The sequence below is a fragment of the Bacillus sp. (in: firmicutes) genome (assembly GCA_017656295.1).
Classification (GTDB): domain Bacteria; phylum Bacillota; class Bacilli; order Bacillales; family JACDOC01; genus JACDOC01.
The window spans coordinates 1-57,671 of the sequence record JACDOC010000004.1 but is presented as its reverse complement, the minus strand read 5'-3'; the positions used below and the strand labels follow the sequence as shown (position 1 = coordinate 57,671).

At 36.8% G+C, this 57,671-nt stretch carries 58 protein-coding genes and 2 pseudogenes (1 of these 60 running past the window's edge); 37 read left to right on the top strand and 23 right to left on the bottom strand.

All coding sequences use genetic code 11. The features are described from left to right. From acnA to H0Z31_05575, 6 genes are all read left to right on the top strand, one after another. On the top strand, positions 1 to 398 hold the end of the coding sequence (gene acnA, locus H0Z31_05600) for an aconitate hydratase AcnA (protein ID MBO8176918.1). The gene continues 2,317 nt to the left of window position 1, outside the view; 398 of the gene's 2,715 nt are visible here — the last part of the coding sequence; its start codon lies off the left edge, out of view; the stop codon is at positions 396 to 398. A gap of 114 nt (positions 399 to 512) precedes the next feature. Continuing rightward, positions 513 to 686 carry a hypothetical protein gene (locus H0Z31_05595; protein MBO8176917.1) on the top strand — a complete coding sequence of 58 codons (174 nt, stop codon included), beginning with the start codon at positions 513 to 515 and terminating at the stop codon, positions 684 to 686. 204 nt (positions 687 to 890) lie between these two features. Continuing rightward, complete coding sequence (locus H0Z31_05590) at positions 891 to 2,012, top strand: betaine/proline/choline family ABC transporter ATP-binding protein (protein MBO8176916.1); 1,122 nt, start codon at positions 891 to 893, stop codon at positions 2,010 to 2,012. Continuing rightward, complete coding sequence (locus H0Z31_05585) at positions 2,009 to 2,671, top strand: ABC transporter permease (GenBank protein ID MBO8176915.1); 663 nt, start codon at positions 2,009 to 2,011, stop codon at positions 2,669 to 2,671. The genes H0Z31_05590 and H0Z31_05585 overlap by 4 nt, the downstream gene beginning before the upstream one ends. Then, positions 2,671 to 3,567 (top strand): glycine/betaine ABC transporter substrate-binding protein, encoded by an 897-nt coding sequence (locus tag H0Z31_05580; protein MBO8176914.1) that lies wholly within the window; start codon positions 2,671 to 2,673, stop codon positions 3,565 to 3,567. Before H0Z31_05585 ends, H0Z31_05580 begins: the two co-directional genes overlap by 1 nt. Positions 3,568 to 3,713: 146 nt before the next feature. Next, positions 3,714 to 4,445, top strand: a complete 732-nt coding sequence (locus H0Z31_05575; protein ID MBO8176913.1) for a YwiC-like family protein — start codon at positions 3,714 to 3,716, stop codon at positions 4,443 to 4,445. Between the two features lie 50 nt (positions 4,446 to 4,495). Here the strand turns inward: H0Z31_05575 and H0Z31_05570 are convergent, their stop codons facing one another. After that, entirely contained in the window at positions 4,496 to 5,389 is an 894-nt protein-coding gene (locus H0Z31_05570) for a DUF1002 domain-containing protein (GenBank protein ID MBO8176912.1), read from the bottom strand. A 211-nt stretch (positions 5,390 to 5,600) separates the two neighbouring features. Then, positions 5,601 to 6,539, bottom strand: coding sequence for a hypothetical protein (locus H0Z31_05565; protein ID MBO8176911.1), 939 nt, complete (start codon positions 6,537 to 6,539; stop codon positions 5,601 to 5,603). A gap of 150 nt (positions 6,540 to 6,689) precedes the next feature. Here H0Z31_05565 and H0Z31_05560 point away from each other — a divergent pair, with 150 nt between their 5' ends. The 9 genes and pseudogenes from H0Z31_05560 to tlp all read left to right on the top strand — a co-directional run bounded on the left by H0Z31_05560 (position 6,690) and on the right by tlp (position 12,784). Then, a complete protein-coding gene (locus H0Z31_05560) occupies positions 6,690 to 7,895 on the top strand; it encodes an S-methyl-5-thioribose kinase (GenBank protein ID MBO8176910.1) in 1,206 nt (401 codons plus the stop codon). A 22-nt stretch (positions 7,896 to 7,917) separates the two neighbouring features. Next, complete coding sequence (gene mtnA / locus H0Z31_05555) at positions 7,918 to 8,964, top strand: S-methyl-5-thioribose-1-phosphate isomerase (protein ID MBO8176909.1); 1,047 nt, start codon at positions 7,918 to 7,920, stop codon at positions 8,962 to 8,964. Positions 8,965 to 8,972: 8 nt separating this feature from the next. After that, complete coding sequence (locus H0Z31_05550; protein MBO8176908.1) at positions 8,973 to 9,791, top strand: class II aldolase/adducin family protein; 819 nt, start codon at positions 8,973 to 8,975, stop codon at positions 9,789 to 9,791. Positions 9,792 to 10,119: 328 nt separating this feature from the next. Next, positions 10,120 to 10,364, top strand: a pseudogene (locus H0Z31_05545) (GNAT family N-acetyltransferase). A 120-nt stretch (positions 10,365 to 10,484) separates the two neighbouring features. Continuing rightward, the gene (locus H0Z31_05540; GenBank protein MBO8176907.1) at positions 10,485 to 10,892 is read left to right on the top strand and encodes a hypothetical protein; all 408 of its coding nucleotides are present in this window, start codon (positions 10,485 to 10,487) and stop codon (positions 10,890 to 10,892) included. Positions 10,893 to 11,122: 230 nt separating this feature from the next. Beyond that, positions 11,123 to 11,968: a TlpA family protein disulfide reductase gene (locus H0Z31_05535; GenBank protein ID MBO8176906.1), complete on the top strand. Its 846-nt coding sequence runs from the start codon at positions 11,123 to 11,125 to the stop codon at positions 11,966 to 11,968. Positions 11,969 to 12,104: 136 nt separating this feature from the next. Then, entirely contained in the window at positions 12,105 to 12,236 is a 132-nt protein-coding gene (locus H0Z31_05530; GenBank protein ID MBO8176905.1) for an FbpB family small basic protein, read from the top strand. Between the two features lie 54 nt (positions 12,237 to 12,290). Further along, the gene (locus H0Z31_05525) at positions 12,291 to 12,434 is read left to right on the top strand and encodes an acid-soluble spore protein N (GenBank protein MBO8176904.1); all 144 of its coding nucleotides are present in this window, start codon (positions 12,291 to 12,293) and stop codon (positions 12,432 to 12,434) included. A gap of 116 nt (positions 12,435 to 12,550) precedes the next feature. After that, positions 12,551 to 12,784 (top strand): small acid-soluble spore protein Tlp, encoded by a 234-nt coding sequence (gene tlp / locus H0Z31_05520; GenBank protein ID MBO8176903.1) that lies wholly within the window; start codon positions 12,551 to 12,553, stop codon positions 12,782 to 12,784. A gap of 39 nt (positions 12,785 to 12,823) precedes the next feature. On the opposite strand, the gene H0Z31_05515 is transcribed toward tlp, so the two are convergent. Then, positions 12,824 to 13,249 (bottom strand): GNAT family N-acetyltransferase, encoded by a 426-nt coding sequence (locus tag H0Z31_05515; GenBank protein MBO8176902.1) that lies wholly within the window; start codon positions 13,247 to 13,249, stop codon positions 12,824 to 12,826. Positions 13,250 to 13,375: 126 nt separating this feature from the next. Here H0Z31_05515 and H0Z31_05510 point away from each other — a divergent pair, with 126 nt between their 5' ends. Next, positions 13,376 to 13,801 (top strand): acyl-CoA thioesterase, encoded by a 426-nt coding sequence (locus tag H0Z31_05510; GenBank protein MBO8176901.1) that lies wholly within the window; start codon positions 13,376 to 13,378, stop codon positions 13,799 to 13,801. A 14-nt stretch (positions 13,802 to 13,815) separates the two neighbouring features. Beyond that, positions 13,816 to 14,130 (top strand): hypothetical protein, encoded by a 315-nt coding sequence (locus H0Z31_05505; GenBank protein ID MBO8176900.1) that lies wholly within the window; start codon positions 13,816 to 13,818, stop codon positions 14,128 to 14,130. Between the two features lie 19 nt (positions 14,131 to 14,149). Here the strand turns inward: H0Z31_05505 and H0Z31_05500 are convergent, their stop codons facing one another. Further along, positions 14,150 to 14,452, bottom strand: a complete 303-nt coding sequence (locus tag H0Z31_05500) for a hypothetical protein (GenBank protein ID MBO8176899.1) — start codon at positions 14,450 to 14,452, stop codon at positions 14,150 to 14,152. 93 nt (positions 14,453 to 14,545) lie between these two features. On the opposite strand from H0Z31_05500, the gene H0Z31_05495 reads away from it, so the two are divergent. Further along, entirely contained in the window at positions 14,546 to 15,022 is a 477-nt protein-coding gene (locus H0Z31_05495) for an 8-oxo-dGTP diphosphatase (protein MBO8176898.1), read from the top strand. A 43-nt stretch (positions 15,023 to 15,065) separates the two neighbouring features. On the opposite strand, the gene H0Z31_05490 is transcribed toward H0Z31_05495, so the two are convergent. Beyond that, positions 15,066 to 16,193 carry a CapA family protein gene (locus tag H0Z31_05490; GenBank protein MBO8176897.1) on the bottom strand — a complete coding sequence of 376 codons (1,128 nt, stop codon included), beginning with the start codon at positions 16,191 to 16,193 and terminating at the stop codon, positions 15,066 to 15,068. A 162-nt stretch (positions 16,194 to 16,355) separates the two neighbouring features. Between H0Z31_05490 and H0Z31_05485 the strand changes: the two genes are divergently transcribed. After that, a complete protein-coding gene (locus H0Z31_05485) occupies positions 16,356 to 19,226 on the top strand; it encodes an EAL domain-containing protein (GenBank protein MBO8176896.1) in 2,871 nt (956 codons plus the stop codon). A gap of 262 nt (positions 19,227 to 19,488) precedes the next feature. Here the strand turns inward: H0Z31_05485 and H0Z31_05480 are convergent, their stop codons facing one another. From H0Z31_05480 to H0Z31_05470, 3 genes are all read right to left on the bottom strand, one after another. Beyond that, positions 19,489 to 21,456 carry a lamin tail domain-containing protein gene (locus H0Z31_05480; GenBank protein ID MBO8176895.1) on the bottom strand — a complete coding sequence of 656 codons (1,968 nt, stop codon included), beginning with the start codon at positions 21,454 to 21,456 and terminating at the stop codon, positions 19,489 to 19,491. A 141-nt stretch (positions 21,457 to 21,597) separates the two neighbouring features. Further along, a complete protein-coding gene (plsY, locus tag H0Z31_05475; protein MBO8176894.1) occupies positions 21,598 to 22,179 on the bottom strand; it encodes a glycerol-3-phosphate 1-O-acyltransferase PlsY in 582 nt (193 codons plus the stop codon). An 83-nt stretch (positions 22,180 to 22,262) separates the two neighbouring features. After that, on the bottom strand, positions 22,263 to 24,104 hold the full coding sequence (locus H0Z31_05470) for a dihydroorotate dehydrogenase (protein MBO8176893.1): 1,842 nt from the start codon (positions 24,102 to 24,104) through the stop codon (positions 22,263 to 22,265). A gap of 284 nt (positions 24,105 to 24,388) precedes the next feature. On the opposite strand from H0Z31_05470, the gene H0Z31_05465 reads away from it, so the two are divergent. The 17 genes from H0Z31_05465 (at position 24,389) to H0Z31_05385 (ending at position 46,648) form a co-directional block, all read left to right on the top strand. After that, a complete protein-coding gene (locus H0Z31_05465) occupies positions 24,389 to 24,991 on the top strand; it encodes an NUDIX hydrolase (protein MBO8176892.1) in 603 nt (200 codons plus the stop codon). A gap of 71 nt (positions 24,992 to 25,062) precedes the next feature. Beyond that, positions 25,063 to 25,539 carry a hypothetical protein gene (locus H0Z31_05460; protein ID MBO8176891.1) on the top strand — a complete coding sequence of 159 codons (477 nt, stop codon included), beginning with the start codon at positions 25,063 to 25,065 and terminating at the stop codon, positions 25,537 to 25,539. Between the two features lie 292 nt (positions 25,540 to 25,831). Beyond that, complete coding sequence (locus H0Z31_05455; GenBank protein ID MBO8176890.1) at positions 25,832 to 27,148, top strand: purine/pyrimidine permease; 1,317 nt, start codon at positions 25,832 to 25,834, stop codon at positions 27,146 to 27,148. 26 nt (positions 27,149 to 27,174) lie between these two features. Then, the gene (locus tag H0Z31_05450; GenBank protein ID MBO8176889.1) at positions 27,175 to 27,588 is read left to right on the top strand and encodes a CoA-binding protein; all 414 of its coding nucleotides are present in this window, start codon (positions 27,175 to 27,177) and stop codon (positions 27,586 to 27,588) included. Positions 27,589 to 27,766: 178 nt separating this feature from the next. Then, positions 27,767 to 29,743: a DNA topoisomerase IV subunit B gene (gene parE / locus H0Z31_05445; protein ID MBO8176888.1), complete on the top strand. Its 1,977-nt coding sequence runs from the start codon at positions 27,767 to 27,769 to the stop codon at positions 29,741 to 29,743. 4 nt (positions 29,744 to 29,747) lie between these two features. Beyond that, positions 29,748 to 32,174: a DNA topoisomerase IV subunit A gene (gene parC / locus H0Z31_05440; protein ID MBO8176887.1), complete on the top strand. Its 2,427-nt coding sequence runs from the start codon at positions 29,748 to 29,750 to the stop codon at positions 32,172 to 32,174. A gap of 483 nt (positions 32,175 to 32,657) precedes the next feature. Next, a complete protein-coding gene (locus tag H0Z31_05435; protein MBO8176886.1) occupies positions 32,658 to 34,085 on the top strand; it encodes an alanine:cation symporter family protein in 1,428 nt (475 codons plus the stop codon). A gap of 666 nt (positions 34,086 to 34,751) precedes the next feature. Continuing rightward, on the top strand, positions 34,752 to 35,774 hold the full coding sequence (locus H0Z31_05430) for a LacI family DNA-binding transcriptional regulator (protein MBO8176885.1): 1,023 nt from the start codon (positions 34,752 to 34,754) through the stop codon (positions 35,772 to 35,774). Positions 35,775 to 35,878: 104 nt separating this feature from the next. Continuing rightward, the gene (locus H0Z31_05425) at positions 35,879 to 37,978 is read left to right on the top strand and encodes an amylo-alpha-1,6-glucosidase (protein MBO8176884.1); all 2,100 of its coding nucleotides are present in this window, start codon (positions 35,879 to 35,881) and stop codon (positions 37,976 to 37,978) included. A gap of 46 nt (positions 37,979 to 38,024) precedes the next feature. Further along, entirely contained in the window at positions 38,025 to 39,275 is a 1,251-nt protein-coding gene (locus H0Z31_05420) for an ABC transporter substrate-binding protein (protein ID MBO8176883.1), read from the top strand. Between the two features lie 194 nt (positions 39,276 to 39,469). Continuing rightward, positions 39,470 to 40,312, top strand: coding sequence for a sugar ABC transporter permease (locus tag H0Z31_05415; protein ID MBO8176882.1), 843 nt, complete (start codon positions 39,470 to 39,472; stop codon positions 40,310 to 40,312). Between the two features lie 13 nt (positions 40,313 to 40,325). Continuing rightward, complete coding sequence (locus H0Z31_05410; protein ID MBO8176881.1) at positions 40,326 to 41,150, top strand: carbohydrate ABC transporter permease; 825 nt, start codon at positions 40,326 to 40,328, stop codon at positions 41,148 to 41,150. A 402-nt stretch (positions 41,151 to 41,552) separates the two neighbouring features. Next, positions 41,553 to 42,311 carry a hypothetical protein gene (locus tag H0Z31_05405; protein MBO8176880.1) on the top strand — a complete coding sequence of 253 codons (759 nt, stop codon included), beginning with the start codon at positions 41,553 to 41,555 and terminating at the stop codon, positions 42,309 to 42,311. A gap of 62 nt (positions 42,312 to 42,373) precedes the next feature. Beyond that, a complete protein-coding gene (locus H0Z31_05400) occupies positions 42,374 to 42,841 on the top strand; it encodes a staygreen family protein (protein ID MBO8176879.1) in 468 nt (155 codons plus the stop codon). Positions 42,842 to 42,936: 95 nt separating this feature from the next. Then, a complete protein-coding gene (locus tag H0Z31_05395; GenBank protein ID MBO8176878.1) occupies positions 42,937 to 44,409 on the top strand; it encodes a spore germination protein in 1,473 nt (490 codons plus the stop codon). An 11-nt stretch (positions 44,410 to 44,420) separates the two neighbouring features. Beyond that, positions 44,421 to 45,527 carry a GerAB/ArcD/ProY family transporter gene (locus tag H0Z31_05390; GenBank protein MBO8176877.1) on the top strand — a complete coding sequence of 369 codons (1,107 nt, stop codon included), beginning with the start codon at positions 44,421 to 44,423 and terminating at the stop codon, positions 45,525 to 45,527. Then, positions 45,524 to 46,648, top strand: coding sequence for a Ger(x)C family spore germination protein (locus H0Z31_05385; protein ID MBO8176876.1), 1,125 nt, complete (start codon positions 45,524 to 45,526; stop codon positions 46,646 to 46,648). Before H0Z31_05390 ends, H0Z31_05385 begins: the two co-directional genes overlap by 4 nt. Before the next feature lie 306 nt (positions 46,649 to 46,954). Here the strand turns inward: H0Z31_05385 and H0Z31_05380 are convergent. From H0Z31_05380 to H0Z31_05365, 4 genes and pseudogenes are all read right to left on the bottom strand, one after another. After that, positions 46,955 to 47,444 (bottom strand): annotated as a pseudogene (locus H0Z31_05380) (LAGLIDADG family homing endonuclease). 671 nt (positions 47,445 to 48,115) lie between these two features. Beyond that, the gene (locus tag H0Z31_05375) at positions 48,116 to 48,526 is read right to left on the bottom strand and encodes a hypothetical protein (protein MBO8176875.1); all 411 of its coding nucleotides are present in this window, start codon (positions 48,524 to 48,526) and stop codon (positions 48,116 to 48,118) included. 519 nt (positions 48,527 to 49,045) lie between these two features. Then, positions 49,046 to 50,110, bottom strand: a complete 1,065-nt coding sequence (locus H0Z31_05370; protein ID MBO8176874.1) for an anti-sigma factor — start codon at positions 50,108 to 50,110, stop codon at positions 49,046 to 49,048. Beyond that, positions 50,107 to 50,592, bottom strand: coding sequence for a sigma-70 family RNA polymerase sigma factor (locus tag H0Z31_05365; protein ID MBO8176873.1), 486 nt, complete (start codon positions 50,590 to 50,592; stop codon positions 50,107 to 50,109). The genes H0Z31_05370 and H0Z31_05365 overlap by 4 nt, the downstream gene beginning before the upstream one ends. A gap of 302 nt (positions 50,593 to 50,894) precedes the next feature. Between H0Z31_05365 and H0Z31_05360 the strand changes: the two genes are divergently transcribed. Next, positions 50,895 to 51,107: a hypothetical protein gene (locus H0Z31_05360; GenBank protein ID MBO8176872.1), complete on the top strand. Its 213-nt coding sequence runs from the start codon at positions 50,895 to 50,897 to the stop codon at positions 51,105 to 51,107. 192 nt (positions 51,108 to 51,299) lie between these two features. On the opposite strand, the gene H0Z31_05355 is transcribed toward H0Z31_05360, so the two are convergent. The 11 genes from H0Z31_05355 to H0Z31_05305 form a co-directional block, all read right to left on the bottom strand. Further along, positions 51,300 to 51,500 carry an IS3 family transposase gene (locus tag H0Z31_05355; protein ID MBO8176871.1) on the bottom strand — a complete coding sequence of 67 codons (201 nt, stop codon included), beginning with the start codon at positions 51,498 to 51,500 and terminating at the stop codon, positions 51,300 to 51,302. Positions 51,501 to 51,530: 30 nt separating this feature from the next. Beyond that, positions 51,531 to 52,175, bottom strand: coding sequence for an IS3 family transposase (locus H0Z31_05350; GenBank protein ID MBO8176870.1), 645 nt, complete (start codon positions 52,173 to 52,175; stop codon positions 51,531 to 51,533). Between the two features lie 138 nt (positions 52,176 to 52,313). Next, positions 52,314 to 53,243 carry a hypothetical protein gene (locus H0Z31_05345; protein MBO8176869.1) on the bottom strand — a complete coding sequence of 310 codons (930 nt, stop codon included), beginning with the start codon at positions 53,241 to 53,243 and terminating at the stop codon, positions 52,314 to 52,316. A gap of 235 nt (positions 53,244 to 53,478) precedes the next feature. Continuing rightward, complete coding sequence (locus tag H0Z31_05340; GenBank protein ID MBO8176868.1) at positions 53,479 to 53,787, bottom strand: hypothetical protein; 309 nt, start codon at positions 53,785 to 53,787, stop codon at positions 53,479 to 53,481. Beyond that, positions 53,788 to 54,015: a hypothetical protein gene (locus H0Z31_05335; protein MBO8176867.1), complete on the bottom strand. Its 228-nt coding sequence runs from the start codon at positions 54,013 to 54,015 to the stop codon at positions 53,788 to 53,790. Between the two features lie 405 nt (positions 54,016 to 54,420). Beyond that, positions 54,421 to 54,699, bottom strand: coding sequence for a hypothetical protein (locus tag H0Z31_05330; protein ID MBO8176866.1), 279 nt, complete (start codon positions 54,697 to 54,699; stop codon positions 54,421 to 54,423). A 20-nt stretch (positions 54,700 to 54,719) separates the two neighbouring features. Next, complete coding sequence (locus tag H0Z31_05325) at positions 54,720 to 55,196, bottom strand: hypothetical protein (protein MBO8176865.1); 477 nt, start codon at positions 55,194 to 55,196, stop codon at positions 54,720 to 54,722. 175 nt (positions 55,197 to 55,371) lie between these two features. Next, entirely contained in the window at positions 55,372 to 55,833 is a 462-nt protein-coding gene (locus tag H0Z31_05320) for a hypothetical protein (GenBank protein ID MBO8176864.1), read from the bottom strand. Next, on the bottom strand, positions 55,809 to 56,099 hold the full coding sequence (locus H0Z31_05315; GenBank protein MBO8176863.1) for a hypothetical protein: 291 nt from the start codon (positions 56,097 to 56,099) through the stop codon (positions 55,809 to 55,811). The genes H0Z31_05320 and H0Z31_05315 overlap by 25 nt, the downstream gene beginning before the upstream one ends. A gap of 286 nt (positions 56,100 to 56,385) precedes the next feature. Next, positions 56,386 to 57,081: a hypothetical protein gene (locus H0Z31_05310; GenBank protein ID MBO8176862.1), complete on the bottom strand. Its 696-nt coding sequence runs from the start codon at positions 57,079 to 57,081 to the stop codon at positions 56,386 to 56,388. Positions 57,082 to 57,105: 24 nt separating this feature from the next. After that, positions 57,106 to 57,671, bottom strand: a 566-nt coding sequence (locus tag H0Z31_05305; GenBank protein MBO8176861.1) for an RHS repeat-associated core domain-containing protein, incomplete at its 5' end; no start/stop codon positions are given.

Here is a 57,671-nt window from a genome sequence, read left to right as displayed (position 1 = left end):
CGAATCTTGTCGTCTTGGCGGGTAAAGATTATGGAATGGGATCTTCCCGTGACTGGGCGGCAAAAGGTACGAATTTATTAGGAATCAAAACAGTGATTGCAGAAAGCTTCGAACGTATTCACCGTTCCAACCTCGTGTTAATGGGCGTCTTACCGCTTCAATTTAAAGCAGGTGAAAACGCTGAAACACTTGGTTTAACAGGTAAAGAAGTGATTCACGTTCATATTGATGAAAATGTAAAACCACGCGATATCGTGAAAGTAACTGCAACAGACGAAAATGGTAACAAGAAAGAATTCGAAGTACTTGTTCGCTTCGACTCTGAAGTAGAAATCGACTACTACCGTCACGGCGGTATCCTTCAAATGGTACTTCGCAACAAATTACAAGAAAATTAATCTATTATTAATTTAAAAGGTTCAAATCGTCAACGATTTGAACCTTTTTTACTAATTTCTTCGCAAATTGCAGCTGTTTTTTATTTCTTATTTTTAAGGCTATGTAATATTTCATTGTTGATTTTTAGCAACTTGTTCACACGGCGGCGACTCCAGCGGGAACAAGAAGCCGCAAGACCCATACTTGAGCGTAGCGAGGGAAGCGGCTTGCACCTTGCCCGCGGAAAGCGTCCGCCACAAGCGAAATGGATAAATATCAACAGTATCGTTTTACAGATCCATTTTTAAAGGTAAATCATTGGATGTTTTTCCTTAAACCATCTAAAATATAAATAACCATTTTTTATCAGACAAATATAAAACAAGGGGTTGATATTTATATAGAAAACTATTATTTATTTTTTGTTTAAACAGGTTTTATTGTTAAAAAAAAGGGTATAGAGATGAAATGAAAGTAAATGAAGTGAATGTAAAAAGCAGTAGGTGGTCTTATTGATTAAATTTGAACGTGTTGTAAAAAGGTTTGAAGATGGTTTTGAAGCGATTAAAGGTATTGATTTACATATTCCAAAAGGAGAGTTTGTGGCTCTAATTGGCCCTAGTGGTTGTGGGAAAACAACGACAATGAAAATGATTAATAAGCTTATACTCCCGACGGAGGGTGCGATCTATATAGATGGTCAAAACATAGCATACCACGACGAAGTTGAGTTACGTCGAAATATTGGTTACGTTATTCAACAAATTGGTCTCTTGCCACATATGACAGTCGGAGAAAATATCGCTCTTATCCCCAAATTAAAAGGTTGGAAAAAAGAAAAATACGAAAAACGGGTCGATGAATTGTTAGATTTAGTTGGATTAGATCCCAGTGTTTTCAAACATCGCTATCCGTTAGAATTAAGTGGAGGACAGCAGCAACGGGTTGGTGTTGTTCGCGCTTTAGCAGCCGAACCACCTATCATTTTAATGGACGAACCTTTCAGTGCACTCGACCCGATTAGTCGGGAACAATTACAAGACGAATTAAAACAAATTCAGCAGTCCATCCAAAAAACGATTGTGTTCGTCACGCACGATATGGATGAAGCGTTAAAATTAGCGGATAGAATTGCCGTTATGAGAGAAGGACGTATCGAACAATATACGACTCCTGAAGAACTTATTACACAACCAGCAAATGATTTTGTACGTTCGTTTATTGGAGAGCATCGTTTAAAAGAACAAGTAAAAACCATTGAACCGTTTATTGAAGAACCAATTGTTGTACCTGTTCATTTTACGAAAAAAGAGGTATTGGAATGGCTACTAACACGTTCCGTTAATGAGGTATTTGTGGTTAATGAATCTGATAAGGTTATAGGGATTATATCTCGACGTAAGCTGGAACAATCAAACCTTTCAAGTACGGACCCAATCGAATCACTAACACAGCCTCTTCCTATCCTATTGTCTCCACATACCACTCTTTCCGAAGCTGCCAAAGCAATGGTAATGCAAAATTTAAGTATTGCACCTGTTGGAAAGAATACGCACTTTCTCGGCATGATCACGAGAGAGAACTTGTTACTTGCATTTTCCCAACAGCAGGAAGAGGAGGCGGTTCTTGTATGACGATTAATCATGTGTTCGGCACTTTTTTTGAGACTGTCTCAAGTCGATCAGAACAAATCGCAACGGGAATCATCGAACATATTTGTCTTTCTCTTATTTCGATAAGTATTGCCATCATCCTCTCTGTCCCTCTTGGCATTTACATTACACGTCACGAGAAGTGGGCGGAATGGGTTATTGGTGTAACCGCAGTTTTTCAAACCATTCCTAGCTTAGCGTTGTTTGGATTTATCGTGCCACTACTCGGTACTGGTGCGTTAACAGCTATTATTGCTTTAACGATTTATGCCCTACTTCCAATATTACGCAATACATACACGGGCATTAAGGGAGTAGACCAGAGTGTCATTGAAGCTGGTCGCGGAATGGGAATGACGAACCGGCAAATTTTATGGAAAATCGAAATACCACTTTCTCTCCCCGTTATTATGGCCGGGATTCGGACAGCTACTGTTTTAACGGTTGGAATTGCCACTCTGGCTACGTTTGTCGGAGCGGGAGGACTTGGTGACTTAATTTATCGTGGATTATCTACTTGGAACAACCAGTTAGTGCTAGCAGGAGCCATTCCAGCTGCGTTGTTAGCGATTTTCTTTGATTTCTTTTTAAAATTAATCGAACGTTTATCCACACCAAAAGGATTAAAAACGAAAGGTTGATGGTGTTGAAAAAATTACTTTCTTTTGCACTCATTTTGACTCTTTTGTTAGGAATACTTACAGGATGTAACAATACGTCTGATAACAAAATTGTTGTCTCGGGTAAAATGTGGACGGAACAATATATTTTAACTCATATGATCGCCGAATTATTAAAGGAAAAAACGGATTTAACAGTGGAAGTGAAAGAAGGATTAGGGGAAGTATCGATTTTGACGCCTGCATTAGAAAAAGGGGATATTGATATATACGTTGAATATACTGGGACAGGTCTTGAAGCCGTTTTAAAAGAAACCGTACAACCCGGCGAATCAGCAGATGAGATTTTAGCACGTGTCCGCAAAGGATACAAAGAAAAATATAACGTCGTTTGGTTAAAGCCACTTGGCTTTGAAAATACGTACACACTTGCTTATCGAAAAGGAGAAGGAATAGAAGCAAAAACATATAGTGATTTAACCGAATATGCAAGTGAATTAATTTTTGGTGCGCCCCATCAATTTTATGAACGAGAGGATGGCTACGATGCGTTAGCCGAAACTTACGGATTTTCCTTTAAAGAAAAGAAAAGCTACGACCCAAATATTATGTATGAAGCTTTAAAGAAAGGAGATGTAGATATTATTCCAGCGTTTACTACGGACGGACGAATTGAACGGTATGATTTAGGAACAACTGAAGATGATAAAGGGTTTTTCCCACCTTATTATGCCGTTCCGATTGTTCGGAAAGAAGTACTTGATGCTCACCCAGAAGTTGAAGAAGTGTTAAATTTATTAGCTGGTCAAATTTCCGAAGAAGACATGACCTCTCTGAACGCAAAAGTCGATATAGACCAAGAAGATCCACGAGAAGTGGCACGTCAATTTTTAAAGGAAAAAGGATTAATTAACTAAAAAAGGACGAATCCCAAGTGATGGGGGGATTCGTTCTTTTTTAATACACATGAATTATTCAATGATTCTCCACAATCTCTCCCTATATCTTTCGTTGTCTTTGTTATACTAATATTAAGATATAAGTTATTATGGGAGGGGTTGTAATGAAACCGTTTATCCCGAAACAACATGGAGCTTGGGCAATGCTCGTGATACCTTTTGTACTCGGGGCCATGGCTGGAGGGTGGTCATGGGTGCACATTCCACTTGGCTTAGGCTGGCTCTTTTTATATTTAGCGTCGTACCCACTTCTTATGATTTCGAAAAAACGGAACAAGAACCGGAGTAAATGGGTTAAGTGGGGAATGTTATACTTGTTGATCGCTCTTATGATGATTATGATTGTCCTATATCATGACTGGAAAATCATTTTCTTCGGATTATTTATCCTTCCTTTCTTTCTAATAAATATGTATTTTGCTCGTCAAAATAACGACCGGGCACTTATGAATGACTTTAGTGCGATTATCTCTTTTTGTATCGGGAGCTTAGCTAGTTATTATGTGAAAGGCGGTTGGCCAGAAGAACTAGCTTGGGTCATCTTTATGGCGAGCGTTCTCTTTTTTGTTGGGAGTACCTTTTATGTCAAAACAATGATTCGGGAAAAGAACAACGAGATTTATCGGTTTGTTTCTTGGACTTTTCATATCGTCGTTGTCGTGGGATGGATGATATTTGGTGAAGAAATCATCGCATTAGCTTTTTTCCCAAGTCTAGTTCGCGCGATATGGATGTATGGAAAGAAATTGTCTATCCTAAAAATTGGAGTTTTAGAAATTGTAAACTCAGTTATATTTTTCATCATAATGGTTATATATATAGCATTATTTGTGTAGGTTGCCCTCATAAAACAAGCTGACTTCAAAAACGAAGTCAGCTTGTTTCTTTAGGTCCCTTGCTGTTGTTGTGGTTCTGTAGCGAAGAGGGAAAGAATCGCATTCCAAATCTCTTTTAAAATATCTATGATGTTTTGCAAAAATGTTTTTCCTTCTTCTGATTGGAGGAAGGTTGAGAGTTGTTCTTTTGCTTTACTTAACTGTTCATTGACTTGGTCCCAATTAATATTGGCATTTTTCATATTTTCTAGAAGAGCAAGTAATCGCTCGATGTCTTGTTCTGTAAGGGTAATGCCTAATTCTTTAGCAACCTGTTCAATGAGAGTACGTAATTCATCTTCGGTTTTAGGAGCATTTTCCGCTATTTCTTCTTTGAGACGAGCAAGTAAGGCGACTGCTTCATCATTTCCAATCGACTCGCCAAGTTCAGCTGTTGTTACCATTTCTTCGTTTACGACTTTTTTCACTTCTTCTGGAATCTTTTGTCCAGTAGAAACTTCATACGCTTTCATTAGACCGGTTAGGGCAGCTGTACCTGAAACTTCAAAAGGGGCGGTAATGTAGATGTCTGCATCTTTTACTCCTGCAGTAATGAGCGCATTCGTGTACATCTCCTCTGTGACCCAATTTATATTATTCGTTTCTACGGATAGTCCAGAACCTTTCGCCCCAATGGTAATCATAGAAGAAGAAATCGCCCGTGTACCAATTTGGGCTTTTGGAACCACTCCTTCTAAATATTGATGTTCTTCTGCGTTTGAAACGGTAATAAACATCGCTTCATCTGGCGGATTCATTTCATTTAATACTTGTTGTTTTTGCTGCTCTGTTAAATTTTCACCAAGCGTGACAATGACATCACCTTCGGCTGCATCTGCTAGTGTCCAAAGGGGAGATGTGAACAAAATTAGAACAACCATTATACTTGAGATCAATCGTTTCATGATATGTACCTCCTAGTCACTGCTGTCTATTTATTTCTTTCCTTATAATAGACGAATTTTTGATTTGATAGGTTTCGTTATTTTATTACTAACAATATATTTCCCCTTTAGACGCTTTGATTGAACATATTTTCTAAATAAAAATACTTTCCACAGACATAAACTTATGAATCGCGTAAGTGAACGCAAAATGGATGTTGTTTTATTTTTATCATGTTGAGAAAATGAAATCCGTTGCTTTTTCGATTAATTCTTGGAAATTTTCAGGAATCATATGCCCTAACCCTTCCACTACCAACCATAAACATGGGAATTGATACTGTTCAAATAAAGGCTTTAATTTCATTGTTTCTTCATAAAAAGGGTCCCCAGTTCCGGTAATTATACATCCTTTCATCTGTTTCCAATTATTATTTTGTAAAAGTCTTTTTATGGTTTCGATCGTATGAGGAATGATGGCCGGAATCACCGCAATAAACCCACGAGCTTTAAAAATTTGACCAGCTAATAACTGCTCAATCGCCAGTTTCCCACCTTGGGAAGCTCCACTAATGACCATATTTCTTGTTGAAAGACGAGAATCATTAACAAATCGCTGAAACAACTCTTTTAACTCATTCTTAGCGATGACCTCATCGTCCCAATGAAAGGACCGTATTCCATGAACTTGGGAACTTTGTGGAAATGCGAAACGATACGGCGAGTGGTGTTCTAACCAAAATGTCGAAAAATCTTCAGCATTCGAGCCTCTCCAGTGGATAGCAAATATCCCTTTAGAACTTGTTTCATCGCCAGCGTACAAAATTTTAGCGATACCGAATGAACGATTCTTTTCAAATAGTTGCTGATTTTTCTCCCGTATGATAGAAAATCTTTTACACGAATGAAGCGGTTTAAAAAAAGGACTACGGTCCAGGGTAGAAGGATGCCACCACACTCCATGTTGCAAAGCTTCATCTAATAAATCACATGCTTTTTCATCGTCCTCTTCTTGGCTAAGTAAATAAACGTTCAATGATATCGAAATATCTTTCTGCTCGGGAAAATGACGATCGATTAAAGAAAGAAGAAATCTCAAACCTTCTAGATCATTGGCTTCTAACAATTGTAGAAATTTTCGATACAAATGTGGGTATGTCATCCTACTCATCTCATATCCTCCTTTCTGAAAATATTACCAAATTTTTTCATACGTTGAAATATCAAAATTTTAAAATGATTTCGAGTTTCATTTATTGCTATATTCGAAAAATTTGATAAAATAGCAACAATAAGAGAGAAAGAAAGGGTTGAGGTTGAAATGGTGGAAACTAACTATCGAACATTAGATGAACAGTCTGTCATTGAATACATTCAAAACTTATCTATTTTTTCTGCTGATGCAAAGCTAACGTGTCGAGAAATTGGGGATGGAAATTTAAACTTAGTGTTTCAAATTGAGGACCAGCTGACTGAAAAAAAAGTGATTGTTAAACAATCGCTTCCATATGCTCGAGTGGTGGGAGAATCGATGCCGCTTACGGTCGATCGTAATCGGATTGAAGCAGAAGCGCTAAAAGAAGAAGGCAAATACTGTCCTGAACATACTGTACAATTATTCCATGCTGATCCAGATTTACGGATATTTGTAATGGAAGATTTATCTGATCATGTCATTATGCGAAAAGGATTAATTGAAAAACAAGAATATCCGCAATTTGCGGATCATATATCTACATATTTAGCGAACACCTTATTTTATACATCTGATTATTATATGAACCCACTTGAGAAAAAATCGTTAGTGAAACGGTTCATTAATCCAGAGCTATGTAAAATTTCAGAGGACTTAATTTTTACTCAGCCGTATTACGATGCGCCAGAAAATAATATTCCTCCAGGCGTTCGTCCACTAGCAGAGCAAATTTGGAAAGATGAAGAACTAAAAGGAGAGGTAGCGAAGTTAAAACATCGCTTCATGACGAAAGCGGAAGCTCTATTGCATGGGGATTTACATACAGGTAGTATTTTTGTTCGTCCTGATCGTACGAAAGTGATCGATCCAGAATTTGCGTTTGTTGGTCCTATCGGATTTGATATCGGGGCGGTCATTGCCAACTTGTTACTAAATTATGCAGCCCAAGAAGGTTGGGCGGAAAATGAGGAAGAAAAACACGTGGTCCGCTCTCGATTGTTGCAAATGGCAGCCGATGTATGGACATTATTTTCACAAAAATTCACCGCACTTTATGAGAAAGATTGTCACGATCCAATGTTTTCTCAACCATCCTTTAAGGAGTTTACAATGAAAGAGATTTTTTCGGATACATTAGGGTATGCTGGTTGTAAAATGATTCGCCGGATCTACGGGTTGGCACATGTAGCGGATATTGATACAATCAAAGATGATGTAAAACGGTTACAAGCGCAAAGGCTTGCACTGGCCATTGGCCGATCCTTAATTATCAATCGTCATCAAGTTAAACAAATCAATGAAGTGAAAGCACTCATTCAGTCCGTTGAATAAAATTCGGAGAGGGGAAAATACGATGTCATTTATCCAATCCGTTCAATACGATAACGGAACCGTAACCATCTTAGACCAGACAAAATTACCGAATGAAACGGTCTTTTTATCCCTTACGACCATTGAAGAAGTATGGGATGCCATTAAAAAATTAAAAGTGCGAGGAGCCCCTGCGATCGGTATTGCCGCTGCATATGGATTATTGTTAGGGATTCAACATTCATCGGAAGAGAGCTTTCCTGCGTTTTTTGAGGAGTTGAAAAAACAAGCAGAGTATTTAGCTTCTTCCCGACCGACTGCTGTCAATTTATTTTGGGCGTTAAATCGGATGACGGAACGAGCGAAAAAAGAAAAGCACCGCCCAATTGCGGAAATTAAACAGGCGTTAGAGGAAGAAGCGCATGCTATTCGGACAGAAGACGAAGAAGTTTGTCGTTCCATTGGAGAACATGCCCTGACTTTACTAAAAGATGGAATGGGCGTATTGACCCATTGTAATGCCGGGGGAATCGCCACGGCGAAATACGGAACTGCGTTAGCTCCTCTTTATTTAGCTAAGGAAAAAGGATGGAACATACGCGTATATGCGGATGAGACACGTCCGTTATTACAAGGAGCACGATTAACTACTTGGGAATTGATGCAAGCAGGGATCGATGTGACGCTCATTACTGATAATATGGCCGCAATGGTGATGCAAAAAGGTTGGGTACAAGCCGTGATTGTAGGCTGTGATCGCGTTGCCGCAAACGGTGATACAGCCAATAAAATTGGAACGTACGGACTGGCACTACTTGCCAAAGCTCACAATATACCGTTTTATGTAGCTGCTCCACTGTCTACTATTGATTTACAAACAAAAACTGGAGACGAGATACCAATAGAAGAGAGAGAAAGTTTGGAAGTGACCCATGGGTTTGGAAAACAAACGGCTCCAGAAGGGGTTAAAGTATTTAATCCCGCTTTTGACGTGACGCCACATGAACTAATCACGGCTATTATTACCGAAAAAGGGATTGTTCAAGGGAATTATGAACATGAATTACAAGTATTATTTCAGACTAAGTAGGTGTCAGCATGAGTCTTGAGATGTTGAAACAACAAATGTGTGACATAGGTAAACGAATTTATGAGAAAGGAATGGTTGCCGCAAATGATGGCAACCTTTCTGTCCGTATAGACAAAGACGTATTTCTCGTCACGCCAACGGGTGTGAGTAAAGGCTTTTTAACAAAAGACATGCTGTTACTCGTCAACGGAAAAGGTGAAGTGTTAGAAGGAACTTATCGACCTACGTCAGAAATTAAAATGCATTTACGTGTCTATCAAGAACGACCTGATGTTGGTGCTGTCGTTCATGTACACCCACCATATGCCACCGCCTTTGCGGTTGCCGGTATCCCGCTTGATCAAGCGACCATGCCCGAACTTATCGTCCTTCTTGGTTCTATCCCGCTTGCTCCATACGGAACTCCATCAACGGGTGAAGTACCAGAAGCCATTGCCCCATATGTCCATGACCATCAAGGGGTTCTTCTCGAAAATCATGGAGCGTTAACATGGGGAAAAGACTTAGAGCATGCCTATTTTTTAATGGAATCGCTAGAATTTTGTGCGAAAATTAACTGGCTCGCTCGTCAAATAAATGGAGACCGTGAGCTTAACGAACGACACGTGAAACGCTTGCTTGAATTAAAAGAGAAGATGGGGATTCATGGGAAAGCCCCTCAAGGGATCCGTATGGAGTCAGATGTTACAGCAAAAAAAGTATCACCAAAGCTAGAAGTAGAATTGTCTGAACAGGCGATAGAAGAAATCGTTCACCGAGTAACTAACCGACTTATTAAAGCGATTTCCAAAGTGAAAGATGAAATGAACATCAATAAACACGATTAAGACAAGGAAAATAAGAAGGCCTTTAATTGTTTAACGGGTTCCGTTTTGGGGTTAAAGACCATGTATTTCATACACAAAATGGTGTGCAAATTGGCAATCGATTCGGTACGTCATTTGTCTTCTCCTTACAAGGCGTTTCAAATAAAGTCATTCACTTTAGCAAGAGAAAGCTTGAACGATCTCGAAGATGAGGATGAAAAGAATTTATGAGAGCGTCAATTATATGTCAATTCAAGTATCATTTCCATTACCAATTTCCATGAATCGAGATACTCCATCCATCACAGGATTCCTGTGGTGGTTATATGTAAGGAAGGGATAAGGAAAGATGAAATTGTTGGGACATAAAATCTATTTGCGATTTTTAAAGGATACAGATGTGGGACCGTTGGCAGAGATGCACCGTAGAAATCGAGAATTTTGGCAACGGTATACGCCAGATATGCGTCGATTCGAGTTTTAGAGAAGGCAGGATTCCATAAGGAGGGGCTTTCCAAGAAGAACGTAAAGATTAACGGAAAGTGGGAAGATCATTTACACTTCGCTATCATAAATCCAAATGATTCAGAATGACCCAGACGCTCAATTTTCCTATTCTTTGTTACTTAAATAATAAGTAAACATGATAATGACAATGAAAATTAGAAGGCCTTTATTTGTTAGGTCTTCTTTTTTACGAAAGGGGGACCCTTAATGTTGTCGCTAGGACCTATACATATTCCAATTCAATGGGTAATTTTATTCATCGGTGTTTTTGTTTCTTATGGATGGGTGAAGATTTTTTACCGTGAAATCCCCCATAACAGTCCAGATGTACCGACGATTTTTCTATATAGTATCCTGATTTGGATAACCATTTATAAAACAAGTATCGTCATTTTAAAACCACATCTTATTTGGACGAATCCATTAGGTCTTCTTTATTTTACAGGAGGTGATCGGGGACTCGTACTGGCAACAATAGCTACGATCGGATATATTGGGTTTCAAATCGTAAAGAAGAAAGAGGCATGGATTCCATCCATTCTTTTACTAGGTAGTGGATTTACTATTTGGGGGTGTACCTATTTTTTAGGAGCAACAATCTGGAGGGTATTGTAAGTTAGGGATATCGAAACATCTTACTCAATACCTATTCATTTAACAGGCTAAATGTTCAAATATTATTCCGCATTTATATAGATGTAGTTATTGGACTAGCTTCATAATATAAATGGAACAGGGAAAAATATTATAGGTATGTAGTCATTAGTTGGATTTTTTTTCATAAGAAGGCCATGATTCCAAAGTAAATTAATGAAAATGTAGCTCTTTGAATGGAGGGAAATCGTTTGAAGAAAATCATAGGGGCAACAGCTCTCGTCGTTTTGTTAACGGTTGCAGTCGTTCAAACGTTAACGGTTCAAAAACAAAAGCAAACTCTAGATTTGGTCGAACAGGAATTTGTAAATATGTTTCATGAAGTGGAAGGAGTAGATTTGTCGATTTTTGAAGTGCTTGTTCAAGATCAAACACTTAGAAAAAAAGTATTAAACGAATTAAAGATCGATGAGTCAACGAAACGAGAACTCGTCTCTGTTCTTGATCAAAAAAATAATGGGATGATTGATACCAATCAATTAGAAGAATTAATGAATAATCAAGTTTTAAAAGATGCGTTATTTCATTGCATCTTATCAGATCAGTCGCTTCGTAAGGAATTTTTACCTAAATGGGAAGAGTACATTCATCAGGAAGAGTCAGAATTTGTATCCGCAGAGATTGGTGTTGGCTATCCACTTGATAAACCGGCCCCACTTTTTACGTTACCAACGTTATCTGGTCAACCCATTTCTTTAGAACAATTAAAAGGGAAACGAATTATCATCAACTTTTGGGCGACTTGGTGTCCACCTTGTAAAGCAGAAATGCCCGAATTGCAAGCATTTTATAAAGAAAAACCAGCTGATGTAGAGCTTTTAGCCATTAATATTGATCAAGTTGGGGATGTACCTGAGTTTTTAGCTCAATATAATATTACATTTCCCGTTTTAATCGACCATGAGGAAAAGGTTCAAAAAGATTATCAAATCCTTTCTATTCCGATGACATATTTCATTGATAAGGATGGAATCGTCCGTCATAAACATTTAGGAGCAATGACAAAAGAAGATTTACATGCATGGACTCATCCATAACAGGCGTTCAGAAATAAGAACGTCTTTTTTATTTTTCTGAAAATACTTTGGAATGAGAAAAAACAAAAAAATACGTCATATTTTATCAAAAAAATGGAAAAGATAGCAGATAGAATAAATCATTGGAGGGTTCTGAATGAAAAAACGGCGAATGAAATCGTTTCGTGAACTAGTGCAAGAAAATAAACAAGCTTTAATGAATGATCCAGAAGCATTACGAAAAATTGAAGAGCGCTTGGAAAAGAAATACTTCGACAAAGCAGAATAATTGCTCATACTTCCTCCTAGATTGGAAAACATAAAAATAAAAGGGGGGAAAGATATGGGTAATCCGAAAAAAGATTCAAAACATTTTGCACCAAATCATATCGGTACCAAATCTCGATCTGCTGGCGGTAATAAAGGGAAACAAATGCAAGATCAGTCCGGCCAACATGCTCAAGTTATACAAACAAAAGGGGAATAATTGAGTAAATAAGATAGTTATCGTTAACAAAATCAATTTGACGTTCCCTGCATATATTTCGTAAGAAAGTTACACATTATAGATGTACCTTTACAGCAGAAGGAGGAATAAAGGGAATGGCCAATAATAAGCCAAAACCAGATGATCGTAGTGATAACGTAGAAAAGCTACAAGAAATGGTGCAAAACACGATTGAAAACATAGAAGAAGCGGAAGAATCGATGGCTTTATTCTCTAATGAAGACGAAAAGCAGCAAATTGAAGCAAAAAATGAGCGACGTCGCGAAAGCATTGAAGCGATGCGTGAAGAAATCAAAGACGAATACCATAACCAACAACAGTATGAATAAAAAAGAAGCGTCCATAAGGCGCTTCTTTTTTATGCTTATTTACAACGCTAGGCGGTATGAAAAACTCGCTTTTTTCATGCCAATTTTTTGTTCATAAAAGCGGTGAGCGTCTTCCCTTTGAACGCCAGATTCCAGAGCGATGTGTTTACAGCCATTTTCTTTCGCAAAATGTATTAAAAAATTCATCATTTGTTCTCCGTATCCTTTGGAGCGGTTAGCTTCATTCGTCACTAATTCATAAATAAATAAGTGCTTATCGAGATATAAATTGGTTTGAATGGCAACACCAGCAACAGACTGAATATCATCGTTTTCTATTAATGCATAAAGTTCATATCCTTGTTGTTTCATTACGTTTATGAGTTTGATAAACGTTTCCTCATCGAGGTGTGATCGCAGCTGTTTCATCACAGGAAATGCTTGACGCCATTCTTGTTCCGTTTTTAATTGAATCACTTTTGCCATCCGATTCTTCCTCCTTCCACAAAATATTCCATTGTATTCCTTTTTTATTTTATCTTGAATAAAAAATTGTGTTAAGATGAAAACAGTGGTCGAAGTAGGCTTAACTGAAGAAAGGAGAACGTCGACATGCATATTGCGACAAAAGAAATTGATGTACGATATGCAGAAACGGATCAAATGGGTGTCGTGTACCATGCGAATTACTTAATATGGATGGAATTAGGACGAACCAAACTAATCGAGGAGTTAGGGTTTCGATATGCAGATATGGAAAAAGAAGGAATCCTTTCACCGGTTATTGATATTCATGTATCATACAAAAAGCCTGTTCGCTATGGAGAAAAGGCTTATGTCCATACATGGATTGAAGAATACGATGGGATTCGCGTTGTGTACGGTTACGAAATCGTACGTGAAGACAATGAGATTGCCATAGTCGGGACGTCGAAACATGTTTGTGTCAAACGAGATAATTTTCGTCCGATTTCTATTAAACGGTATTTTCCTGAATGGCACGAGGCGTACATGGAAGCCAAAAAACAAGAAAAGTAATAGGAGGAGTAACGATGGCCTTTGGCATCAAGAGAGAAGACATCCGCCAATGGAAACGGACAATAGACGATGGGGGGATTGCGTTTTTAACCCATTTTTGGATAGATGAACGTTTTCCTGGTGTCAAAACGGTAACAAAAGTTGGTTGTCGTGACGTAGACAAGCTAGCCGAATGGGGGAAAAAATATCATTTAAAAAAAGAATGGATCCATTTTCGAAAAGACGGTTACTCCCATTTTGATTTACTCGGCGAAAAGGAAGAATGGATTTTACGTAAAGAAGGAAAAATTAATCAACTTGAACGGTTACGACATAAATTAAACAAATAAGCTGTCTTAGAAAAACAGCTTACGATTGAATGGATTTTACATATTCATAAGTAGGTTCATCCCACTTTTCATTGTATGTAACATGTAGGTCATGGTCTTCAAAATACCAAAGGTCTTTTTCTTCAATATAATAGGTCACGCCGTTTATCACTTGTTGAACAGCTACATCGTTTGGTTCATCTTTCATAACACCAAGAGAAAAACCTTTTTGAAAAGAATCGCATCCACCGTAACGTACAAAAAAGCGAATCGCATCACCTGGCTTGACATTCATTTCCTTTTCAAACCAAGTAATGACCTCATTTGATAGGACTAGTTTCATTTTAAGACCTCCATTACATCGTAGTTACATATATTATATAAAATAAACTTTTGGTATATCTAACTTTTTGCATGAAAGGACGGCTACTCAATATTGTATCCATATACGATCTGTTTTTTAAAACGCGGAGATTGGTCAAGTAATGAAGTATTACTGCTACATCGAAAATATCCACCAAATCAAGGAAAATGGAATGGTGTTGGGGGCAAATTAGAATCTGGTGAAACCATCGAAGCTTCTATTCTAAGAGAAATAAAAGAAGAAACAGGGTTAATTCCTGATGAGATACGTTTTAAAGGCATCGTTTCTTGGAACAGAGCAGGGGGGATGTATGTTTTTATTGGGACGGTGTCAACTGACCCAACGATTGCGTGTAAAGAAGGAAAACTTGAATGGAAATCACTGGATTGGATTGTCACGTCAACTGAAGTCGTTTCTAATATCCCTTACTTTATTCATGACTTATTTACGTATCCTTTTCCGTTAGAACATGCTTTTCAGTACGATGAAGAAGGGAATATTGTTGAATACACAAAAAAACCAATCTATATGTTATCAAATCCTACATAGGAGCGAAAAAGAAGGGCTGCTCATGTTTGAGCAAGCCCTTTCTTTATTGTTGTTCATTTTTTGAAAACAAATGTTTCATCACACTTTCAACCGGGTATGGTGCAATACCTAAACTAACCGCCTCTTCTAACGGATATACGCGATAATTTCGATAATTATTGTGATAAACATACGTCGGATAAAACTGCACATCTGTTATGTCGATGGACGTTCCTTGTTTATTGACGGTTTTTTTGATCGTCACAGTACCCATTCCCCCTAAATCCTTATAATCCTTCCATTGTCCGGATAAAAAGTTTCCTAAGGAGTAAAAAACAACCCCCGTTCTCCCATCGGACAATGGTAGACGTTCAATCGGCTGAAGGACGTGTGGATGGTGACCAAAAATAATATCTGCACCGGCTTCTAATAATTTTTGGGCGAGATGTTTTTGGGCATCTGTTGGTATACGTTGATATTCGTTTCCCCAATGGACACTTAAAATAATGACATCCGCTAGTTCTTTGGCTCGTTGGATATCTTTAACCATCAATTCTTCATCAAGTAAATTAACTAAATACGATTTTCCTTTTGGAACAGGAATTCCGTTGGTTCCGTATGTATACGATAAAACCGCCAATTGAATTCCATTGACTGACATGACTCGTATCTTTTGTCGGTCTGCTTCATTTTTAAACATCCCTGTATACGGCATGCCTACTTGTTCATAGTAGGAAATGGCACTTAAAACCCCTTGTTCCCCTTTATCTAACGTATGATTATTAGCATTTGTCACCATATCAACGCCTGCATAAAGGAGGGCATCAGTTATTTCATAAGGTGTGTTAAATTGTGGATACGTGGATACACCTAATTTTACGCCTCCAGCGATTGATTCTTGATTGGCAATCAAAAAATCAGGGCTGGAAAGAAGGGACCGTATAGGTTCGAACATCTTTGTAAAATTATAAGTGCCATTTTGATAGGCGTCATTGTATACATAACTATGAATTAAAATATCTCCAATCCCCCCAACAACCGCCTCCGTAATGAATGTTTTCTCTAATAAGGAAAGTTTTTTTGGTGAATGGTCTTGGAAGGAATTTATTTCTGGTTTTTTCGATATAAATGAAAAATATGTAATAACTAACAAAACAATCATTCCAATAAAAATCCCATATCTTCCTCTCATGGCTGTCCTCCAAAAAAAGTCTTTACAGTTATTTTACAACAAATCTAGTAAAAATTAATCAATCATGAAAATTAATTGTTTCATCGAACAATCATCTTCCATTTCTTTGTAATTCAAGATAAAATGAAAAGTGTATTCAATTCATCCTTGGGAAGTGTGCTTATGGGATTTACGTATCTAAAGGCTACCAAATGGATTGGTATATTTCTTTTTATTTTTGCGGGTAATTTTATGAAAATTCCTATTTTTTTAGGAATTGACTTTTTATTTGGACCGATCATTTCTTTCCTATTATTGCGTTATGTTGGCTTTACCGCAGGCTTACTATCGGCAGTTTGGAATGGAATCTATACTTATTTTTTATGGGGACATCCATTTGGAATCGTCTTGATGATTGGAGAATATCTCTTTATTGCTTACTTTTATATAAAAACAAAACGTTATTTGATCATTTATGATCTTTCTTACTGGATCTTTGTTGGAGTCCCATTTATTTTTCTATTTTATGCTACTTTGTTGAATGCATCCGTTTTAGACTTAAGCATCATCGCCTTAAAGGATACAATTAATGGAACGGTTAACGCCATCATCGCAACATTATGCATATTTATTATCCAATTTTGGTCGAAAGAAAACCGGAAACAAATGAAGCTCCAAGATTTATTGAATAACATGATTTTAGCCATTTTTGTCATTCCATCGTTATTGCTTTTTACCTATCAAATGAAAAAAGATTGGGAAAACACCGAACAAATGATGTTGGTCCATACGAAGCGAACGGAAGAATCGATTAGCAAATGGCTGCATGTGGCTTTTGAAGATAAAGTCGAACAATTAGAGAAACAAACGACTTTGTTATTATTGAATGACTATACGTTTGATGATCAACTTTCATGGTTTCAGTCCATGCGAGTATCGATTCCAGAACTAGAACAAATCGTTATCAAAGATTTTGTACGGCAACAAGCGGCACAATTTCCCATTACTTCAAATAATTTAAATAAGGAGCTAAGACCGTATACAAAAAAAGAAAAAATTGCTGTTCATTTTATTAAAGGAGAACGTCAAAAGATCAAGCTAACGATTCCGATATTTTATCAACATCCAGAAAGGAAAATGTATCTAGGGGAGCTAGAAGCCACCTTGCTATTTGATGATCCAGCTAATTATATTGAGCGAATGATGGAGAATCAACCAGATATCCATGTTAATCTTTTTGATGAAGATTGGAACGCATATTTTTCGCTTGAGTCGAAAAGGGATACATATTTATTAAATTATTTAAAAATAAGGAGCAATTTTCTCTTTCATAAAGAAATGCCGGTTCTTTGGAACACCACGAATCAAAACATGAATTTTTTAAGCCTAGATCATGCATCATACATCTATGTGAAACCATTTCCTTCCATGAATTTGTCTATTTTGGTGGAAACCCCATTTGAACCGTACAAACGCGATATACTTCGAAAATATGTGATTCAAATGGGGACGGTTTTAATTTTTATTATGATGGCGATTATTGTTTCGTGGCTCATTAGCCGCTGGACGCTACGACCAATTCATCAACTGATTCAATTAACAAGCAATCTGCCAGAAAAAATATTAAAGCAACAAAAAATCATCTGGCCTAAATCGCCAATTGAGGATGTTGTTCGCCTTGTTCAAAACTATGAAAAAATGGAACGGGAATTAGCGGCTTCATTTTCCGAACTGATGAATCAACAAGAGCAACTGGAGTTTTTGGCCAATTACGATCCGCTTACTAAACTTTATAACCGGTATGCGTTGAAAAAAATGTTTAATGAGCTGATGGCAGAAAGGATGAAAGATGGCACTCTCATTGCAGTCATGTATATTGATTTAGACCGGTTTAAGTTAATAAATGATTCTCTCGGTCATGGAATTGGAGACCTAGTCCTAAAACAAATAGCTGACCGAATTAAGTCTACATGCCCACAAGATGCAGTTATTGCTCGACAAGGGGGAGATGAGTTCGTTATTATTTTACATAAATTCACAAATCTTGATCCAGTGCATCAAGTGGCGAGTCGATTAATTGACGTTTTAAGACAACCGATGTACATCGACCAACATGAATTAGCTCTTTCGGCTAGTATGGGTATTAGTATTGCTCCTATGCACGGGGATACGTTTACCGCACTAACCCAGTATGCGGATATGGCCCTTTATCAAGCGAAGGAGAAAGGAAAAAACCAATATTGCCTGTTTGATGATTCGATGGCTACCCGATTTTTGAAAAGGGTGGAAATTGAAAAAGAGTTACGAAAAGCGTTGGAAAAAGGTCAACTAGAGCTTTATTACCAGCCGATTCAAGATGTTCAGTCCGGAAATCTTACAGGGCTTGAAGCGTTAATTCGTTGGAATCATCCAGAAAAAGGACTTATTTCGCCAGGTGAGTTTATTCCGATTGCGGAAGAATCAAACTTAATCATTCCCATTGGAGACTTTGTCTTAAGACAAGCCATCCAGCATATTCGATACATATTACCATATAAACCGGACATTCATGTCGCTGTGAACATTTCCCTTCAACAGTTTACGGACCATATGTTTGTCGAAAAAATTAAATCTTATTTAAAGGAATACGACATTCCGCCATCTGCATTGACCCTTGAAATTACGGAAAGTATTGCTATCACTCAAAAAGAGTTTGTACTAAAGAAATTGTTTGAACTCAAATCACTCGGAGTACGTATAGCGCTTGATGACTTTGGAACGGGGTATTCATCATTAACTTATTTAAAAGATTTACCGATTCATATATTAAAAATTGATCGAAGTTTTACTATGGAGTTACCAAAAAATGAACAAGTGAGCGGCATTGTTCAAACCATTGTAGATTTAGGAAAAAAACTTAAATTATCTCTCATTGCCGAAGGGGTAGAAGAACAACAACAAAAAGAGTTTTTAGCCAAAATAGGATGTGAAGAAATTCAAGGGTATATTTATAGTCCTCCACAACCATTCCAAATAATATGTGAGCAATACATTGTTCCTGTAAAAACGAGCTAGGTATTCGTCTAGCTCGTTTTCGATTATTTATCAACTCATTTTTATAAGACATATATAATCAAGTAAGCAATATGAAGTACATTGTTTAGTGTCATTGAAATAGGGGGTGATACAAATAAAATCTTCATATAAATTTAAGAAAATAAGTAAATGTAAGAACTCCTATTCTAATGAAAGGGGTATTAAGCTCTTTTAAAGCTGAAACGCATGGGACTTACCCAAGCGTTTCTATATGAATAACTTATAATTATTCAAATCCCTTTTACTGTGCTGCAGGGAGGGTACCACCCGCTTGTGAGTAGCGAGCATAAAACTCTTGTAAAAATTGGTTTGCAATATTTGCATCATGAATAATGAGCATGTTTTCGTCGTTTATGTTATTTCCGTTATTACTCCAGTTAGTAGACCCGATTACAACCGTTGGATCACTTGAAGTACCGACATCTATTAGCATGGTTTTACTATGAAGCTTGCGCGTTTCAGCATCTTGGTAAACAGGGGCTGGATTTGCCCAACGAGTATTTGGGTTGTTTTGACTCGATTGAGAAGCAGTACGGCCCGTCATATCGACACTCGCAGACCACCAGGAATTCCAATAGTTTGAATCAAAAATTCCTTTAATGTCAAACCCTGTTAACGTTCCTTCCAAATCATTGTACGAACCTTCCCATTTATATTTTAACTCGTCCACAAGTGCTTGATCACTCCAAGCAAAAATGGAGAAATACGTATTAAAATCAGCTTCTGTTTTTATTAAATTTGCTAGATATCCAATGGCGTTATCTCCTGGTGAAAAGTAAACTTCTACTGTTTTCCCACCCACAGTGACCCAATGAAGAGTATTATCAGTCTTTCGTGAGCTAAAGTTTGCATTCACTGGATCTGGGGTCATGGTGTTACTTCCCCACATTTCGTTAAACTCTGTTTCATATATACTTGCAAGATTTGGAGAATGGATTTCAACAACATGTTGTTGGTTTCCATCTAATATACCTTGACTCATGTTTGTTTCATCGCCGTACAGACCAGTTACTGTAAAGTTCCAGCTGCCCGTAAAGACCCATATATCGTCAACAATTGCAAACTTATTATGCATTTGATTGTCTGGTGAATAATAGGCACCCGGAGATTTTTCTTCCGCATCAACAAACATACGTCCTGTTACCGCTTGTGTTCCTACCGTAACCGTCACTTCAGGAATGTCGCTTGCACTGGAAGGTAACCCATAACTAATCCGTTTTGTACTATCTTCGACTGCAAACATTGGAGAATCTGAAAATACGATAATATCGTCGTTCGTTCCCAATAACAGGTCTTGACCTCGAACCATTTTTTCAATATATAAGCGCATCGTTTCAAACCGATCTGCGTAATAAGGGTCTGTGGCGTCTTTCGAATCGGCAATCACGCGAACTTGTACTCCTTCCGCCGCTTTTTGTATCAAGGTATCGACTACGTTAGGTAAGTTAATTTCATAAGTGGCCAAGTCGATGCTTGTTGTCGCTTGATTTAATCGGTGAATGAGCCGATTTTCTAAGTTCACATTATAGTTAGCTTCATTTCCTGACATTGCATATTCTGAAAGCGCACATTTGTTAAAATAGACGTTAATCGCTCCAGGGGCTTCAGACACGTTGTTTAAATGCTCCTCGGTCGAAGAACATCCAAATTGTGTACCACCATTACGGGCTTTTGGTGTTCCAAGACCTTCAGTATATGTATCCGTAGCCGTTACCCAGTTGCTAGATAAGGTACCACTTTGTGCTGGGTCTAAACGTTCCATCGAAGCTTTCGTATCGTTATCACCAGCATACCATGCATCAACGGTATCAATTAAATTACCTTGGTCATCTCGGAGCTCAAGTACTTCACCAGAATTACTTAAAGAACCACTATAAATCAAATCAGCAACAACAGATGAAACCGTTTGATCATCCGTTCGTTCAAGAAGGAAATATCCTTTTGCAGGAATAGTTCCAGATAGCGAAATGCTTGGAGAACCATCAATTGCTGTTAACGTCCATCCTGCAAGAGAAATAGTTGAGTTTGTGTTATTGTAAAGCTCAATCCACTCGTCATTGTAACTAACCGTTGTTCCCATCCAAGCTACTTCATTAATCACAACATCACCGTATGTGGCTGCATGAACTTTTGAAGTTGGGGTGGTTACTTGATAAAACAGAGTCAATAGTAAAACAACCGCTACTCCAACTCGTAATTGCCTAAACATTATTCATCTCACTCCTTATAATCTTTGTTAACGGTTACTATTAGGATTCTACTATTCTTTCAATGAAATTTTTTTAATTTAATGTTAAAAATAGTTATATTTTATCGGTATATAAAATAAACGCCTAGATAACCTAGGCGTTTACATCCACTTTATTTTCGGTTCCGTTTTATTTAAAATTCGTTTCATATTTGTTCGATGTCGGTATAAAACAAAAAACGCTAATGCTGCAACAACAATGATTAAAGGCCGATCTCCAGTAAAAAGCGTGTACGTAAATGAAAATATCGCCGTTAACATTGAGGATAAAGATACATATTTCGTTACATATAAGCTAACAAAGAAGAAAAGAATGGCGAGTATAAATAGGAGTGGAACATATGCTAACAACACTCCACCTGAAGTAGCTACCGCTTTTCCTCCACGGAAGCCAGCAAAAATTGGATACATATGTCCGATTACCGCAAACGTCCCGACAAGTAGAGGATGAAGTTCAACCCCAAACCATATCGGAAGCAAGGTAGCAACGGTTCCTTTTAAAATATCAGAAATCGTAACCACTAAACCGGCTTTTACACCTAATGTTCGAAACGTGTTCGTCCCTCCAAGGTTACCGCTTCCATGCTCCCGAATGTCAATCCCATAAAAGGCTTTTCCCACTATTAACCCCGAAGGTATCGACCCGAGCAAATACGCACATATAATGACTAACGCAAATTCCATCTTGATAACTCCTTTAACTGTACTTCTTGCTAACTTATTGTACCATGAGAATAGGAAAAATGCTCATTGAATTTGGACGACTGCTAAGAGATTTTTGAACCTTTATCATGTAAATAACGATACGTAGTTAGTAATCCGACAATATATAGGAAGAGGGCGATATAGGCAGGGACAAGATGAATCAAAGTCGTGTAACCAATCCAAAAATGAGTACCAATTCCGGTAACAAATGCCGGAATGCCTCCAATGAAAAACGCGCGCCAAACCCACGAGGCCCCTCTTCGAAATCCCCATAACGAAATAAGAAAAATAAGCGTTCCTACACTGCATAAAGCACTACCAAACCCAGCTCGGTCATGAGCGATCACTGGAATTAACCGTTCGTTCCAATCATTTAACATCTCAGGGGTCATACATATATAAGCAAGGTCGGTCGGGACAAATATCGTCGTTGTACCGATTAACGCAATGACAACTCCTCCAAAGACAAGAGATACACCCAACGAAATAAACGCCAACTGCCCCCATAAACATTGTTTCCACGCTCGATCATTGTAAAGATCAAAGGATACTGGAAGAGCTTTAACGTTTTTAGAAGATTTCATTCCTTTAAGGAAAAATGGAATAAGAATCATCCATAACGATAGATGGAGGAAATCGAAATAACCGTAACCAATAAATAATAAAAAGCCTAAAAATCCAATGATCCCAGCTACATCAATGGCATGTTTCGTCCAGTGTAATCGATATTGAACGCCATATTTCGCTAGAAACATGTACAAAATACCACCTGAGATCATCGTACCCGCTAGAGTCATCCGGTCATGGGACATAAAGGCAAGTAATTGGGGATTCCATGAATATATTTGCTCTCGTGTTGTATTCAAAAACGCTTCGTCATAAGGAAGAATCACAGATGTAACACTAAAAATGAATGCTAGTATTCCTGAAAGAAAAATGATAAGTCCAAACCACCAGTAATATTGCCATCCAGTATATTGAGATTTTTCTAAGTTACCAAAAGAAGTAAATAATAGGGATTCTAATATTCGTTTTGGTAATCCCGGACCTGAGTAGATATAACCATCACTGATAAGTAAAAAGTCTGCACCAGCATGAAGTAACTCTAGCGCATCATTTGGTGATTGGACTCCGCCTTTAATCACGATAGGTAGATGCCAATTCGCTTGTTGTTTCAATAGATGAACGGTTTTTTTTAATAAACGTTGATTTTCCTCCGTAGTCCATGTTCGATCACTTTCAACAACAATTCCGTCTAGAAAGGATTGGATCGGTAGAATTGTTTTACGAATCAGATTGATATCATTCTTGACTGATAAGATAATAGGTTTTCCCATGGCACATTGTCGTAACCCTCGGAGAACTTCATGACTTATAAGCTCGGTCGTCTCAATAATAAATCCATCTCCGTATGAGAATAATTGTTGAATGAGACGAACAATTTCTTCATTTGTACCTCTTAGACGTAAAAGAAAAGGTTGTTGTTTTTTTACTTTTTTCAAGCGATCTTTTACTTTTTTTACTTCAATAGAAGGGAGAGGTTCCGGAAACAATATTCGTTTATTTTTTCGGTCCCATAATGGACAATCGTTTTGTAGCGTACTGTTCACAGTAATGGGACCTATTTCAATAAATCCCCAGCCTAGATGGGTAAATGCTTTCGTTCCTATTAAACTAGGGTCAATCTCACCGGAAAGACCCAATGGATTAGGTACAGTAACATCTCCTATTGTTTTGCTCAATCGCAGATCATTGTCAAAATGCCCTAAGAAGGATATTAACTTAGATCCAAATGGAATCGAAGAAATGAAGGACATGGACCGATGAATAAAATCACGACTAACTTGGGCCGGTAAGCGATGAAGAATGGGTCGGAAAAGCGTATGATATGACCAATCTGGCATGATGTTTCACCTTCTTTTTATCACTAGTTATTAATTTAACATATCTACTTAGTGTTTCTTTCTATGAATCTAAAATATATTTAAATAAGAGCTATGGTATAATTGGATATTGATGGAAAAGGGGTGGTAGAATGTTTGTTGTAAGAAAAACATACCATATTTGTCCAGATCATTATGATCAGTTTATTGATTTTTTTTATACTTTTTTGGTTCCCGATCAATTAAAACATGGAGCAGAATGCATAGGAATATGGGAAAATGATGGGCGTAATCAATTCATGAGTATGTGGTCTTACCCAACTAAAGAGGTTTATGAAACAATTGAAGAACTTGTTCAACAAAATATCAATCATCAGAAAGTCAATTCTACATATGTTGAAAAAGTAGATGTTGATACATGGATTTCAACGAGTTTTCCATTACCAAAACATTATGTGTCCGTCACAGGATACATCACCAACCAGAAAGGGGAGGTTTTATTCGTAAAAAATGTCCACCGCAATGATACTTATGAACTCCCTGGAGGTGTCGTTGAACCTGGCGAGACATTGATGGAAGCATTGAAACGAGAGGTATTGGAAGAAACAGGAGTACATATAAAAGTAGAAGGGATTAGTGCTATCTATCAAAATGTGACAAAAAATGTCTTTTGTGTCACATTCTTTGGAAAATATCTTTCGGGAGAATTACGTACGCATGATGGTGAAACCATGGATGTTCGGTTTGTAAAAATCGATGAATCCAACATCGATCAATGGGTAACTCGCCCACACTTGAAGAAGCGGGTACTAGACGCCTACCGAAAAAAAGGGGTCACTTATACAGCGTATCAACTTCGTCCTTTTCAATTGCTGGAACATTGGTTTACAAGCGATGATGAAAAATAACGGATGCATATTGAAACGTTTTTCCCTCCATTTCGTCTATCACGATAGAAGGAGGGGTGGGAGGAAATGAAATGCGCCATCTCATTTATTGGTTCATTGTTATCTTATCATGCCTTTACTACGGTTGTTCCCATCAGTCATTGGAGTATAACCAGCATACAGTGATAGACCTACCAACCAGTCCCACCCGTACCGATGCTGTAGAATGGAACGGGAAACGGATGAAGGAATTGGCGTTTTATCAAGTCGGTGAAACTTTTCAAGATGTCCATTTGAAAATGGCATTCCATCAAGCTCAGCCTACGGTGTTTAACCATTTTGTCAACATATTGGCTCATCAAGTTCAACTACCAGGTATTGTTGACGTGGAATCCGCTGATTATATGGTACGAGTAACGTTTCATGATGGTTCGTCTGAACAATTTTATTTATGGTACGATGTCGAAACATTTCAAGGGGCGATCATGTCAACTACAAATACAAGTTATATGTATCAAATCGATTCCACATGGCTGAAACCATTTATTCTTCAGGTCCTTTCTAATTAAGGACCATTTTTTATTTTAGTTTTTTATCATTTCCTTTTCGTGGCTGTAGCCGTCACCTCACTATTCTAAGTGAAACAAAGCAGAAGTTGGGGGCCCTGTAAAAGTCTAATTTGTTCAACTAACCACCAATGCCCTCACTCCTTTATCGGTCTTTTCGTTTATTTTTATCGGTACCCATTGAAAATACAAGGGAATTTTCCGTAAAATAAAGTTTGTTATCTGGAAAAAGTAGGGGTACGGAATAATTACAGCGTAAAGTTAGTAGATTCATATATATAGAAAGGAAGTTTATATGGGACGAACGATGATTTCCGCTATCCAATGGATGGCGTTTATGTTAGCCAGTTCGATTGTTGCTCCGATTGCTGTAAGTGAACTGTATGGTTTGTCGCCTGGGGAAACAGCGACCTTTATTCAACGGACGATGTTTTTGTTAGGAGTAGCCGGTATACTTCAAGGAATAATAGGGCATCGATTACCAATCAATGAAGGACCAGCTGGGATTTGGTGGGGAGTTTTTGCGGTCTATGCTTCATTTATCGGGACGGTATATGATTCTGCAACCACGACGTTACAAGCTCTTCAAGGTGCGTTAATTGTAAGTGGGATCGTATTCATTTTGTTTAGTGTCCTTGGTTGGATGGAACGACTAAAAAAATGGTTTACACCGACCGTCACTTTTGTGTATTTGATGTTGTTAATTCTTCAGTTAAGCGGTTCCTTTATGAACGGTATGTTGGGAATCACAACGACAGGCAAAATGAGTTGGACCGTGTCTATTGGGAGTATGACTATTGTCTTATTAACCTTTTATTTCGCACAACACTCCATTTTTTGGATTCGCCAGTTTTCTATTCTATTCAGTTTAGTGATTGGTTGGTTGTTATTTGTTTGGTTAGGGGAAGCTCCAGCAATTCCTTCTACTGAACAAGCTAGCATACGATTACCGGAAATATTTGTGTTTGGCCCTCCGCTGTTTGACATTGGCTCTATTGTCACAGCCATTTTTGTTACGCTTCTGTTAGCGACCAATATGATGGCATCTATTCGGGTCATGGAAGAAGTGGTTCCTTTAACAAGTAAGAACAGTCAACGAGACCGACAAGCAGGATGGACTGCGGGTATCAATCAAATGATTGGTGGCTTTTTGTCAGCGATTGGCCCAGTACCAATATCCGGAGCTGCAGGCTTTGTTTCCACCACAAACGTACAACAATTACGTCCATTTATTTTAGGATGTGGGTTACTCGTTTTCGTAAGTATGGTTCCGTTCGTCATGAATGTGTTAAGTGCAATACCATCCCCTGTCGGCTATGCCGTTACGTTCGTCATTTTTACAAAAATGATCGGATTAGCCTTTCATGAATTAAAAAAAGAGGCAAATCAAGATCGAGCCTTATTCATTATCGGTGTCTCACTTCTTGCTGGTGTAGGAGTTATGTTTGTGCCTGCCGAGGCATTCCGTGATATGCCCGTCTTGTTTCCGGCCTTTTTGAACAATGGGTTGATTTTTGGAACAGTTCTCGCTATGTTAATGGAACAAACTCCACGATTGAAGCGATTGTTTCATCGAAAATCGTATGAAAAGAAGGAGATTAGTGAAAAATAGCGAAATGGTATATGGAGGTGTCCAAAATGTCTATCCAAAATCCTAGTCGTGAAGAAATCGGTCAAATCTTAAAAAAAGCGAAACGAATCGCTGTCGTTGGATTAAGCGATAATCCTGAACGTACTTCGTATATGATTGCCAAAGCTATGCAAGAGGCAGGATATGAAATTATTCCGGTGAATCCAAACGTAGATACCGTTCTTGGTGTCAAAGCCGTTCCTTCCTTAAAAGATATTGAAGGACATGTGGATATCGTTAACATTTTTCGGCGTTCCGAATTTTTACCTCAAATCGCTGAGGAATTTGAACAGATTGACGCAGATGTGTTTTGGGCGCAGCTTGGGGTCGTGCATGAGGAAACGTTTCATCGGTTAAAGGCAAAAGGGTACACGGTCATCATGGATCGGTGCATTAAAGTTGAACATGCGCTAACCAAATAATGAATCAAGCAAACGAGCGCTCTCCTCGTTTGCTTTTTCTTTGAATGGACACCTAAAAAACGCTGGACGAATTAGAAATCAGTACATACAATAAATAATACGAACATACGTTCTTTAGTTACAGGCTAAAAAAACTTTATGGTACAATACAACTGCTGTGTGTAAGTACGAAAGGGGAATGAGTGTGTCGAATAAGAAACAACTACTAGAATATAATGATGATGCGATTCAAGTATTAGAAGGATTAGAAGCGGTCCGAAAACGACCTGGTATGTATATCGGATCGACGGATGCCCGCGGTTTACACCATCTAGTGTATGAGATTGTCGATAACGCGGTGGATGAAGCTTTAGCTGGATATGGAGACCACATCATTGTAAAAATACATAAAGACAATAGTATTTCGGTAGAAGATAAAGGACGAGGTATGCCAACGGGCATGCATAAGTTAGGAAAGCCGACGCCTGAAGTCATTTTTACCGTATTGCACGCTGGCGGAAAATTTGGACAAGGCGGCTATAAAACGAGTGGAGGGTTACACGGAGTCGGTGCATCTGTCGTCAATGCTCTATCGGAATGGTTAGTCGTCACGATAAAACGCGATGGGTTCATTTATGAGCAACGATTTGAAAACGGCGGAAAACCAGTAACCACGCTAGAAAAAATCGGAAAAACCAATCAAACAGGTACGAAGGTACATTTTAAACCTGATCCTACGATGTTTTCGACCACAACGTTCAATTATGATACGTTATGCGAGCGGTTAAGGGAATCCGCTTTCTTATTAAAAGGATTGAAAATTGAAATTCATGATGAACGGCATGACGAGAAAGATGTGTTTCATTATGAAAACGGAATTGAAGCATTTGTTCAATATTTAAATGAAGGAAAAGACGCGCTTCATCCCGTCGTGTTCTTTGAAGGGGTTCAAAACGATATTGAGGTGGAATTTGCGTTTCAATTTAACGATGGGTTTTCGGAAAACGTTCTTTCGTTTGTAAACAACGTCCGTACGAAAGATGGCGGAACTCATGAAGCTGGTGCTAAAACAGCGATGACTCGAGTGGTCAACGAATACGCTCGAAAAGTTCAGTTACTCAAAGACCGCGATAAAAACTTAGAAGGTACCGACATTCGGGAAGGATTGTCAGCAATCGTTTCCGTTCGAATTCCTGAAGGTCTGTTACAATTTGAAGGACAGACAAAAGGAAAACTCGGAACAAGTGAAGCCCGATCAGCGGTCGATGCGGTGGTGTCGGAACATTTAGCCTACTTTTTAGAGGAAAATCCGGATATCGCCAATCTATTAATCAAAAAAGCCATTAAAGCCGCTCAAGCGCGAGAAGCAGCACGTAAAGCGCGGGAAGAAGCTCGTACGGGCAAGAAGAAAAAACGGTCAGAGAGTATTCTATCTGGCAAATTAACTCCGGCTCAATCACGCAATCCGAAAAAAAATGAACTGTATTTAGTCGAGGGGGATTCCGCTGGCGGTTCTGCAAAACAAGGACGGGATCGTCGCTTCCAAGCGGTTTTACCACTTCGAGGAAAAGTGATTAATACAGAAAAAGCGAAAATGCAAGACATTTTGAAAAACGAGGAAATCAATACGATTATTCATGCCATTGGGGCTGGAGTCGGTCCTGAATTTAATCTAGATGATTGTAATTACGATAAAGTCATTATAATGACTGACGCGGATACAGATGGTGCTCACATTCAAGTGTTATTGCTCACATTCTTCTATCGTTACATGAGGCCGCTGATCGATGCCGGAAAGGTATACATCGCCTTACCACCTTTATATAAAGTTAGTAAAGGAACAGGACGGAAAGAAGTGATTGAATATGCTTGGACGGAAAAAGAGCTCCAACAAGCAATCAAAAAAGTGGGCAAAGGGTATATCGTTCAGCGCTACAAAGGTCTTGGTGAAATGAATGCCGACCAATTGTGGGAAACGACGATGAATCCAGAAACAAGAACGCTTATTCGTGTTCGAATCGATGATGCGGCCCGAGCCGACAAACGGGTAACAACGTTAATGGGTGATAAAGTCGAACCACGACGCCGGTGGATTGAAAATAACGTCGCCTTCGGATTAGAAGAAGACGGAAACATTTTAGAAAACGAAAATATAACGGTCGCAGAGGAGGAATAATTGAATGACAGCAACAGAACGCTTTCAAGATTTACCGCTCGAAGAAGTCATTGGCGACCGCTTCGGACGCTACAGTAAATACATTATTCAAGATCGGGCCTTACCTGATGCAAGAGACGGGCTAAAGCCGGTACAACGCCGAATTTTATATGCCATGCATTTGGATGGAAACACACACGAGAAAGGTTTTCGTAAAGCAGCAAAAACAGTTGGTAATGTTATCGGAAATTTTCATCCACATGGAGATTCATCTGTTTATGACGCGATGGTTCGGATGAGCCAATATTGGAAAATCCGAAATGTGTTAGTAGAGATGCACGGGAACAACGGAAGTATCGACGGAGATCCTCCCGCTGCCATGCGTTATACCGAAGCACGACTTTCCAGTATCGCGAGTGCTCTATTAAGTGACATTGACAAACAAACGGTCGACTTTGTGCCAAACTTTGACGATACAACCAACGAACCGACCGTTCTTCCGGCGAGCTTTCCAAACTTATTAGTGAACGGTTCCACAGGAATTTCAGCAGGTTACGCAACAGACATTCCTCCCCACAATTTAGGGGAAGTCATTGATGCGACCATTATGCGGATTGAACATCCGAATTGTACCGTCGAAGAATTAATGGAAGTTATTAAAGGTCCAGACTTCCCAACAGGTGGAATTATTCAAGGAATTGACGGAATTAAAAAAGCGTACGAGACCGGAAAAGGAAAAATTGTGGTGCGAGGTAAAGCGGAAATTGAGTCGATTCGCGGGGGCCGCGAACAAATTGTGATCACAGAAATTCCGTATGAAGTGAATAAAGCGAACTTAGTAAAGAAAATTGATGAATTTCGTATTGATCGAAAAGTAGAAGGAATTGCGGAAGTTAGAGATGAAACCGATCGAAGTGGTTTACGTATTGTCGTGGAATTAAAAAAGGGCGCCGATGCAAGCGGCGTATTAAACTACTTGTATAAAAATAGTGACCTACAAATTTCTTATAACTTTAATATGGTTGCCATCCATCGTCGCCGCCCAAAATTAATGGGACTTACCGGTTTACTTGATGCCTATATTGAACATCGAAAAGAGGTTGTGACCCGTCGTTCCCAATACGAATTAAAAAAAGCGCAAGAACGCGAGCATATTGTAGCTGGTTTAATGCGCGCCCTTTCCATTTTAGATGACGTGATCGCGACCATTCGTCAGTCTAAAGATAAAAAAGATGCTAAACAAAACTTAATGGTAAAATTTGAGTTTACGGAACCACAAGCGGAAGCGATCGTTTCGTTACAGTTATACCGATTAACGAACACAGATATTACGGCTCTGAGAAAAGAAGCGGAAGACCTTGCGAAAAAAATTAACGAGCTTACGGCCATCTTAGAAAGTGAAAAAAAACTGATGCAAGTAATTAAAGCAGAACTAAAACAAGTGAAGAAATCATTTGCCGATGAACGTCGAACAGTGATCGAAAACGAAATCGAAGAATTAAAAATTAACTTAGAAGTACTTGTTGCAAGCGAAGATGTGATCGTCACGGTAACGAAAGATGGATATGTAAAACGGACAAGCCTCCGTTCTTATACAGCTTCTAACGGTCAAGACTTAGCGATGAAGGACACGGACCGCCTGCTCAGTCAATTCGAAATGAACACTACCGATGTTCTGTTGTTGTTTACGAATAAAGGAAACTACTTATATTGTCCTGTACATGAATTACCAGAAATTCGTTGGAAAGATATGGGGCAACATATCGCAAACATTATCCCAATTGACCGTGACGAGCAAATCATTCAAGCGATTCCAGTAAAAGAATTTGTCGATCATCAATATGTATTATTTATTACGAAAAACGGGATGACAAAGAAAACCGAGCTATCACAATATAAAGCCCAACGATATTCACGCCCGCTTGTTGCAATCAATTTAAAAGGAGACGACGAAGTTATTGATGTCCACTTAACCGACGGTATGAAAGATGTTCTACTCGTTACCTATAAAGGATATGGTTTACGCTTTTCAGAACAAGAAATAAACCTTGTCGGAGCTCGTGCAGCAGGAGTAAAAGGAATCAACTTAAAAGACGGAGATTATGTCGTAAGCGGTAAAATTATTGATGATACGAGTGAAGCTATTTTCATTGCCACCCATCGTGGGGCAGTAAAGAAAATGAAAATTACCGAACTTGAACCATCTTCTCGTGCCAAACGTGGCCTCGTTCTTTTACGAGAACTAAAAACAAATCCGCATTTTATTGCCAGAATGGAGATTGTTCAAGAAAGAGACACCGTCATCATTCGGACGGAGCAAGGAGTAACAGAGGCCGTTCAAATTGCAAATATGCGTTATAATGACCGATATTCAAATGGATCATTTGTCATTGACGCAGAAGAAAGTGGACCGGTAGTGGATTCCTATATTGTCCTACCAACAGAAGAATAAATCCGACCACCTACACGTGTAGGTGGTTTTTTCATTGGTAAATAGCAAATATAATCCTTTCAATTTGTTGTTATTTACAGAAATAACTCCCTTGATTAGTACAGTTCGTTAAATGAACGAGAACAGATGGATGATTTATAGAAAAATAATAATTTTATGAATAATATTTTAATATCATTTCCCGACGTACAATCGGATTAGTAGAAAAAATTTTTTGCAGTTTATTAAAAAATGATGATATATGAATAAATCTTTTAACATCAATCACTTTAACGTTTATGATGCTTATTAACGCCAAAAATATTTGCAGATAAAAAGGGGGATTCGTGTACGTATAATACGTACAATCGTTTTTGTGAGGAAAATTCTTTCTTGCCACCAGTATTTAGATTTGATAGATTAGAAAATGTATTTTTCAAAATATTATTCATTGAATAGTAATTAACAAAAGGAGGAAGATACATGGAGAGCCAAAAGTCTTTCATGGAAATCATTCAAGATATCGTTGGCGTGACAAGTGACTTTTTATGGGCAAAACTATTGATTGTCCTTCTCCTCTCATTAGGGGTGTTTTATACATTATTTAGTCGCTTTGTTCAAATTCGTTGGTTTAAAGAAATGATTGTCTTACTTGCTGATAAAGGGACGATTTCTACAAAAGGAAGTAAAGCGGTTTCTTCGTTCCAAGCATTTACGATTAGTACCGCTTCTCGTGTAGGAACAGGTAACTTAGCTGGGGTAGCTACAGCGATTGCTGGTGGCGGTCCTGGTGCGGTATTTTGGATGTGGCTTATCGCTTTACTCGGTGGCGCTTCAAGTTTTATTGAAAGTACGCTAGCGCAAATTTATAAAGTAAAAGATGAAAATGGATTCCGTGGTGGTCCAGCGTATTATATGGAAAAAGGATTAAATATGCGCTGGTTAGGAATCATTTTTGCTGTTATTATTACGTTCTGTTTTGGACTTGTGTTTAACTCCGTTCAATCGAATACAATCAGCTTAGCGTTTGAAGAAGCATTTGGAATGAATCGTTCTTTTGTAGGTATGATTCTAGCGATCTTGACAGCTGTTATCATTTTTGGGGGCGTCCATCGTGTTGCTCGGGTGACTCAAGTGATTGTTCCTGGCATGGCGATTTTATACTTACTATTAGCCATTATCGTTTTATTAATGAACGTTACGGAAATCCCTGGCATGATTCGCCTAATTTTTGAAAATGCGTTTGGTCTTCGTGAAGTAGTTAGTGGTGGTGTTGGTGCAGCCATCATGATGGGAATTAAGCGGGGCTTATTCTCCAACGAAGCAGGTATGGGTAGCGCACCTAATGCTGCAGCCACAGCAGCGGTCTCCCATCCCGTTAAACAAGGCTTCATACAAACACTTGGAGTATTTACAGATACGCTCCTTATTTGTTCAGCAACAGCTTTCTTAATTATCTTATCAGGTGCGTACACAACTCCGGATTTAACAGGTATTCAATTAACGCAAGTCGCACTTTCTGAGCATGTTGGTTCTTGGGCTAGTTTATTCGTCGCTATCGCTATTTTCCTATTCGCTTTCAGTTCCATCGTGGGTAACTATTATTACGGGGAAACGAACATTGAATTTATTCGTAAAAGCAAGCTGTCTATGACCGTTTATCGCGTTGGGGTTGTAGCGATGGTTATGTTCGGTGCCGTTTCCGATCTGAACTTTGTGTGGAGTTTAGCCGACTTATTTATGGGTCTGATGGTAATCATCAACTTAGTAGCCATTACCTTATTGTCTAAAGTCGCGATTGCTGCATTAAAAGACTACGAAGAACAACGGAAAAAAGGAAAAGACCCAGTGTTCTATGCAGATTCCTTACCAAATGTTAAAGGGATTGACGCATGGGATGTTTCACCTAGTAAAAAGAAACAAGCAATGTAAGACGGAAGCCACCTTCTCTATTTAGAAGGTGGTTTTTTTTACATTATGTTCTTTGCAGATTGATTTAAGAGGAAACATGAATGGATGGGATGTGATGTCTTGATAATAGAACCAAATCACCATTATTGGGGGCAATGAACTAAACATATTTAAAGATATTTTTCATAAGAAAATGGAAGTATAGGTAAAAAGCTAATATTATGTTATAATTTTGGTATGTACAGCTTTATAGCAGGGTGGGCGGTGGCTACTCTCTCATAGGAGGGAGGTGGTCACTGATGACTGTATACGAATCACTAAGCATCATGATCAGCTTTGCAGCTTTAATCGTGTCAGTGATTCTAGTCACGATATCAATAAATAAAAAGAAATAACCCACCCTCGCACCGGCCAAGTGTAATAGGGTAGGTTATCACTCTCTATGCATTTGAGCCACTGCACTTCTTGCAGGAGCTGTGCATGAAGGAGTATTGGTTCGCGCCAGTACTCCTTTTTTATTTTATGTAGCTACTTATATTATATACCAATCATGTATGAAATAAAAGGGAAAAGGAATAGCACATAAAGTTTTGTAAATTAAATTCTGAAAAATTTATTGAAAGCGCTTTAGTAATTGTGTATACTTCAAATCAAGAAGCTTCCGAAACGTTTTGGAGATGATTACAGATGGTAACAATCAAAGACATTGCAAAAGAAGCCAATGTATCGGTCACTACTGTCTCAAGGGCACTTAACGGTTATTCCGATGTAAGTGACGAGACGAGAAAACGTATTATTGAAGTCGCGAAACGGCTAAACTATAGTCCGAATTCTATTGCTAGAAGCCTTGTGATGAAAAAGTCACAAACGATTGGTCTTCTTGTTTCTAATTTATCACGAGAAGGGACGAAAGATAATTTTACATACGAAGTGTTATGTGGAATTAATGAGGCTGTTTCTCAATCGGATTATGATTTAATTGTTTTTAATACGACTTCTGCGAAGCAATCAGAAAAAACGTACACCCAACTTTGTCGGGAAAGAAGGGTTGACGGGGTAATCATTATGGGAATTAAAACAAACGACCCCTATTTGCAAGAGGTAGTCGAAAGTGATATTCCCTGTGTGTTAATTGACATTCCGATTCAATCAAAGACCGTTGGTTATGTGACAACGGATAATATTAAAGGAGCAAAAGAAGCGGTCAACTACTTACTTTCTCTCAATCATCGTAAAATCGGAATGATTAATGGTCACAACGAGGCGTTTGTTAGTCAACAACGGTTACATGGATATAAAGAAGCGCTTCAAGAAGCTTGCCTACCTTTTGATTCATCCTATGTGGAAAATGGTGAGTATACCGAAGAAGGGGCTTATAAGGCAACCGTTCGTTTGTTAAGTAAACATCCAGAAATTACCGCATTGTTTTGCGCTAGTGACTTGATGGCACTTGGAGCGATGCAGGCGGCGAAAGACTTAGGAAAACAACTTCCGGATGAATTATCGGTAATAGGGTATGATGATATTCTTCTCTCTTCTTATGTAACTCCAAGTTTATCAACGATTCGGCAAGACAAGTTTCGCATAGGGGAAGAAGCAGCTCGCATGTTAATAGGAATGTTAGAAGAGGAAACATCACATTATGTAAAGCTTTTAGATACACAATTAATCATAAGAGAATCGACAAAGTGCCTAGATTGCTCTAGTTGAGAGTAATCTAGGCTAACCAAAAATGAAAGCGGTTAGATATATTTTTTTATCTTTTTCCAAAACGTTTTGGATGTTTGAACACAACATGTAAGAAGGTGACATTCATGGATTATCGTGTGATCAAAGAAAATGACTTGTTTCTTTTAACCGACAAAAGCGGAGATATTTCAGCATCCGATACATACGGATTAGGATTATATACAAAAGATACTCGATTTTTATCAAAGTTTCAGCTATGGATCAATGAAAAGAAGCCGGTCTTACTGACATCGAATGCAGAAGACAACTATGTATCTACTATTCTACTAACCAATCCGCATATAGAAATGGATGGAGATATTCAACTTTGGCGAGAATCAATAGAGATTGAACGAAAACGTTTCATTTATGATGAAGTTCTTTATGAAACGATTAAAGTAAAAAACTATTATCCAAAGCAGGTATCATTTGACATCACAGTGGAAATGGATGCAGATTTTGCAGACATGTTTATTGTTCGTGGATTCCAACACGGAGAAATTGGAACAAAAGAAGAAACGATTGTTAATGAACAAGAGATGATTTTTCACTACCGAGGTCGGGATCAAGTGAACCGCCAGACTGTTGTGAAATGGTCTCGAAATCCGAAACGTTTTGAAAAAGGGACGGTTACATTCAATTTTACACTCGGTCATGAACAAGAAGATGAAGTCACGTTGATGATTTGTCCAAATGTTGGTGAATTACAAACGCGAGAATTTGTGGACAAAGATGAAGCCCTTTCCAAAATTGAACAATCTTATCAAGAATGGCAGGAACAAACGACAAAAGTGACATCAGATGTAGAGAGGATGCAACGTTTAGTTGAACGTGGTTTGAAAGATATACGTGTTCTATTAACAGACTTAGGTCATGGAAAATTCCCAGTAGCTGGCCTACCGTGGTTTGGAGTTCCTTTTGGTCGCGATAGTTTAATTGCTGCATTACAAATGTTGCCTTTTAACCCTGAAGTGGCAAAAGGAACGCTAAAAACAATGACCGCCTACCAAGGAACAAAAGAAGATCCTTGGCGTGACGAACAACCCGGAAAAATTATGCACGAAATTCGTTTCGGTGAATTAGCCAATACAAATCAAGTCCCGTTTACTCCTTATTATGGAACGATTGATGCTACCCCACTATTCTTAATTTTATTAACAGAATACGTGAAATGGACTGGGGACATCTACTTATTTGATGAATTACAAGATAATGTTGAAAACGCTTTACGTTGGATTCATCAATATGGTGACCGTGATGGGGATTTATTCGTGGAATATCATCAAGAGTCCAGGAAAGGAATCGCAAACCAAGGGTGGAAAGATTCTGGAGATTCCATTGTACATCGTAATGGTGACTACGCAAAAACGCCGATTGCTTTATGCGAAGTGCAAGGCTATGTATACCAAGCGAAAATGGGAATAGCTGAAATTTATAAAGCCAAAGGCCTTATGGAAAAAGCTGAGCATTTACAAAAAGAAGCAGAAGAATTAAAAGCAAAATATAACGAGGCATTCTGGATGGAAGAGGCCAAATTTTATGCTATTGCACTTGATCATGAGAAAAAACAAGTAGGTACCATTACTTCTAATCCAGGGCATACCCTTTATTCTGGCATTATTCCGAATGATCGTGTGGAACAAGTTGTCAATGTGTTATGCTCTGAAAAAATGTTCTCTGGGTATGGAATTCGTACGATGGGTAAAGGAGAAGCCGGATACAACCCGATGAGCTATCATGATGGTAGTATTTGGCCACATGACAACAGCTTGATATTACTGGGTTTAACGAAAACAGGCCAACAACAGGCAGCTAAAAAAGTGATTTCTGGTTTACTTGAAGCAGCAAAACATTTTGAATACGACCGTTTGCCTGAACTATTCTGCGGTTATGACGCATCCGTTGGTAAACCTATTCCATATCCGGTTGCATGTTCCCCACAAGCGTGGGCAGCAGGAACACCGTTCATTTTTATTCAATCGTTACTTGGACTGTTCCCGAATGCGTTAGCTGGTGAAATTATTATCAATCCGATGCTTCTAGATGGAATGAATGAATTAAAGGTAGAAAATATCTCCATTGGTAATGGGAAGCTTTCTCTTCACCTTAAACGAAACAAAGATGGTATAGATCTAAATATTTTACGAAATACAACGGGCTTTTCAATTCGTCAGCTTGGGGAGTAAGAGAATTTTCTCTTCAAATAAAAATAAATGAAAGGGGTACTATTTTATGAAGAAAAAATGGTTAGCTACACTCGGTTTAGTGTCTTTGCTGTCTGGAGCTTTTTTTACAGGATGTTCTACTTCTGATGAAACAAATGGTGAAAAGTTGAAAGATGAACCAGTTGAAATCACATTAGCTGGTTGGGGAGCATCTCCTGAAGAGTCCGAACTTTTAAAAGAAGTTTTAGCCGACTTTGAAGCCAAACACCCAAACATTAAAGTCAAACATGAAGTCATTGCTGACCAATACATGGATGTGATTAAAACTCGTTTAATTGGTGGCGAAGGTCCAGATGTGTTCTACTTGGATGCATTTGAAGCACCGGCATTAATTGAAACAGGAGTGTTAGAACCACTTGATAAATACGTTACTGAAGACTTTGATGTCGAAGATTTTGAAAAACCATTGCTAGAAGCGTTCCAAAAAGACGGTAAAACTTACGGTTTCCCGAAAGACTATTCAACATTGGCATTATTCTATAACAAAAAAATGTTAGAAGAAGCAGGCGTTGACATTCCAAAAACATGGGATGAATTGATTGAAGTATCGAAAAAGTTAACAAAAGATTCTGATGTTTATGGCTTTGGGGTTGCTCCAGAACTTGCTCGACTTTACTTCATTGCCGAGTCTACCGGTGGAAAAGTAGTGAAAGATAACAAAGCAAACTTCGCTAGTCCTGAAGTGGTAAGTGCCCTTCAACCTATTATTGACCAACATTTAAAAGATAAAACTTCTGCTCGTCCACAAGATGTAGGAGCAAACTGGGGCGGTGAAATGTTCGGTCAAGGTAAAGCGGCCATGGTCATTGAAGGTAACTGGGCTATTCCTTATTTAGAGAATACATTCCCGAATTTAGAGTATGGAACAGCTGAAGTTCCGACCATTAATGGTAAAAAAGGAACTATGGCCTTCACGGTTGCATATGTCATGAACGCCGCTTCTGAAAAGAAAGAAGCAGCTTGGGAACTCATCTCTTACTTAACTGGTAAAGAAGGAATGGAAAAATGGACAAGTAAAGGTTTCGCGTTACCAACTCGTAAATCTGTAGCTAAAAAACTTGGATATGACAAAGATGAGCTTCGCGCTGCACTTGTAGCAGGTGCTCCTTATGCAACGGTTTGGTCAAACGGTACAAACTTACCGATTATTGTCAACAACTTTAATAACCAATTCATCAGTGCGTTCTTAGGGGAACAATCATTAGAAGATGCTTTAAAATCAGCGCAAGAACAAGCGAATAAAGAAATTAATAATTAATTGGCTTTCTATAGGGAGAAGGGGGAAATCCCTTCTCTCATCCCATTCAATCAGTAAGGTGTTTTGTAAAGATCTATTGATAGATCTTTAGAAAGTATCTTATTGATTGAAATACACCATTTATAGGGGGATGACAAAAGTTGAAACGTCAATTTAGCAAAAAAGTGAGGGAAGCGAGTCAAGGGTACTTTTTTATGTCACCAACTATTTTTGTCTTGTCATTGTTTATTATTGGCCCCATTATTTATGCGATTTTTTTAGCGTTTCATAAGGTTCAACTATTAGGGAATGTAAGCTATGAATTTGTTGGTTTTCACAACTTTATGAACATATTTGATGATCAACGAGCACGGATTGCTCTATGGAACACCTTTAAATATGTCATTATCGTTGTGCCGACTCAGACGTTTCTTGCACTTGTCTTAGCTGCTACTTTAAATGCTGGATTAAAAGCTCAAAACTTTTTCCGCATTGTTTACTTTCTACCAACGTTAACCTCTTCGGCGGTACTTACGCTCATTTTTATGTGGATGTATAACCAGAATGGGTTAATCAATCATATTTTAAAATTTTTCCATTTACCTACATACAACTGGATTGGAGATCCTAAAGTAGCATTAACAGCTATTATGATTATGAACATTTGGTCAACAGCCCCTTTTTTCATGGTCATTTATTTAGCTGCCTTACAAGATATTCCGAAATCGTTATATGAAGCAGCTGAACTGGACGGCGCAAATGCGATTCAAAAGTTTTTCAAAATTACGGTACCAAATTTACGTCCAGTGACTTCCTTTGTTGTGATTATGGGGATTATCGGAACGTTTCAATTATTTGATCAGTCGTATATTTTTTCGGGAGGTTCCGGTGGACCTAACAACTCGACGTTGACAGTGGTTTTATTAATATATCAATATGCTTTTAAAAGCTTAGGTACGATGGGATATGCCGCTGCTTTGTCTTTGCTATTAGCCGTTGTTATTTTGATTGCAACAATCATTCAACGAAAACTCTCGAAAGAAGAGTCTATGTATTAAAGGAGGCACCAGTATGGGTCGATTTCGTTTAGGAAAAGCATTTTTATATACCATCCTGGTTATATATGCCATTGTGACGCTTATCCCATTTCTTTGGGCGTTATCTTCATCCTTTAAAACATTAGAAGAAATTGTGAGCGGTAGTATCAACTTTATTCCAAAGAATTTTACGTTGGAAAACTATATGACGGTCTTTGTTGAGCAACCGTTATTCCCACGTTGGTTATTAAATAGTCTAATCATTGCAGTCATCGGGACGTGCTTAAACTTGTTATTTAATTCCATGGCCGGATATGCGCTGGCTAGATTATCGTTTCCGGGTAAAAAATCGTGGTTTATAATCATTTTGGCCGTGTTAATGATTCCTGGCCAAGTCACGATGATTCCAAACTATTTAATTTTAAAACAATTAGGCTGGCTCAACAGTTATCAAGGGATGATTGTCCCAGCGATGGTCAATGCCACGTTTATTTTTATGATGCGCCAGTTTTTTGTCAACTTCCCAAAAGAATTAGAAGAAGCGGCTGCCATTGATGGATTATCACGCGTTGGGACGTTTTTTAGAGTTGTTTTACCATTGGCCAAACCAGCTTTAGCTGCTCAAGCCATCTTTGTGTTTATGTCGTTTTGGAACGATTTCATGCGTCCGCTCATCGTCTTATCTGACCCAGAGTTGTTCACACTTCCGCTAGGTTTGAACTCATTTAAAGGGCAGTATATTAGCTATTGGAACTATATAATGGCTGCGTCTATGATCTTTACCTTACCAGTATTGTTGCTTTATGTATTTTTTAATAAATACTTTAATAACGGAATTAAATATACCGGTGAAAAATAAGCATTTAATTTTTCCTCTTTTCCGTTTGGGAAAGGGGATTTTTTTATCTTTATTTAAAATGATCAATATCACATAATGGTATTTACCTCTGTTTTTAGGCTCAAAAAAGGAAATGAAGGTGTAAAAACGTTTAAAGTACTTAAACACTTTTTAAATAAAGTACAAAAAATTTGAAAGCGGTGCATGAATAAATTTATTTAGTGCAAATCCGACATTTTTACTCGTCCAAAAAGAAGCTTTATTAAATATTGTCGCTTATTAAGGCGCATTTTATTAAATATCTATTGATAAATGACTGCAATAATAGGATTTCATTAAGTTTCTTGTACTCTTTCACCTACATAACTTTTGATAGAAAGGAAACACTGATAAAGAAACTATAAGAAAGAGGGGGTAGTTAAGATGAAACGATGGTTTTTGTTTAGTGTCATCATCTTTTCACTATTCTATCCGCTGCAAGGGATCCATGCCGGAGAATATGAAAATGCAGAGATCATTCAAGTGTATAAAGAAGATGTAACCGGGGATGGAAAAAAAGATAAAATTACACTAAAGGGGATTCGCTTTGAACCGAATGCAGCTTTTTGGAAAGTTGTATGGGCAGAAATCGATTCTGCAACAGGTCAAACGTTCCGAATCAAGTATGAACCGGGATATGATCCTGAAATTCAGTTTGTTGATTTGATTCATAACGGGGTTCCACAACTGTTTGAATCTTCAGCGACTGGAGGAAGCGGAGGGTTTTATACGTACAACCTCTCTTCATTGAAACAAGAAAAACAACAAGAAATCTCATTACCTACGCTTGTTGTGGAAGGAAGTTTTCAAGATAATTATCGAGCGGTCATTACGATTCCAGCTACGAAAGAAAGCTATCATCTCAATTTAACGGACCGTAAAAAGGATTATGATCGACTTGGTCTTTATTATAACGGAAAATTAAATGAGCCGACCGAATTAATGATTCCGCCGATTGCTTATTTCCAAGTTGTTCAGAGCATTGATGGAAAAGAAGGACCAGGATTACGCGGCTACCAACAAATAAGCGGAGCCTACCACGCCGATGCCATTGGAACCGTCCAATCTACGTGGTATTACGAAAATAACGAGTGGCAGTTACTTGACGTAACGTTTAATTCGTATGAAAAAAAGAAGAACTGAACGAATTGATTTGTCATATGTTATTGTAGGCCTTTACCTATGAAAGAGAAGGAGGGCTTACAATGGCAACATTCCATCCGGAAAAACTAACAACGACGATTGTTCCCCCTGCGACACCTCATTGGCCGATAGATGACCGAAAGTATACGTTGACCCATTCCGATAAAACTGGTCAACTCTTTTTAACAATTGGTCTTTCATATGACGAACAAGCGATTAACCAACAAATGCGCAATGAAGTGTTAGCCAATTGGTCCCGTACGTGTGGTGAGTACGAATTACGCGGACGAGTATATGTAAGCGAAGGAGAATTTGATGAAAATCTCTCCATGATTCGCTACCACATTTTTAAACGGGAACTCCCTCTTGCCTTAGCAGCAATTATCAATGGGGACAACAAGTTTTACACCTACTATCCTTGGCTTTTAGATGTTCCGATATATATTGAATTTATTTCTATTTATCCGGAGTTTCAACAATGTCTTTACCTCGGAACACCTAGACAATATTTACAAAAACGAATCGACTGATGTACAGGGAAGACCTGTACGTTTTTTATTTGGAAAAATGAATAGATTCATCATTTGGACGAACATACTAAAGTTGTGAATAAAGGGGGATGGCTATGTTTTTTAGAAAAAAATCAGTAAAAGCTCCATCATTTGAATACATACAACAGAAGCTCAATCATTCTCCTGATCTTATTTGTCGTGAGATATCAATAGACGATCAAATCATTCAGCTTATTTTTATGAATCCTATTGTTAATGAGGATACGGTGCAACGAGTTATTATCCCTTTTTTTAATAAACTTTCTCGGGAACAGATAAATATCTCATATATTCAAACTAATATACCAATTAAGGATATAAAACCAGTAAACGAAAATGTTATTGAATTACTTTTATCAGGTTTTTTGTATGTTTACTTAAAAAATACAAATGAAGGATTATTACTAGAAATCTCCGATGGTAAGGAACGTTCGTTAGAAAAAGCAGAAACCGAATCATTAGTATTAGGTCCAAAAATTGCATTTACTGAATCATTAAATACGAACTTAAATATGATTCGAAAATTGATTCGTGATGAACGGTTAATTACAGAGGAACTTACGATTGGAACACGTTCTAAAAGAAAAGTAAGGATTGTTTATCTTAAAGATATTGCTGATGAAGATAACGTTGAAACGGTAAAGCAACGGCTACAAGACATACATGTTGAAGATGTAATGGATAGTTCCGTATTGGCACAAATGATTGATGATAATTCTTTATCTATTTTTCCGCAATATTTATTAACGCAATTGCCTGATCGTTTCGTTTATTCTATTTGCTCAGGAAGGATTGGCATCATCGTTGATCAAAGTCCAACTGCGATCATTTGTCCTTCTACGTTCTTAAGTTTTTTTGAATCCACCGAAGACATTTATATGAGATGGTTTTTAAGTTCTAGCTTACGTATGATGCGATTTATTGGTATGGTAATCTCTGTTTTTTTTACCCCCATTTATGTGGCAGCAGTAACGTTTCATAATGAAGTAATTCCTTCTAATTTATTAATTACCCTTGGCCAATCTAGAGTAGTCGTTCCTTTCCCCCCCTTATTGGAAGCTCTGCTTTTAGAAGTGATGATTGACCTTTTACGGGAAGCCGGTGCAAGACTTCCATCAAAAGTAGGGCAAACGATGGGGATTGTTGGAGGAATTGTTTTAGGACAAGCTACGGTTGAAGCAGGTTTAACAAGTAACATTTTAATTATTGTCGTCTCATTAAGTGCATTAGCCAACTTTACGTCACCTACCTATGAAATGGGGACAGCGCTCCGTATCTTACGATTTCCATTTTTGATTGCAGCAGGTTTTTGGGGATTTAACGGGATTATGTTGTGCTTTATTTTTTTATTAACTCATTTATTGAAATTAACATCTCTTGGAAGACCATATTTGTCACCGCTTTATCCATTTCGAAAAGATGATTTGAAATATTTTCTTTTCCGTTTACCGATTCCATATTATTACAAACGCGCTATTTCTAATCGACCATCTGACTGTTATCGCTGGTCAAAAATGAACAGAACTTGGGACGTTGATGAGGAGTAGGAGGGAGCTGTTTGGCCAAAAAAAAACATTCCGTCAATCACATAAACGCATTTTTAGTTTTTTATATTGTCCATACAACCCAAATGGGTATAGGAATTATTGGTGTTCCACGTATTCTCTATACAGAAACGAAACAAGACAGTTGGTTTGTCGTTCTTATTACAGGGATGATCATCTCTATATTAGTTTATGTAATTACTAAAACAAGCCGATATTTTCAAAATAAAGACTTATTTGATATTCACCTTCAATTAGCAGGGCCAATTGGAGGACGTTTATTAAATGTCATTTTCATCTGTTATTTTATTGGTGGTTATTATGCTGTCATGATGGGCTATATTGAAATATCAGCAACATGGGGGTATGAGGGATTATATGAATGGGTATGGGCTCTTGCATTAATTTTAGTAAGTATATATACCGTATTAGGAGGAATACGTATTATCGCAGGCATATGTTTTATCACATTTTTTATAACCGTATGGATTATATGTTCGATGATACCAGCCCTGGATCACATCATTTTAGATCGTATGAAACCAATTTTCCAAGCGTCTATACCTGAGTTGGCTAGAGGGGTATATCGATCAAGTTTTACCATGATTGGCTTTGAAGTTCTGTATTTTATTTATCCTTATATAAAAGAAAAACAAAAGATCTTTATGTACTCATTACTTGCTAACGGTTTTACAACATTTTTTGTATGTGCGTTTACTTTGTTAGCTATTCTGTATTTTAGCGGCGCGCAGCTTGAACGGACGATTTGGGCTGCGTTAAATATCATCAGTATCGTAAAATTACCATTTATAGAGCGGTTTGAATATGTGTTTATTTCCTTATGGATGTTTGTCATATTAACGAACTTATCTATTTTTTTATGGATTGCTTCTAAAGGTATTAAAAAAGTTTTTCAATTTAAACAGAAATATAGTGTATGGATAATTGGTGTCATTGTTTTTGTCATGAGTTTATTTTTAAATGACCGGACGGAACATAATCAGTTTATTGACTATGTAGGAATGAGTGGTTTTTACCTTTGGTTTTGTTACCCGATTATTCTCCTTTTTTGGAGTTGGATCCATGTAAAAAGGACACGAAGAGGGGAGGACAGCACTTGAAAATCTTCCTATTAGTTTTCAGCCTGTTTTTTCTAACAAGTTGTACATTGCCTAATCGACAGCTTGAAAAACAAGGAATCATGACGGTCTCTGGATTTGATCTAAAAGATGGGGAAGGGGTAATTCTAACTGCTTCTTTTCTCCAGTTTGATCCTCATAAGCAAAAATCGTATTATGTAATTTCAGCAGAAGGAATAACGAGTAAAGATGCCAGGCAAGAAATGGAGAAAAAAACAAGTCATCATGTTTCATCCGGTCAATTGCGGGCGATTCTTTTTCAAAAAAAGCTTGCTGAAGAACAAGGGCTCATGTATTTACTCGATACGGTCCAACGTGATAGTAATATTGGGAGCTTAGTTCATGTGTTGATTGCAGAAGATTCAGCAGAAAACATCATTAATGCTAGTGAATTTGAGGATGCTCAAGATGTTGGAACATATATATACCGTATGATGGAAAAAATGAGAATAGATGAGTCCTTAACAAATACAAATCTTCATGACTTTATGTCTATTCTATACGAAGTAGGAATTGATCCTGCTGTTCCGGTTATTAAATATAAAGAAGGGGACCCGCCATTCATTGATAAGACAGCAGTGTTTAGAAAAGATAAAGTCGTTGGGACAATTAGTCTAGATGAAACCATGTATATAAAATATTTACGAGTAAGCCATGATGGGTACGGAATGAAAACCATTGCGATTCCAATCGAAAAAATTGTTGATAAAGAAGAGATGAAGAAATATAACCACGATACTATACGAGTAAGCTTTTTACCGTCAGATTCTTTTTCAAAAATTGAAGTATTAGATAAACACCATTTTCTTTTGGAATTCGATATAAAAGGGAACATATATGAAATATCAGTAGAAATCCCATTAGATGCTAAAAAAATCAAAAAACTTGAAAAAGAAATCAATAAAGCAATGGAAAAGGAACTAAATGAATTATTAGCAAAGTTACAAAAATTGGGCTCTGATCCGTTTGGATTTGGTCGAAAATTAAAGTCAAAAAGGGAATACGCTAACTTGACAGAAAAAGAATGGTATAAAATGTATCCAAAAATAAGAATTGATACGGACATTAACGTTACGATTAAACAATATGGAACCGTGGATTGATGAAACGAATGGATGTAAAAAGTTTAATTATCAAAAAATATTCTCAAATTAAACTATATTTAGGAGGTGATTTGTTAACTTATATTTGATTATTTATTTTGTAAATCAAGCTAGCTCAAGCGGTTATCGAAGTTCGAACAAGTAAATCGAATATTTTATTTTGATTAAAATTCAATTCAATTTTTTGTTTCGTCTCAAAACTTTAAGTATACTTTACATTTGAGACAGAATATTTCTTTTCTTATTCGACTTCCTATAATATATATTATGTAAACTAAAATCTAAAATATATAAAGCAGTTATTCGCTACTTAACTGCCCTTTCTTTAATTTTATAAAATTCTTCGTTAAATGATTTGTCACGTTTTAACCATGTATAATACGTTCCTAATGTAATTCCAGCAGTTCCACACGCTTGATGAATGCAATAATTTTATTAATCAAAAGCTTTTTTCTTTCGGCAACAGCATGTTTTGTCTTTAATTTCGCGTTTTGCGATGTTTATGTATCCAAAGTTTGATCCGGGAACGCTTCAAATTTGCGTTTTAAGTACAATCCTTTATCATGATAAATCCAGTCATAAAATTCCTTTATGGTTTTTCGGCTGCTCATATATAAACGAATATGATTTTCTTTTCTTTTTTAGTTAAGTTAACTTTAAATCCACATGTTTTTACATGATTCTCCAATGCAACCATAAAATCTAGAGATCTACCAACAAAACTGACTACATAGCCACGAGGATTAATATTTCCATCGCCAGCAAAATATCCTCTTATAAAATGACTTAAATACATATCCTCTTGATTTTTTAGATTTGATGCATTAATATTCAATTCCTGAATTATAACATCGTGTTTTTCTGTAAGAAAATTCGAAAGGATGAATTGTTATTCTAAATCATCGTAATAATTAAGAAGTTATTCAGTGATATTACCCATATTTTCGTTTCTTATATAGAATCGTTTACAATGATTAGTACACTATAGAATAACGTTTCCTGTCTTGTGTATGATAAATAAGCCTTTGAATTCTCATATTCGGAACAACAACCATAGATAAGAAAATAACATCGTGTTCATCCTCTTGGAAGGAGTATGAGTCACCGTAAATAATTTTTCGATTAATCATTTCTTCTTCGTCAATTTTTTCACGAAGGAGATTTTCGATTAACTTCAATTGATGAATTTCTTAAAGTAAGTGGAAAAAATTATTCCGAAAATACGATTACTTGGTTATGCATATTCAAGATATAAACTGAATTGTCCATACAATCCCTTTTCTTCTTGATATATGTCTTCTGTGATTTAAAATAAAGATGCATCAATTGTAAAAAGTTGAACCGTTTTTAATGAATAGGCTGTGTTAAATGTTATTGTTGATAATTAGATAAAAAACAAGGGAAACACCTAAATTTTTGAAGGCTTTCCTATCCTTATAAAAGTAACACACCTGTTTGTTGTAGAATCTAAATTTCTGTGGAATGTGATTTAATAACTTCTGCACCAAACTCTAGGCATTCACTGCATATAGAAACTCCTGGTCCCATAGCTAATTCCTCGACTTCTTCTTTACTTCTGCGACAAAAAGAACAAGTTTCAACGTGTTGTGTATTGCTAATATTATTTGGAATTGAAGATTTCTCTATGGAACTGTACATCTCATCAATTACTTTCGGCTCAATATAATCGAAGTCACCTTTTAATTTCACTGCAATAGTTGTATAAGCAATAGCCATTCCTTCATAAAAACGTTGTCTTTCTAATTGGTCACTACTTTTTGATTTTTCTTCACATAATGAGCTTAGTTTCTCTAATTCCAAGATAATATCTTCAATTTTTGCACCTCGAAAGGTTTTTTTGCGAAAATCTTGCTCCATTATTTACACCTCCTATTTTATATGTGCACATTTGTATACATATTTAGTGAGGTATATTCTTCAATCCTATAAAATATACTTGCTTTTTTAAAAATTATTTTTGGATTAACTGGCTTCTTAGTATTAAGAACTAAACATTGAACTTTGACAGACGTCCACTATCATAAGTGTCCGACATTTCAAATGAAAATGTTGTTAATAGAAATTCTTTAAGTTTCGCATTTCGCAGCAAATATTATGGCTTGTAATTAATGCCTATGCCAAACCAAATCATTCCTATACAAGAAACTATAACGATGAAGTGAAGGATACCCCCTAAATATGAATAGAATCGATCTTCTTTTTTGAGGCCAAGCAAGCATATGAGCATTCCGAACAATGAAATCCAAATGTAACTAATATCAAAAACAGGGATCTCCGCTATAATTTGTACATTTAACAAAATAAGCAAAAATATAGCCACCAATGTATTTAGCATATTGATTTTTACCATTATCATTTTTGATTATCCCTCCTTTGCTATGGCAAATTGATCTGACCCAATCGAATTACGTTTACTTCCTTCATCTTTTCTAGAGACAAAACATCTTCGGCGGTTCCAGTAATGGCGAATCCATAAATCTTCAATTCTTTATGTTTTTTTACCCATTTTAGTCGCTCGGCCAATTTTAAGTCTTTGTATTCTGTTAGCTGTGTTGCCCATTTTTCGTTTTTGTTCAATAGCTCGAGCCCTTTGACTACTTCTTCGTAATCAGTAAACGAACGATTGAATATAGAGTCTACATGCACTTTTTTGTATGGAAAGCCAATTGCTGGTGTTTGGATGAAATCTAAATCATTCCTCATCTGTTCCTCTACACCTGTGTCTAATGCAAGCCATGTCATATTATATCCCTTGAATTTTTTATTTATTTCTTTTAAGGAATAGGTCCGATCCAAGGAAATATAGATTTCAATCGGCCAATCTCCCGGGAGAGATTTAATTTTTGTTCGTTCGTCAGGTAAAAAGTATTTGGCTTTTGGATGAATAAAGTTGATTCCAATGTGATGAATCGAATACCCAATCGCTCGATAATTCGATTCTTTAGCAAACACATCATTTAAAAATAGTTTGTAAGTATCCTTGCCTATATAACTTTTTTTATCATCAATCAATTTATATTTGTCGGTCGTGACTGTCATGGTAAAGGGCTTGATCTCAACATCCAGAGTATCGTAATCTACATACACGTTTGGTACTGTCATTTCACTCACCGTTCGAATGGTTTCAATAAATTCGTTCCCTCTGTTATGCTCTCGCCCCCAGCCGTAATAAACAAAAGTAAACATGGTCAATAGCGGAACAATAACGAGTATAAAAGATAGAACAAGCAGCATATTTCTAAAAAAGAATTTTTGTTGGGCCTTTTTTATCATTTTTGCGAGATCGGCATCCTTCATCCCTTCATCATGAAGGGTTTCATTGAGAAATTCATTGTATACGTCAAAACTTTCTAGAAGCTCCTCTATTTTCTGTTCGTCCTCTTTGCGTAGTGTGCCATTTTGATATTTCTGCAATAATTGTTTTAACTCGTCTTTTCTCATCCCTTCACCTCATTGCGTAATCGTTTTTCTAATTCCCGCCTGCCCCGAAACACAAGGCTTTTTAAATAAGGGAGTTTTACGTTTAACAGCTCGGCCGCTTCTTTGTAGCTAAATCCTTTTAAATCGACGAGAATAATGGCTTTTTGATACAGTTCTTTCATAGTGGCCAAATGTTTATAAATCAATTCCATTTCATATTTCTGCAGGAACGCATTTTCCGTTTCTAATAATGGATCTAGCTTTAACGACGCAAAGAAATCATCCACCTGTACAAGCTGCATCTTTTTAGTTTTTCTACAGTGGTCGATGAAGGTGTTATAGGCTATCCGGTAAAGCCATGATTTTATTTGTGCTACCTCGTTTATGCTGCTTACATGTAAATAAACCTTATAAAACGTTTCCTGCAGGAGATCCTCCGCCAAATGATAATCATTGGTTAATCCGTATAGATAGCGAAAAAGGGATTTCGAATATAAGCGCATAAGTATATCGAATTCAAACTTATTGGCAATGGTTTCCACCCTCCTTCCGCTATAAAAGACGCATAAAAAACAAAAATGTTTCTGTTTTTCAAAAGATTTTTTAAAAAAATATACACTCATTACAAAGATCATCGAACATCATTTTGAAAAAACATGAATAAGTACTTTGATTACTTCTCATGTACAACGTTATCGCTAGACTTTTATGTGGAAGTGTCTTATTAGCCCCTAATGGATTTGGACACTGGTTAAGGTTGTTTTTTATTATTGAAGTGTTCAAATGAAGGGAGCTTATAATTCATATGAAACGAAGACTGCATTCGAGAGATTTTAAGCCACAATTGGTAAAGGAAGCATTAGAAATTGGCAATCAAGCGTTATCCTACTCTTGGAGCAACGACATTGTAGAAGGACAAGTCAAATGTTTAAAGGTCATCAAACGTCAAATATATGGGGGAGTCAAGTTAGATTTACTAAAAAAAAATCTTTTACCAATTCGCTTAATACTTTTCTAAAAAATATTATTTAAACACATGATACCCTTAATATCTTCATCAAAATTTTGGGAGATGCAATTTTAAATCGTTGTTGACAATAATCTGCAAACATTATGTATAAAGCATTCTGACTGTTTTTTTGCCTAATCTAAACCTGGTGTTATGTCAAGAAAACGGTCACGTTAAACAGAGATAAATAGCTGAACTTAGTTAGGCAGCTGCTTTTCTCTCGTTAGCGTAGTAAGCAGCCTCAAATTCACATGGGGATACATAGCCAAGAGCGGAATGACTTCTTTTCCCGTTGTAGAAGCATTCTATGTACTTGAAAATCGCTTGTTTCGCTTCTTTTCGCGTACGGAATCGATTCAGATAAATGCACTCTTTATTGATGAGGCTATGAAACGAATCGATACAAGCGTTGTCGTAACAGTTTCCACGTCTCTACATGTTCACTTGAAAATGATGTTCCTGTAAAAGTTGCTGGTAGTCATTCGAAGCATATTGACTTCCACGATCTGAATGATGAATCACTCGTTCCATTGGTTTTTCGCTGTTTAAAGCCCGTTGTAACGCTTCGATGACTAACTCTTTTGTCATTCGTGTATCGATATACCATCCTACAATCTTACGAATATATAAATCCATGATACTCGCTAAATACAACCAGCCTTCATCGGTAGGAATGTACGTAATATCCGCCATCCTTACTTCATTCGGAGCCGTTGCTTGGAAGGGTTGTTTCAATAGATTGTCATATACGTTGTAAGGATGGTTACTGTTCGTAGTGGCTTTGAATTTACGGACGGTAATGGATCTCATGCCTTCTTCGCTCATGATGCGAGCGACCGTCTTTTGAGACACACGAATCCCTTGTTTGCGTAGTTCTTGCGTAATTTTTGGGCTTCCGTAAATCTTACGGGACTTTAGATACTCCTTTCGAATCTGTTGAGTGAGTTGTTTTTTTTGTTCTTTCTGTTTACTTTTCGCACGCTTGAGCCAGTCGTAATACCCACTTCTTGGTGGCTTGATGACACTTAGAAGGTTGAAAAAATTGTCCCTGCATGCAATACTTACTTTTTCCTCCATGAACTTAAAGAAATTGGCATGTTGGACTTGGTCAAAGGCAAGTCCAACATAAATTCCCTCAGGAAATGGAAGGTAAATTATAAAAAAGACAACCTACTCGCAAATCAAAGATTTGAAGTAGGTTTGGTCGACAGTCTGTTATAAGTTGTTTTTAAGTATATATCCTTCTTTCCATGTTCCGATGTAGAGATGCTGATCATCAGAACTAAATTCTCCAAAGCAAGCATATGGGATTTTTTCTGATCTCACAATTGATAAATCGTCATATTTAAGAATGAAAATATATTTACTAAAAGTTAATAAAATGTAGTTACCGTCATTAGACAAGCCAACGTGATAGAAATAACCAATGTCTTTTCCATTCGATATCGATTTCCTATTTATTACCTTGTTAAATTCTTTATTTAATAAAATGATTTCAGTTTCATTAACTAAAATATAGTGCTCAAATATTGGATTATATAAAGCTTTTTCCCATATCATAATTCGCTTGTTGTATATTTCTTCAATTAAACTTTCCTCTACAGGTTCTGATACTTTCACTAATTTGTTCTCATAAAATCCTTTTAAATTAATAAAAGTAAGGGTGAATAAGTGTTTTTTTTCAGAAGAAATATATTGATTGTATTCCAGAATGTTATCTTCGTATTGAAAGTTAGTTAATAATTTTCTTTCTCCTGTTTGTATGTTAATAACCCCAATTTGTGCCTTATCTTCACTTATAACTGGGAGAATAATTTGTCGGTTGTCATTAGTAATGTTTATATCCCCTTCTATTAGTCGAAAGTTTTTTCTTGATCTAAATTCATTTATTTTTTCGAAATTATTAGTATCGTATATATAGATTTGACCATCTGTACTATTTATTAACAAGTGGTTATCATTATTGAAAAATCGTATGTTTGCTGGATAGCTAGGCCTTTTAATTTCTTTAACTATTTCCCAATTATCTTGTCGATAAATGACTGTTTTTCTTTCCATGGTGTGACATAAAAAATGATTATTTTTGGAACATCTAATCTGATGAGAGGTTTTAAGTTTTTTTATTATTTCCATTTGTAGGAGCATAACAACCATCCCTCATGTTTTATCATTACGGGTAAACATTTAGCACAAATGTCATCATTCATACTAAAGTCTACCCGCAATTAATCTTAATTATTCTTTATTAAAATGGAGCGAGTTTACTTCTAACCGAAAGCCAGGTTTTTATAAATTTAAGGGAAGCTTTAACCCTTTTTTTATTTCTTGTATAACTTTAACACTGTTTACTGCATGAAAGTATTGTTTTCTGTGAAGTCTCCTATGAAATCCCGTTTTTAAATTTACCAGGTTTAAGACTAATCATTTCGTTTGGATATAGTATTTGTCCACTCTGACCTATTTCTTCTAAATCGTATTTCTCTAGATCAGATATTTCTAAAGTCGTAATACCCATATCACTCATGAAATAAAAAACTGCATTCACATAAGCATTTTCTGTCAATAAATATTCATCCATAGTTAAATTGATTCCATCAACATCTGAAAAAGATGTCCATTCATCTTTAAGATAAACATCTTTTTCACTACGATATAGAGGATTGTATTTGGTTACTCTCCAATAATACACTTAATCACCAATCCTTTTTAAGCTAGCATCATATGTTCCAAGTCTTGTTTTTTTACTTCCTAAATTCTTTACTGATGTTGCCATTTTCCATACACCACCACTATGAGAGTCAACATCAGGAGTGATATACCTATTACCCTTTTTAAACACTGGTTGACCATGAGATTTATAACTTGTCTTTTTATATCCCAAACTATATGCTAAAGCAGTTGCTTGAGCAGTAGTCATTCTAACTTTTTTCGAAGTTCTGGCAAGTTTTAAATATTTGCTTATTTTACCAACTTTTATATAATTACCAGCAACCGCCCAGGCAACAGCAGACCATAGTTTGTATCCTCTTTTCCCTTCTGCTTTAATTATTAGTTTCCTAATAAATACATTATAATAGTTACTAATATCCTATACGTCTTAGTAGCCATTTGCTGTTTATTGTTGATGAAAATTATAAAATTGGACATCTTTTTCAAACTCATCCTGTGCGTACAAGATAACTCAAAAAATTATCATGCAAGGGGGTCGTGGGTTATATGTTTAGGTTGTAACACAAGCGGTTTATTCGGCATTACGTCTATGTAAAAAGCCTTAAAGAGAATTTATCTCCTAAGGCTTTTTGTAACAATATAAAGTTATGGTTCAATTTTTACTTAATTCTTTGAGAACTTCTTTTGCTTTTTTTTCAACATCATTTGCATTAAAGTAACAATTATATTTTTTAAGGTCTTCTTCAAAAGGTGAAAATCGACTAGTTATTTCTGATAACTCACCAAATAATTTAAGTTCCTTAGTACTTAAACTATCATAGTCTACATGTAAATTATAAATTACAGTAAAATCATTTGAAAAAGTCTCAGTATCAATTTGTTTATTTAAGTAATCCTGTATCAATTGATATAACTTCTTTGAATAATCAATATCCAAGCATTTTCCCTCCTTTATTTAGGAATAGCCTTTAATGGCCCCATTGCTTTCCTAGCATACTCAAAATGCAAGATTGTATTTGTTTTCTTATCATATAGAACTTCTAAGTTGTACTTCTTACCATTTCTATACATTATAGTATAGTACATTCGTGCATTTGAACCTCTAGGGTCTTTATAACCTTTACCCTTTATCGCTTGTTGTAGGATTTGTATTGGAACTCTTCTGTCTGGATTATCCATATGCTTTGCAGTAGTTTTAGTAAAGTTCAATCCACCTTTTGTAACTTTACCCGTACCCTTAGCAATTCTTAAATACTTATAAACTTTCCCTACTTTAATATAATTCCCCGCCACAGCCCATGCGACTGCTAGTGCTAATTTGTATCCACGCTTCCCTTGTGCTTTTGCCTTTTTATAGGCTTGGTATCCGTCATATGTGGCCATGGCAGCATTAAATACGAGCCATACCCAATTCCCTTCTGGGTCCATATAACGGACGGGGTTTCCATGGGCATACGCATATTGGTTTAATGATTTTGGATCATTTTCATGCCCATAAAATACGCTCTACTAATGCCTTGTTGGTTAACCCAAGCGAATCAATACTGTTTTAAACGAAAATGAGCCAGAGAACTCTTCTCTGACTCATTAAAGACTTGTAAATTTAGTTGTTTACATAATCCTTGAGATTAATTTGATACGTATTTAACAACCGTTCCTGTAAATCAATTAAAAAATGTTCTACAACCTGTACTAATGTATATTCAGGGATTTCCATGTGACATTCAAATTCTTGCCATTGTGAATAAATACGCCATCTGTTATTAGAACATTTAATAAATTCTAAAATAGGTCCATCATTATAATCCATTGTTACATATTTAAAGTCTTCTGTTTTATCTAATTTAATTTTTTGAATCCATTTAGTCAAGCTTATACCTAATTCTAACAACAATATATACTGATCAGAAAAAAACAACTTGTCGTTTACATAAATATCCAATCTCCCTTCTATATCCACGATTAATTTGTAGTCACAACTTGCAATTAATTCTTTTTCTATTTTTTTATTTGAATCTATATCGAAGATAAATTTTAGTTCTATTTGATTGGATACGCTGTCCATATTTTACCGTTACCTCCTACAACAACTTTAACTCTTGTTTCGCCTTTAGTGCCTATTTTTCGACCTAGATTTGTTATTACCACATAGGAGTTAGGTTGGTTATTAGGTAAAAACTGAGCATTTCTTGATCTTAGAGCAGCGTAAATTATCCTTCTAACCTCTCTTTGACTTGTTGTATTAAATTTTCTATATCTACCACCAGCGTTTGCCAAGTGCTTATTAGAAACAGAAAATTTACCAACATTTCTAGCCGCCTGAAAAGCCACTTTAGAGGCTTTCTTTAAAACGCTACCATTAACTAAGTTTAAATATTTTTAAACTTTCCCTACTTTAATATAATTCCCCGCCACAGCCCATGCGACTGCTAGTGCTAATTTGTATCCACGCTTCCCTTGTGCTTTTGCCTTTTTATAGGCTTGGTATCCGTCATATGTGGCCATGGCTGCATTAAATACGAGCCATACCCAGTTTCCTTCGGGGTCTATATAACGGACTGGGTTTCCATGGGTATACGCATATTGGTTTAATGATTTCGGATCGATGTTGCAAAATTTAATATCTATTTATACTACAATATTTTGTATCAAATGTTACCTCATTATAGTTTTTAATTATAAAAACATCACTTAAGGTTCTACAAAATTTTTCGTAATTCCATTGATTTTTTTTATCTAAAAAATCTATACCATCACCATCATAACCAACTATAATTACTGCATTTTGAACATCTAGAAAAATGTGATTATTATAAACTATAAAACAAGGGAGTTCTCCTAACCAAAAGCTCACAAATTCGTTACTTGTGAAGAATGGGAAAAGAAAATCAATTAAATCAGATGCATCGGTACTATTTAAGCTTGTTATTTTGATCAGGCAATACCCATTTACTACAGAATTAGGTTCGCTCATTATTATTCCGTTATAATCAAAAAAATGAATTTGACTGTTTCTTAGATATAGCCAATTTAAAAGCTTTTCTCCCAACCCTTCACTTATAGAAAAGTCATTCATTTGAATCAATATATATATTGGAAATTGATTCAAATCTAATAAGAATTGAGATAAAAAGCTTATATTTTCTGAAGTTTGGCTAATATAAAATCTATTTTTTATTCCCTCTTCTATAGTATAACGAAAGTGTGTTTGGATTGGACACTTCGTTTTATTTTGTAATTGGACAATATCCATTATTTTTTTTTGTTTGCAGCCGTTACAGATTTTATAATTTTGAACATTTAAGGTATACATAATTCAAAAATTCTCCCCTTTTTATTAAACTAATCTGTAGAGAGGATGTTTAGGAACATAATATCCTCTTTTTACAGACCATCCAAAAACATAATGTATTTTAGGGTTTGGAGCTATATGATAATGAAAAATCCTACCAGGTTGTGGTAGCCCTTTTTTATTTTTAATGGCTGGTAAATGATGATAGTCTAAGGAAAATATTCGGGCATCTTCTCCTTTTTTTCGTTGCTTTTTTAAAACTAATACAATCTGGTCTGAATGAGGATTAACTCTAATATCAAACTCTTTTGTAAATTTATTTAATACACGTTTTGCATAAGTGGCTATTTTTGTTGCTGCTTTTAAGCCCCATTTTTTTAATTGAGGGGCCGCATATCTTATTATCATTCTAGCCGCGGCTATCAGCAATGGATTATGCCCATCATGATCAACGTATATTACTGGATTATTCTTTGTATAAGAATATAAGTTTAAAGATTGCGGATCATCCTCAAACCCATGAAACGAATCTCGTGTGAGGAAACGACCGATATTGGCATCATAATAACGCGCCATCAAATAGTATAGGTCTGTTTCTTCATCGAAATAGT

What these genes read in the sequence shown, in the direction of transcription:
- H0Z31_05585 (MBO8176915.1), top strand. Translation starts at nt 2,009, where the DNA reads ATGACGATTAATCATGTGTTCGGCACTTTTTTTGAGACTGTCTCAAGT.
- H0Z31_05580 (MBO8176914.1), top strand. Translation starts at nt 2,671, where the DNA reads ATGGTGTTGAAAAAATTACTTTCTTTTGCACTCATTTTGACTCTTTTG.
- H0Z31_05575 (MBO8176913.1), top strand. Translation starts at nt 3,714, where the DNA reads ATGAAACCGTTTATCCCGAAACAACATGGAGCTTGGGCAATGCTCGTG.
- H0Z31_05570 (MBO8176912.1), bottom strand. Translation starts at nt 5,389, where the DNA reads ATGAAACGATTGATCTCAAGTATAATGGTTGTTCTAATTTTGTTCACA.
- H0Z31_05565 (MBO8176911.1), bottom strand. Translation starts at nt 6,539, where the DNA reads ATGAGTAGGATGACATACCCACATTTGTATCGAAAATTTCTACAATTG.
- H0Z31_05560 (MBO8176910.1), top strand. Translation starts at nt 6,690, where the DNA reads ATGGTGGAAACTAACTATCGAACATTAGATGAACAGTCTGTCATTGAA.
- mtnA (MBO8176909.1), top strand. Translation starts at nt 7,918, where the DNA reads ATGTCATTTATCCAATCCGTTCAATACGATAACGGAACCGTAACCATC.
- H0Z31_05550 (MBO8176908.1), top strand. Translation starts at nt 8,973, where the DNA reads ATGAGTCTTGAGATGTTGAAACAACAAATGTGTGACATAGGTAAACGA.
- H0Z31_05540 (MBO8176907.1), top strand. Translation starts at nt 10,485, where the DNA reads ATGTTGTCGCTAGGACCTATACATATTCCAATTCAATGGGTAATTTTA.
- H0Z31_05530 (MBO8176905.1), top strand. Translation starts at nt 12,105, where the DNA reads ATGAAAAAACGGCGAATGAAATCGTTTCGTGAACTAGTGCAAGAAAAT.
- H0Z31_05525 (MBO8176904.1), top strand. Translation starts at nt 12,291, where the DNA reads ATGGGTAATCCGAAAAAAGATTCAAAACATTTTGCACCAAATCATATC.
- tlp (MBO8176903.1), top strand. Translation starts at nt 12,551, where the DNA reads ATGGCCAATAATAAGCCAAAACCAGATGATCGTAGTGATAACGTAGAA.
- H0Z31_05515 (MBO8176902.1), bottom strand. Translation starts at nt 13,249, where the DNA reads ATGGCAAAAGTGATTCAATTAAAAACGGAACAAGAATGGCGTCAAGCA.
- H0Z31_05510 (MBO8176901.1), top strand. Translation starts at nt 13,376, where the DNA reads ATGCATATTGCGACAAAAGAAATTGATGTACGATATGCAGAAACGGAT.
- H0Z31_05505 (MBO8176900.1), top strand. Translation starts at nt 13,816, where the DNA reads ATGGCCTTTGGCATCAAGAGAGAAGACATCCGCCAATGGAAACGGACA.
- H0Z31_05500 (MBO8176899.1), bottom strand. Translation starts at nt 14,452, where the DNA reads ATGAAACTAGTCCTATCAAATGAGGTCATTACTTGGTTTGAAAAGGAA.
- H0Z31_05490 (MBO8176897.1), bottom strand. Translation starts at nt 16,193, where the DNA reads ATGAGAGGAAGATATGGGATTTTTATTGGAATGATTGTTTTGTTAGTT.
- H0Z31_05485 (MBO8176896.1), top strand. Translation starts at nt 16,356, where the DNA reads ATGGGATTTACGTATCTAAAGGCTACCAAATGGATTGGTATATTTCTT.
- H0Z31_05480 (MBO8176895.1), bottom strand. Translation starts at nt 21,456, where the DNA reads ATGTTTAGGCAATTACGAGTTGGAGTAGCGGTTGTTTTACTATTGACT.
- plsY (MBO8176894.1), bottom strand. Translation starts at nt 22,179, where the DNA reads ATGGAATTTGCGTTAGTCATTATATGTGCGTATTTGCTCGGGTCGATA.
- H0Z31_05470 (MBO8176893.1), bottom strand. Translation starts at nt 24,104, where the DNA reads ATGCCAGATTGGTCATATCATACGCTTTTCCGACCCATTCTTCATCGC.
- H0Z31_05465 (MBO8176892.1), top strand. Translation starts at nt 24,389, where the DNA reads ATGTGGTCTTACCCAACTAAAGAGGTTTATGAAACAATTGAAGAACTT.
- H0Z31_05460 (MBO8176891.1), top strand. Translation starts at nt 25,063, where the DNA reads ATGCGCCATCTCATTTATTGGTTCATTGTTATCTTATCATGCCTTTAC.
- H0Z31_05455 (MBO8176890.1), top strand. Translation starts at nt 25,832, where the DNA reads ATGGGACGAACGATGATTTCCGCTATCCAATGGATGGCGTTTATGTTA.
- H0Z31_05450 (MBO8176889.1), top strand. Translation starts at nt 27,175, where the DNA reads ATGTCTATCCAAAATCCTAGTCGTGAAGAAATCGGTCAAATCTTAAAA.
- parE (MBO8176888.1), top strand. Translation starts at nt 27,767, where the DNA reads ATGAGTGTGTCGAATAAGAAACAACTACTAGAATATAATGATGATGCG.
- parC (MBO8176887.1), top strand. Translation starts at nt 29,748, where the DNA reads ATGACAGCAACAGAACGCTTTCAAGATTTACCGCTCGAAGAAGTCATT.
- H0Z31_05435 (MBO8176886.1), top strand. Translation starts at nt 32,658, where the DNA reads ATGGAAATCATTCAAGATATCGTTGGCGTGACAAGTGACTTTTTATGG.
- H0Z31_05430 (MBO8176885.1), top strand. Translation starts at nt 34,752, where the DNA reads ATGGTAACAATCAAAGACATTGCAAAAGAAGCCAATGTATCGGTCACT.
- H0Z31_05425 (MBO8176884.1), top strand. Translation starts at nt 35,879, where the DNA reads ATGGATTATCGTGTGATCAAAGAAAATGACTTGTTTCTTTTAACCGAC.
- H0Z31_05420 (MBO8176883.1), top strand. Translation starts at nt 38,025, where the DNA reads ATGAAGAAAAAATGGTTAGCTACACTCGGTTTAGTGTCTTTGCTGTCT.
- H0Z31_05415 (MBO8176882.1), top strand. Translation starts at nt 39,470, where the DNA reads ATGTCACCAACTATTTTTGTCTTGTCATTGTTTATTATTGGCCCCATT.
- H0Z31_05410 (MBO8176881.1), top strand. Translation starts at nt 40,326, where the DNA reads ATGGGTCGATTTCGTTTAGGAAAAGCATTTTTATATACCATCCTGGTT.
- H0Z31_05405 (MBO8176880.1), top strand. Translation starts at nt 41,553, where the DNA reads ATGAAACGATGGTTTTTGTTTAGTGTCATCATCTTTTCACTATTCTAT.
- H0Z31_05400 (MBO8176879.1), top strand. Translation starts at nt 42,374, where the DNA reads ATGGCAACATTCCATCCGGAAAAACTAACAACGACGATTGTTCCCCCT.
- H0Z31_05395 (MBO8176878.1), top strand. Translation starts at nt 42,937, where the DNA reads ATGTTTTTTAGAAAAAAATCAGTAAAAGCTCCATCATTTGAATACATA.
- H0Z31_05375 (MBO8176875.1), bottom strand. Translation starts at nt 48,526, where the DNA reads ATGGAGCAAGATTTTCGCAAAAAAACCTTTCGAGGTGCAAAAATTGAA.
- H0Z31_05370 (MBO8176874.1), bottom strand. Translation starts at nt 50,110, where the DNA reads ATGAGAAAAGACGAGTTAAAACAATTATTGCAGAAATATCAAAATGGC.
- H0Z31_05365 (MBO8176873.1), bottom strand. Translation starts at nt 50,592, where the DNA reads ATGCGCTTATATTCGAAATCCCTTTTTCGCTATCTATACGGATTAACC.
- H0Z31_05360 (MBO8176872.1), top strand. Translation starts at nt 50,895, where the DNA reads ATGAAACGAAGACTGCATTCGAGAGATTTTAAGCCACAATTGGTAAAG.
- H0Z31_05350 (MBO8176870.1), bottom strand. Translation starts at nt 52,175, where the DNA reads ATGGAGGAAAAAGTAAGTATTGCATGCAGGGACAATTTTTTCAACCTT.
- H0Z31_05345 (MBO8176869.1), bottom strand. Translation starts at nt 53,243, where the DNA reads ATGCTCCTACAAATGGAAATAATAAAAAAACTTAAAACCTCTCATCAG.
- H0Z31_05335 (MBO8176867.1), bottom strand. Translation starts at nt 54,015, where the DNA reads ATGACTACTGCTCAAGCAACTGCTTTAGCATATAGTTTGGGATATAAA.
- H0Z31_05325 (MBO8176865.1), bottom strand. Translation starts at nt 55,196, where the DNA reads ATGGACCCAGAAGGGAATTGGGTATGGCTCGTATTTAATGCTGCCATG.
- H0Z31_05320 (MBO8176864.1), bottom strand. Translation starts at nt 55,833, where the DNA reads ATGGACAGCGTATCCAATCAAATAGAACTAAAATTTATCTTCGATATA.
- H0Z31_05310 (MBO8176862.1), bottom strand. Translation starts at nt 57,081, where the DNA reads ATGTATACCTTAAATGTTCAAAATTATAAAATCTGTAACGGCTGCAAA.